Annotated in this window: 54 protein-coding genes and 1 other annotated feature (1 of these 55 only partly in view); of the genes, 4 read left to right on the top strand and 50 right to left on the bottom strand. The window is 35.9% G+C overall.

What is annotated here, in order from left to right:
* The 47 genes from NKG37_RS16325 to NKG37_RS16100 form a co-directional block, all read right to left on the bottom strand.
* On the bottom strand, positions 1-73 hold the 5' portion of the coding sequence (locus NKG37_RS16325) for a dihydroorotate dehydrogenase (RefSeq protein ID WP_254414951.1). Its footprint begins 869 nt before the window's first position; only the first 73 of its 942 coding nucleotides appear in the window; its start codon is at positions 71-73; the stop codon falls past the left edge of the window.
* Positions 70-849, bottom strand: coding sequence for a dihydroorotate dehydrogenase electron transfer subunit (locus NKG37_RS16320; protein WP_254414950.1), 780 nt, complete (start codon positions 847-849; stop codon positions 70-72). The genes NKG37_RS16325 and NKG37_RS16320 overlap by 4 nt, the downstream gene beginning before the upstream one ends.
* Entirely contained in the window at positions 846-4058 is a 3213-nt protein-coding gene (gene carB / locus NKG37_RS16315; RefSeq protein WP_169188351.1) for a carbamoyl-phosphate synthase large subunit, read from the bottom strand. Before carB ends, NKG37_RS16320 begins: the two co-directional genes overlap by 4 nt.
* Positions 4045-5142 (bottom strand): carbamoyl phosphate synthase small subunit, encoded by a 1098-nt coding sequence (locus NKG37_RS16310; RefSeq protein ID WP_302183187.1) that lies wholly within the window; start codon positions 5140-5142, stop codon positions 4045-4047. Before NKG37_RS16310 ends, carB begins: the two co-directional genes overlap by 14 nt.
* On the bottom strand, positions 5139-6425 hold the full coding sequence (locus tag NKG37_RS16305; protein WP_254414948.1) for a dihydroorotase: 1287 nt from the start codon (positions 6423-6425) through the stop codon (positions 5139-5141). The genes NKG37_RS16310 and NKG37_RS16305 overlap by 4 nt, the downstream gene beginning before the upstream one ends.
* Entirely contained in the window at positions 6391-7329 is a 939-nt protein-coding gene (locus NKG37_RS16300) for an aspartate carbamoyltransferase catalytic subunit (protein WP_254414947.1), read from the bottom strand. The genes NKG37_RS16305 and NKG37_RS16300 overlap by 35 nt, the downstream gene beginning before the upstream one ends.
* A 342-nt stretch (positions 7330-7671) precedes the next feature.
* Entirely contained in the window at positions 7672-8997 is a 1326-nt protein-coding gene (locus NKG37_RS16295; protein WP_254414946.1) for a solute carrier family 23 protein, read from the bottom strand.
* A gap of 179 nt (positions 8998-9176) precedes the next feature.
* The gene (pyrR, locus tag NKG37_RS16290; protein ID WP_101730056.1) at positions 9177-9719 is read right to left on the bottom strand and encodes a bifunctional pyr operon transcriptional regulator/uracil phosphoribosyltransferase PyrR; all 543 of its coding nucleotides are present in this window, start codon (positions 9717-9719) and stop codon (positions 9177-9179) included.
* A 193-nt stretch (positions 9720-9912) separates the two neighbouring features.
* Positions 9913-10824 carry an RluA family pseudouridine synthase gene (locus NKG37_RS16285; RefSeq protein ID WP_254414945.1) on the bottom strand — a complete coding sequence of 304 codons (912 nt, stop codon included), beginning with the start codon at positions 10822-10824 and terminating at the stop codon, positions 9913-9915.
* Entirely contained in the window at positions 10793-11290 is a 498-nt protein-coding gene (gene lspA / locus NKG37_RS16280) for a signal peptidase II (protein WP_040342502.1), read from the bottom strand. The genes NKG37_RS16285 and lspA overlap by 32 nt, the downstream gene beginning before the upstream one ends.
* A gap of 102 nt (positions 11291-11392) precedes the next feature.
* A complete protein-coding gene (locus NKG37_RS16275; RefSeq protein ID WP_254414944.1) occupies positions 11393-11716 on the bottom strand; it encodes a hypothetical protein in 324 nt (107 codons plus the stop codon).
* Positions 11717-12431: 715 nt separating this feature from the next.
* Positions 12432-15191, bottom strand: coding sequence for an isoleucine--tRNA ligase (gene ileS, locus NKG37_RS16270; protein ID WP_254414943.1), 2760 nt, complete (start codon positions 15189-15191; stop codon positions 12432-12434).
* 100 nt (positions 15192-15291) lie between these two features.
* Positions 15292-15527 (bottom strand) — a binding site (T-box leader).
* A gap of 58 nt (positions 15528-15585) precedes the next feature.
* A complete protein-coding gene (locus NKG37_RS16265) occupies positions 15586-16083 on the bottom strand; it encodes a DivIVA domain-containing protein (RefSeq protein WP_016201026.1) in 498 nt (165 codons plus the stop codon).
* A gap of 201 nt (positions 16084-16284) precedes the next feature.
* Entirely contained in the window at positions 16285-17058 is a 774-nt protein-coding gene (locus tag NKG37_RS16260; RefSeq protein ID WP_254414942.1) for a YlmH family RNA-binding protein, read from the bottom strand.
* Positions 17059-17625: 567 nt separating this feature from the next.
* Positions 17626-17886, bottom strand: a complete 261-nt coding sequence (locus NKG37_RS16255; protein WP_016201024.1) for a YggT family protein — start codon at positions 17884-17886, stop codon at positions 17626-17628.
* A gap of 6 nt (positions 17887-17892) precedes the next feature.
* Positions 17893-18363 carry a cell division protein SepF gene (locus tag NKG37_RS16250; protein WP_101730058.1) on the bottom strand — a complete coding sequence of 157 codons (471 nt, stop codon included), beginning with the start codon at positions 18361-18363 and terminating at the stop codon, positions 17893-17895.
* 12 nt (positions 18364-18375) lie between these two features.
* Complete coding sequence (locus NKG37_RS16245) at positions 18376-19053, bottom strand: YggS family pyridoxal phosphate-dependent enzyme (RefSeq protein WP_212116851.1); 678 nt, start codon at positions 19051-19053, stop codon at positions 18376-18378.
* The gene (gene pgeF / locus NKG37_RS16240) at positions 19031-19879 is read right to left on the bottom strand and encodes a peptidoglycan editing factor PgeF (protein WP_101730059.1); all 849 of its coding nucleotides are present in this window, start codon (positions 19877-19879) and stop codon (positions 19031-19033) included. Before pgeF ends, NKG37_RS16245 begins: the two co-directional genes overlap by 23 nt.
* A gap of 375 nt (positions 19880-20254) precedes the next feature.
* Positions 20255-21034 (bottom strand): RNA polymerase sporulation sigma factor SigG, encoded by a 780-nt coding sequence (gene sigG, locus NKG37_RS16235; RefSeq protein WP_016201020.1) that lies wholly within the window; start codon positions 21032-21034, stop codon positions 20255-20257.
* Positions 21035-21184: 150 nt separating this feature from the next.
* The gene (sigE, locus tag NKG37_RS16230) at positions 21185-21904 is read right to left on the bottom strand and encodes an RNA polymerase sporulation sigma factor SigE (RefSeq protein ID WP_016201019.1); all 720 of its coding nucleotides are present in this window, start codon (positions 21902-21904) and stop codon (positions 21185-21187) included.
* 45 nt (positions 21905-21949) lie between these two features.
* On the bottom strand, positions 21950-22882 hold the full coding sequence (gene spoIIGA, locus NKG37_RS16225) for a sigma-E processing peptidase SpoIIGA (protein WP_016201018.1): 933 nt from the start codon (positions 22880-22882) through the stop codon (positions 21950-21952).
* Between the two features lie 523 nt (positions 22883-23405).
* The gene (gene ftsZ / locus NKG37_RS16220) at positions 23406-24572 is read right to left on the bottom strand and encodes a cell division protein FtsZ (protein ID WP_016201017.1); all 1167 of its coding nucleotides are present in this window, start codon (positions 24570-24572) and stop codon (positions 23406-23408) included.
* Between the two features lie 171 nt (positions 24573-24743).
* Positions 24744-26027, bottom strand: coding sequence for a cell division protein FtsA (gene ftsA / locus NKG37_RS16215; protein WP_101730061.1), 1284 nt, complete (start codon positions 26025-26027; stop codon positions 24744-24746).
* A gap of 331 nt (positions 26028-26358) precedes the next feature.
* Positions 26359-26724 carry a small basic family protein gene (locus tag NKG37_RS16210; protein ID WP_016201015.1) on the bottom strand — a complete coding sequence of 122 codons (366 nt, stop codon included), beginning with the start codon at positions 26722-26724 and terminating at the stop codon, positions 26359-26361.
* Positions 26724-27452 carry a DUF881 domain-containing protein gene (locus NKG37_RS16205; RefSeq protein WP_367975939.1) on the bottom strand — a complete coding sequence of 243 codons (729 nt, stop codon included), beginning with the start codon at positions 27450-27452 and terminating at the stop codon, positions 26724-26726. Before NKG37_RS16205 ends, NKG37_RS16210 begins: the two co-directional genes overlap by 1 nt.
* A gap of 32 nt (positions 27453-27484) precedes the next feature.
* Positions 27485-28183: a DUF881 domain-containing protein gene (locus tag NKG37_RS16200; protein ID WP_101730062.1), complete on the bottom strand. Its 699-nt coding sequence runs from the start codon at positions 28181-28183 to the stop codon at positions 27485-27487.
* A complete protein-coding gene (locus tag NKG37_RS16195; protein ID WP_016201012.1) occupies positions 28180-28953 on the bottom strand; it encodes a cell division protein FtsQ/DivIB in 774 nt (257 codons plus the stop codon). The genes NKG37_RS16200 and NKG37_RS16195 overlap by 4 nt, the downstream gene beginning before the upstream one ends.
* Positions 28954-29070: 117 nt before the next feature.
* Positions 29071-30174: an undecaprenyldiphospho-muramoylpentapeptide beta-N-acetylglucosaminyltransferase gene (murG, locus tag NKG37_RS16190; RefSeq protein ID WP_254414941.1), complete on the bottom strand. Its 1104-nt coding sequence runs from the start codon at positions 30172-30174 to the stop codon at positions 29071-29073.
* Between the two features lie 529 nt (positions 30175-30703).
* Positions 30704-31804 (bottom strand): stage V sporulation protein E, encoded by a 1101-nt coding sequence (gene spoVE / locus NKG37_RS16185; RefSeq protein ID WP_016201010.1) that lies wholly within the window; start codon positions 31802-31804, stop codon positions 30704-30706.
* Between the two features lie 314 nt (positions 31805-32118).
* Positions 32119-33471, bottom strand: coding sequence for a UDP-N-acetylmuramoyl-L-alanine--D-glutamate ligase (gene murD, locus NKG37_RS16180; protein ID WP_016201009.1), 1353 nt, complete (start codon positions 33469-33471; stop codon positions 32119-32121).
* The gene (mraY, locus tag NKG37_RS16175) at positions 33471-34445 is read right to left on the bottom strand and encodes a phospho-N-acetylmuramoyl-pentapeptide-transferase (protein WP_016201008.1); all 975 of its coding nucleotides are present in this window, start codon (positions 34443-34445) and stop codon (positions 33471-33473) included. Before mraY ends, murD begins: the two co-directional genes overlap by 1 nt.
* A 1-nt stretch (position 34446) precedes the next feature.
* The gene (locus tag NKG37_RS16170; RefSeq protein ID WP_016201007.1) at positions 34447-34887 is read right to left on the bottom strand and encodes a hypothetical protein; all 441 of its coding nucleotides are present in this window, start codon (positions 34885-34887) and stop codon (positions 34447-34449) included.
* Positions 34871-36352 (bottom strand): UDP-N-acetylmuramoyl-L-alanyl-D-glutamate--2,6-diaminopimelate ligase, encoded by a 1482-nt coding sequence (locus NKG37_RS16165; protein ID WP_254414940.1) that lies wholly within the window; start codon positions 36350-36352, stop codon positions 34871-34873. Before NKG37_RS16165 ends, NKG37_RS16170 begins: the two co-directional genes overlap by 17 nt.
* A 452-nt stretch (positions 36353-36804) precedes the next feature.
* Positions 36805-38715, bottom strand: a complete 1911-nt coding sequence (locus NKG37_RS16160; protein ID WP_016201005.1) for a stage V sporulation protein D — start codon at positions 38713-38715, stop codon at positions 36805-36807.
* Positions 38716-38921: 206 nt separating this feature from the next.
* Complete coding sequence (locus tag NKG37_RS26125) at positions 38922-39047, bottom strand: hypothetical protein (RefSeq protein ID WP_263479827.1); 126 nt, start codon at positions 39045-39047, stop codon at positions 38922-38924.
* A 282-nt stretch (positions 39048-39329) separates the two neighbouring features.
* Complete coding sequence (locus NKG37_RS16155; protein ID WP_254414939.1) at positions 39330-40235, bottom strand: nuclease-related domain-containing protein; 906 nt, start codon at positions 40233-40235, stop codon at positions 39330-39332.
* A 125-nt stretch (positions 40236-40360) separates the two neighbouring features.
* Positions 40361-42487: a penicillin-binding protein gene (locus tag NKG37_RS16150; protein WP_224428031.1), complete on the bottom strand. Its 2127-nt coding sequence runs from the start codon at positions 42485-42487 to the stop codon at positions 40361-40363.
* A gap of 3 nt (positions 42488-42490) precedes the next feature.
* Positions 42491-42850, bottom strand: a complete 360-nt coding sequence (gene ftsL / locus NKG37_RS16145) for a cell division protein FtsL (RefSeq protein ID WP_016201001.1) — start codon at positions 42848-42850, stop codon at positions 42491-42493.
* A gap of 24 nt (positions 42851-42874) precedes the next feature.
* Positions 42875-43807: a 16S rRNA (cytosine(1402)-N(4))-methyltransferase RsmH gene (rsmH, locus tag NKG37_RS16140; protein ID WP_254414938.1), complete on the bottom strand. Its 933-nt coding sequence runs from the start codon at positions 43805-43807 to the stop codon at positions 42875-42877.
* A 64-nt stretch (positions 43808-43871) separates the two neighbouring features.
* On the bottom strand, positions 43872-44303 hold the full coding sequence (gene mraZ, locus NKG37_RS16135) for a division/cell wall cluster transcriptional repressor MraZ (protein WP_016200999.1): 432 nt from the start codon (positions 44301-44303) through the stop codon (positions 43872-43874).
* A gap of 266 nt (positions 44304-44569) precedes the next feature.
* Positions 44570-46204 carry a bacillithiol biosynthesis cysteine-adding enzyme BshC gene (bshC, locus tag NKG37_RS16130; RefSeq protein WP_254414937.1) on the bottom strand — a complete coding sequence of 545 codons (1635 nt, stop codon included), beginning with the start codon at positions 46202-46204 and terminating at the stop codon, positions 44570-44572.
* A 303-nt stretch (positions 46205-46507) separates the two neighbouring features.
* On the bottom strand, positions 46508-46903 hold the full coding sequence (locus tag NKG37_RS16125; protein WP_016200998.1) for a DUF3397 domain-containing protein: 396 nt from the start codon (positions 46901-46903) through the stop codon (positions 46508-46510).
* Entirely contained in the window at positions 46900-47814 is a 915-nt protein-coding gene (locus NKG37_RS16120) for a 2-dehydropantoate 2-reductase (RefSeq protein WP_254414936.1), read from the bottom strand. Before NKG37_RS16120 ends, NKG37_RS16125 begins: the two co-directional genes overlap by 4 nt.
* A 637-nt stretch (positions 47815-48451) precedes the next feature.
* Complete coding sequence (locus tag NKG37_RS16115) at positions 48452-49018, bottom strand: RsfA family transcriptional regulator (protein ID WP_016200995.1); 567 nt, start codon at positions 49016-49018, stop codon at positions 48452-48454.
* A gap of 157 nt (positions 49019-49175) precedes the next feature.
* A complete protein-coding gene (locus tag NKG37_RS16110) occupies positions 49176-49622 on the bottom strand; it encodes a 2-thiouracil desulfurase family protein (protein WP_169188339.1) in 447 nt (148 codons plus the stop codon).
* Positions 49623-49746: 124 nt separating this feature from the next.
* Complete coding sequence (gene rpmF, locus NKG37_RS16105) at positions 49747-49920, bottom strand: 50S ribosomal protein L32 (protein ID WP_016200993.1); 174 nt, start codon at positions 49918-49920, stop codon at positions 49747-49749.
* Between the two features lie 93 nt (positions 49921-50013).
* Positions 50014-50526 carry a YceD family protein gene (locus tag NKG37_RS16100; protein ID WP_016200992.1) on the bottom strand — a complete coding sequence of 171 codons (513 nt, stop codon included), beginning with the start codon at positions 50524-50526 and terminating at the stop codon, positions 50014-50016.
* Between the two features lie 358 nt (positions 50527-50884).
* Between NKG37_RS16100 and NKG37_RS16095 the strand changes: the two genes are divergently transcribed.
* A complete protein-coding gene (locus NKG37_RS16095; RefSeq protein ID WP_254414935.1) occupies positions 50885-52099 on the top strand; it encodes a nucleotidyltransferase in 1215 nt (404 codons plus the stop codon).
* A gap of 63 nt (positions 52100-52162) precedes the next feature.
* On the opposite strand, the gene NKG37_RS16090 is transcribed toward NKG37_RS16095, so the two are convergent.
* Positions 52163-52954: a patatin-like phospholipase family protein gene (locus tag NKG37_RS16090; protein WP_254414934.1), complete on the bottom strand. Its 792-nt coding sequence runs from the start codon at positions 52952-52954 to the stop codon at positions 52163-52165.
* A 210-nt stretch (positions 52955-53164) separates the two neighbouring features.
* On the opposite strand from NKG37_RS16090, the gene ylbJ reads away from it, so the two are divergent.
* The 3 genes from ylbJ to NKG37_RS16075 all read left to right on the top strand — a co-directional run bounded on the left by ylbJ (position 53165) and on the right by NKG37_RS16075 (position 56073).
* Entirely contained in the window at positions 53165-54382 is a 1218-nt protein-coding gene (gene ylbJ, locus NKG37_RS16085) for a sporulation integral membrane protein YlbJ (RefSeq protein WP_254414933.1), read from the top strand.
* A 67-nt stretch (positions 54383-54449) separates the two neighbouring features.
* The gene (locus NKG37_RS16080; protein ID WP_224428602.1) at positions 54450-55478 is read left to right on the top strand and encodes an IS1595 family transposase; all 1029 of its coding nucleotides are present in this window, start codon (positions 54450-54452) and stop codon (positions 55476-55478) included.
* 25 nt (positions 55479-55503) lie between these two features.
* Entirely contained in the window at positions 55504-56073 is a 570-nt protein-coding gene (locus NKG37_RS16075) for a type II toxin-antitoxin system HicB family antitoxin (RefSeq protein WP_224428601.1), read from the top strand.
* A gap of 343 nt (positions 56074-56416) precedes the next feature.
* On the opposite strand, the gene coaD is transcribed toward NKG37_RS16075, so the two are convergent.
* Together coaD and rsmD are read right to left on the bottom strand one after the other, a co-directional pair.
* Positions 56417-56908 (bottom strand): pantetheine-phosphate adenylyltransferase, encoded by a 492-nt coding sequence (gene coaD / locus NKG37_RS16070; RefSeq protein ID WP_016200987.1) that lies wholly within the window; start codon positions 56906-56908, stop codon positions 56417-56419.
* A 3-nt stretch (positions 56909-56911) separates the two neighbouring features.
* Positions 56912-57478 (bottom strand): 16S rRNA (guanine(966)-N(2))-methyltransferase RsmD, encoded by a 567-nt coding sequence (rsmD, locus tag NKG37_RS16065; protein ID WP_254416408.1) that lies wholly within the window; start codon positions 57476-57478, stop codon positions 56912-56914.
* Positions 57479-57671 lie beyond the last annotated feature (193 nt).

The following is a 57671-nucleotide window of genomic DNA, read 5'->3' as shown; positions in this document are numbered from 1 at the left end:
CAAAACAGCCAGAAGCGGGCATAATTGGGTTTTTAAGCTGTAATCCAGGAAGCTTTACCTGAAGTCGGTTCATAGGACAACCTCCCCTGTTTTAAATACTGGTCCATCTGTACATACCTTTTTATAACTAAAGCCTGTTGGATCGTCTGCTGTATGACATACACAAGCAAAACATGCACCAATCCCACATCCCATTCTTTCCTCTAAAGAAATGAACACCTTTTTATCTGGAAATGTTTTTTCTAGATTTTTAAGCATTGGCGTTGGTCCACAGGAGTATAATACGTCAAATTCTAGTTTTTCTTGAAAAATTACATCTGTGACAAATCCTTGAGTACCGCGACTACCATCTACGGTAGCAATATACGTATCTCCAAGTGAAGCAAACTTTTCTTCATAAAAAGCAACGGATTCCGTTTGAAATCCTAATACAGCAATAATCTTTACCCCTTTAGCAACAAGACGATTTGCTAATTCGTATAAAGGTGGCACCCCAATACCTCCACCCACTAATAAAGCCGTCTCTCCTAGCTTACATTCTTCGACTGGAAATCCATTTCCTAAAGGACCTAGAATATCAACCGTCTCTCCTGCTGTCTTTTTTCCAAGAAGCTTTGTGCCCTCTCCTTCTGCTCGGTAAATCATCGTAAAGGTTTTTCTGTCTTGATTAATCCGGCAAATACTAATCGGGCGTCTTAATATAGGTACAGCACTATCACTTACTTTTATATGAACAAATTGACCTGGTTCATTCATTTCAGAGACAAGCTCACCCGTTAAGGTGAGCTCCATAATATTTTCGGCTATCTCTTTCTGTTCGACTACTGTACAGATTTCGTTTTTGATCATACTAATACTGCCTCCAGTTGCGTTTTGCTTGGCTCCATCGCATCTGTAGAGAATGTCATGGATTCTACTACTCGAAGGATTGCCTCTGCTGTATCTAAAGAAGTTAAGCATGGAATACCATTTTCAACAGATTCACGTCTAATTCGGAATCCATCTCTTGCTGGCTGGCTACCTTTTGAGAATGTATTAATGACAAACTGTGCTTCCCCATTGCGGATTACATCAATTAATGTATGGCCTTTTCCACCAATTTTACCGACCACTTTTACTGGAATCTGATTACTTTTGAGGAACGCTGCAGTTCCACTTGTTGCCATCAGACTATAGCCGATATTCGTAAATCGTTTTGCAAGCTGCAATGCTTCTTCCTTATCTTTATCTCCAATTGTCATCAGAACTGTTCCAAATGTTTTAATCTTCATGCCTGAAGCAATTAAGCCTTTGTACAGTGCTTTTTCAAGAGTAATATCTTTACCCATAACTTCTCCAGTTGATTTCATCTCAGGTCCTAATGTAATATCTACTCTTCGTAATTTTGCAAAAGAGAATACTGGAACTTTGACATAAACACCAGATTTTTCAGCGACTAAGCCTGTAGTATAGCCTTGCTCTTTTAAGGATGTGCCCAAAATAACTTTTGTTGCAATTTTCGCCATCGGCACATTCGTAATTTTGCTTAGGAAAGGTACAGTTCTACTAGAGCGTGGATTTACTTCTAGCACAAAGACTTCTCCTTTGGAAACAACGTACTGGATATTCAGTAAGCCGACAATCTTCAATCCTTTTGCAAGTCTCGTTGTATAATCTACTAATGTTTGCTTAATTTCTGCTGATAAGCTTTGCGGTGGATAGACAGCAATCGAATCTCCTGAATGGACACCAGCACGTTCGATATGCTCCATAATTCCTGGAATAACTACATCTGTTCCATCACAGATTGCATCCACTTCGATTTCTTTACCTGTTAAATAACGGTCAATTAAGATTGGCTGTCCTGGACTTGCTTTAACCGCATTTTCCATGTAAGGAATGAGCTCTTCTTCCTTATAAACAATTTGCATCGCTCTTCCGCCTAATACGTAAGAGGGTCTTACAAGTACTGGGTAGCCAATGGAATTTGCTACAACAATTGCTTCTTCAACTGTTAACGCCGTTTTTCCGTCAGGCTGTGGGATGCCTAAGTCTTGTAGGCTTTGTTCAAACTTATCACGATCCTCTGCACGATCTAAATCTTCTAGAGATGTACCTAAGATTTTAACGCCACGCTCTGCCAAGGGACCAGCTAGGTTGATGGCTGTTTGCCCACCAAACTGTACCACTACTCCTTCAGGCTTTTCTAGATCAATGATATGCATTACATCTTCAATCGTAAGTGGTTCAAAGTAAAGCTTATCGGAAATACTAAAGTCTGTTGAAACAGTTTCTGGATTGTTATTGATGATAATTGCTTCATAGCCTGCTTCTTTTATTGCCCATACAGAGTGAACCGTTGCATAGTCAAACTCAATCCCTTGTCCGATGCGAATTGGTCCAGATCCAAGGACAACGATGCTTTTCTTGTCTGTGACAATCGATTCGTTTTCCTCTTCATATGTTCCATAGTAGTACGGTGTTTCTGATTCAAACTCAGCTGCACATGTATCAACCATTTTATAAACAGGCACAATGCCTTTTTCTTTTCTCCAGTTATATACTTCAAGCTCTGTTGTATTCCAAAGCTTTGCAAGCTGAATATCGGCAAATCCTTTTTCTTTTGCCTCTTTTACATATTCCTCATCAAACGGATGATTGGTTAGCTCTTTTTCGAACTTGATGATGCCTTGAAGTTTATATAGGAAGAATAAGTCAATCTTGCTCCATTCATGAATCATTTCAATACTCACACCGCGATTCAGCGCTTCTGCTATATAAAACAATCTTTCATCTCCAGCAACTCTTATTCGTTTCTCTAGCAATTCATCGCTTGTTTCGTCCGCTGCATTTAGCGAAAAGTGATACACTTTTGCTTCAAGGGAACGTATCGCTTTTAATAGAGATTCTTCGAAGGTTCGGCCAATTGCCATTACTTCACCAGTTGCTTTCATTTGTGTACCTAAGTTACGTTTCGCTGATTCAAACTTATCGAATGGGAAGCGTGGAATCTTACTTACCACATAATCTAATGCTGGTTCGAAGCTTGCATATGTTTTCCCTGTAACAGGATTCATCATCTCATCTAATGTTAACCCTACTGCGATTTTTGCAGCTAGCTTTGCTATAGGATAACCAGTTGCTTTACTTGCAAGGGCAGAAGAACGACTTACCCTTGGGTTTACTTCGATAATGTAATATTGAAAGCTGTCAGGATCTAGTGCAAGCTGTACGTTACAGCCACCTTCAATTTTTAGTGCACGAATAATTTTCAAGGAAGTATTTCTTAGTAGCTGGTATTCTCTATCGCTTAACGTCTGACTTGGTGCTACAACGATACTGTCACCTGTATGAATCCCAACTGGATCGATATTTTCCATGTTACATACAACAATTGCGTTATCATTGCTATCGCGCATGACTTCGTATTCAATTTCTTTGAATCCTGCGATACTTTTTTCTAATAAACATTGGGTAACTGGGCTGTTTTTTAATCCGCTTGTTACGATTTCTTCTAATTCCTCGTCATTATGGCAAATCCCCCCGCCAGTTCCACCAAGTGTGAAGGCAGGTCGAACGATAACTGGATAACCTATTTTTTCTACAAATGTTTTTGCCTCGCCCATATTATGAATAATATCACTGTCTGGAACTGGTTCGCCTAATTCATTCATCAAGTTACGGAAAAGGTCTCTATCTTCTGCTTGTTGAATGGCAGATAACTTAGTTCCAAGTACTTCTACCCCACATTCCTCTAAAACCCCTGCTTCTGAAAGCTCAACAGCAAGGTTTAAGCCCGTTTGTCCTCCCAATGTCGGCAGGATAGCATCTGGTCTTTCTTTGCGAATGATGCGACTGACAAATTCAAGGGTTAATGGTTCGATATAAACTTTATCTGCCATTTCCGTATCTGTCATAATTGTTGCTGGATTAGAGTTTACTAAGATTACTCGATAGCCTTCTTCCTTTAAAGCGATACATGCTTGAGCGCCTGCATAGTCAAATTCTGCTGCTTGCCCAATGATGATTGGACCTGATCCGATTACTAATATACTTTTAATATCATTACGCTTTGACATATGCTGCACCTTCCTGTTTGTGAGATTTTATCATTTCCATAAAACGATCGAATAAATAGTTTGCATCCTCTGGTCCTGGAGACGCTTCTGGATGATATTGCACGGTAAACGCTGGGTATTCTTTATGCTGTAACCCTTCGATTGTTCCATCATTTAAAGCAATATGTGTTACTTCTAAGTTTGTATGATTAATAGATTCTTCTTCTACTGTATAGCCATGATTTTGCGATGTTAGCGAAACCTTCCCTGTTAATAAATCCTTCACTGGGTGGTTTGATCCTCGATGGCCAAACTTCATTTTTTCCGTATTTGCTCCACTAGCTAATGCGAATAATTGATGACCTAAACAGATTCCAAAAAGCGGTACTTTCCCAACAATTCCTTTAATTGCTTCAATTGCCTCAGGTACATCTTTGGGATCTCCAGGTCCATTTGATAGCATAACGCCATCTGGACTTAATCTTAGAATTTCTTCTGCTGTTGTGTTGTATGGGACAACAATTACATCACAATCACGTTTATTTAATTCTCGTAAAATTCCATGCTTCATTCCATAGTCTACTAGGACGACGCGGCTGCCGCGACCTGGACTTGGATAAGGCTTCTTCGTAGAAACTTGCTTTACTTGATCTGTACTTAGCGTAATTCCTTTTAATTTTGCGATTACTTCTTCTGCATTTTCTTCTATACTACAAATTGCACCTTTCAACGTTCCATATTGGCGGATAATACGCGTTAATTTTCTTGTATCAATGCCAGTAATTCCTGGGATATTCTTTAGCTTAAAGTATTCGTCTAATGATAGTTCATTGCGCCAATTTGAAGGAAAATCACACACTTCTTTGATAATAAATCCATGAATGGCTGGCGTTATCGATTCAAAATCATCTCGATTAATACCATAATTTCCTACTAGTGGATACGTTAGCGTTACAATTTGTCCACAATAAGATGGATCTGATAGAATTTCTTGATAGCCTGTCATTCCTGTGTTAAATACTACTTCACCAAATTTTTCTGTATCGGCACCGAAGCCTTTCCCGATAAATACCGTACCATCTTCAAGAATTAATTGTTTTTTCATGCGTGTACACTTTCCTTTCTCCAAGCAATCTTTCCACTAACGATTGTAGCAACTGGCCAGCCTTGACATTCCCAGCCAGCAAATGGTGTATTTCTTCCTTTTGATAAGAATGTGTCTGGATCAATCTTATTTGTATCTTCTAAATCAAGAATGACGATGTCTGCGTTCTGACCTATTTCTAATGTTCCAGCGTTTAAATTAAATGCCTTAGCTGGCTTTATAGTTAGATAATCAATTAACTGATTTAATGTCATTACTCCTGTTTTTACAAAGTTCGTGTAAAGGAGGGGAAATGCTGTTTCTAACCCAACAATTCCAAATGGTGCAAGTTGCATTGACTGTGCTTTTTCTTCTGCTGTATGTGGTGCATGATCTGTTGCGATAAAGTCAATTGTTCCATCTAGTAATCCTTCCATTAATGCTTTGCGATCCTCTGTTCCTCTTAACGGTGGATTCATTTTGTAATTTGTGTCAAGAGAAGGGATATCGGTATCTGCTAATAGTAAATGATGTGGTGATACCTCTGCTGTAACCCGGATCCCTGCTTTCTTCGCATCTCTTACAACACGTACAGATTCTTTTGTACTGATGTGGCATACATGATAATGACAACCAGTTGCTTCTGATAAAAGAACATCTCTTGCAATTTGCACAGATTCACAAACACTTGGAATTCCATTTAAGCCGTTTTCCTTTGAAAACTCCCCTTCATGTACACAACCTTTATTAATGAGGCTATTATCTTCACAGTGAGCGACAATTGCCATATCTAGTGCAGCCGCTCGCTTCATTGCTTCTAGCATTTGTCCTGCTTCTTGAATTCCTACACCATCATCGGTAAAAGCGAATGCCCCTAGTTCTTTAAGCGCCTTAAAATCAGTAAGCTCATTACCTAATTGTCTGATTGTGATGGATGCATACGGTAAGACATTTACATTTGCCGTATTTTGAATCCTTTCATTTAAATTATGTAGATTCTCGACTGTATCAGGAACCGGTCTTGTGTTGGGCATATTTGCAATCGTTGTAAATCCGCCACGTGCTGCTGCCATCGTCCCTGTCGCAATCGTTTCTTTCTTTTCGCCCCCTGGTTCTCTTAAATGAACATGTAGGTCAATAAATCCTGGAGCGATCACTTTTCCAGCTGCATCAATCACTTCATCTGCATTTGTATTGATTTCTTTTGCAATAGTCTTGATTGCCCCATTTTCGATCAATATGTCATTCTGTTCTAAATCCCCTGTAGCATTAAGCAACTGGCCATCTTTGATAAGTATTGACATGTTCATTTCTCCCTCCAATATTTTCTAACGATCTTTTTAAAACACTCATACGGATAAACACACCATTTTCCATTTGCTTAAAAATTCTGGAGCGTTCGCACTCAACCAATTCATCCGCAATTTCTACATCTCTGTTCACTGGTGCCGGGTGCATGATAATGCTTCCTGGCTTCATTTTTTTTTCTCTTTCTACTGTTAACCCGTATAGTTTATGGTAGCTTTCTATATCAAAAGCAGCTCTTTCGTCTCCATGTCTTTCATGTTGGACGCGTAGTAGCATAACAACATCAGATGTTTCAATCGCTGTATCAATATCTTCATAACTTGCATCCTTAAGGACCGTTTCATCAAACCATTCTCTTGGTCCAGAGAACACAACCTCTGCCCCTAATCTTGTTAAGGCATCTGCATTTGATCTTGCAACTCGGCTATGACTGATATCACCAATAATACTTACTTTTAAGCCGTTGAAGCGTTGGAATTCCTGCTTTATAGTTAAAAGATCTAGTAGTGATTGGGTAGGATGATGACCGCAACCATCACCTGCATTAATGACTGGTATGTTTACTTTTCCTACCAATTCATCAAAGTAACGGTCATTTTCGTGTCTTATAACTACAGCATTTACTCCTACTGATTCCAGCGTTCGAACAGTATCATATAATGTTTCTCCTTTAACAACACTTGAGGTTGTTGTCTCGAATGGGATGACCTCAAGTCCTAACTTTCTCTCCGCTACTTCGAAGCTACATTTTGTTCTTGTGCTTGCCTCGAAGAAGAGATTTGCAACAAAGCATTGGTTTGCTGGTCTCCATGTTTCCCCATTTGCAAATCTTTGTGCATCTCTTAGGATTTCTTGAATCTCTGTAACGGTTAACTCAGTCGTAGTTAATAAGTTTTCCATGATACTCCCTCCCGTTATTTGCTGCTTTTAACTTAACCCGCAGGCTGAATACACTTCGCTTTCCGTGGGGCGAGCGATGAGCCTCCTCGGCACAGCCTGCGGGGTCTCACCTTTCTCGCTAATCCCACAGGAGTCTACGTGTATTCAGCCTGCTCAGTATTTCTAAATTAATTTTCGTCAGTATTCCTTAAAAATTCCTAAAAAAAACGCCCTAACAACTTGTTAGGGCGTCAAAAAGTTTGATTCTGCGTAGATTTAGGCAAATTGAACCTAGTACATACAATCTATGCATCATTTTTTGGCACCCTTATAAGTCTCTCTGTACTTGTTTAAAAGGTGTTATTATTTACTTTCGTCTACTGCAATTGCTTCTTCGAATAAATCATCTTTTGCTTTTTCTCTTCCTGGTAATACTAGGTTTAAAATAATTCCTAAGATTGCGGCGAATGCCATTCCTTCTAGTTTAAAGTGTTCTCCCATATGGATGGAGAAGCCTCCAATACCTGTTACTAGGATGACAGATGCGATAACTAAATTACGGTTTTTATTGAAATCCAACTTTGCTTCTACAATAATTCTTAATCCAGAAGAAGCGATGATACCGAACAGAAGAATGGATACTCCTCCCATTACTGGTGTTGGAATTGATTGAATAAGTGCAGCAATTTTACCGATAAATCCAAACCCGATTGCTAGTACTGCTGCTCCTCCTAAAACATATACACTATATACTCTAGTAATTGCTAGTACTCCAATATTTTCACCATACGTTGTTTTTGCAGGTCCTCCCATTAAGGCAGAGATAATTGTTGCAGTTCCATCTCCTAGAATACTTCTGTGAAGTCCAGGATCTTTTATATAATCTTTACCAACTACTTTACTTAATACTAGCTGGTGACCAATATGTTCCGTTAGTGTAACGATTGCCACCGGGACAAAAATGGTTAGTAAAGCTAAGTTAATGGTTACAGGATAATCTACGAATGGGAAGATAAAATCTGGCATCGCAAACCATTTCGCATCCAAAACACCTTGAAAGTTAACCACACCTACAAGTAAGGCATAAACATAACCTATAACAATACCTGCTAAGATTGGAATGAAGCTAAACACTCCTTTACCAAACATCGTAAAGAGAATAGTTGCAAGTAAGGTTACTAGCGCAACAGATATATATAGTAAGCTATACTCTTGATTCTCACTACCATTGTTCATATACATCGATTGCCCGACTGCGGTTGAAGCAAGCGCCAATCCGATTACCATAATTACTGGTCCAACAACAATCGGCGGCAGGATATTCATAATCCAGCGATAACCTGCTTTTTTTATAGTTAAGGCAACAATACCGTATACAATTCCAGCAATAAAGGTTCCAATCATGGCAGCTCCAGGTCCTCCGCCAGGCATTGCCTTAGCCGCTAAAACTGGCGCGATAAAGGCAAAGGATGAGCCTAAGTAGGCTGGCACTTTAAATTGGGTAATAATTAAGAATGCGAGTGTACCTACTCCGCTTGAGACTAAAGCGACTGCTGGACTCATGTGAATTAAGAATGGTACTAAAACTGTTGCGCCAAACATGGCGAATAAATGCTGTAAGCTTAATGTAATCCACTGCAGAGCACTTGGCTTGTCATTAATTCCTAATAAGGGTTTTGTTTCGTTCATTTCTGTCTCCTCTTTCTGTAAAAAAATACTTGAGTATAATTACTTATTAATATCCCCTATTGAATAAATAAAACCCCTTTTCTGCGTAGCGAAAAAGGGGTTTTAGACAGGCTTGAAGAAACCTTATGAGAAAAACTCCCCTTCTCAGCCTCACAGGACTGCATTTAAAAGGGCTCTATTTAATTTTCAAAAATATTTACTTCATCATGTCCATCGACCTCTGCAAGCTCAACTACAATTCTTTCTGAGCTGGAGGTTGGAATGTTTTTCCCAACATAATCAGCTCTGATTGGCAGTTCTCTATGACCTCTGTCTACTAAGACTGCAAGCTGTATGGATGCTGGTCTTCCCATATCCATTAGTGCATCCATGCCGGCCCGAACCGTTCTTCCTGTATATAAGACGTCGTCTACAAGAATGACCTTTAAGCCTTGAATATCTGTTGGGATGTCTGAGCCTTTTACCAATGGCTCCTCATTTTTCGTCTTTTTCGTTAAATCGTCTCTATACAATGTAATGTCCAATTCACCAACTTCAATTGGCTTTCCTTCGATTTGAGCAATTCTTTCGGCAAGACGGTTAGCAATGTATATACCTCTTGTTCGAATCCCAACAAGTATACAATCTTCTATCCCTTTATTTTTTTCGATGATTTCATGAGCTATTCTTGTTAATGCTCGTCTTATTGCTTGCTCGTCTAGCACAAGTGCCTTCTGCGACATATTGATCACCATCCATGCTGTGATTCAAACTTTTTTCAAAAAAATATCCTCTCACCGTTTTGATGAGAGGATATACGTATACTTAGATAGCTATTACTTTTAATAGCTAGAATCCGTTTCCTTCTCAACCTCACGGGATTGATTTAAAGGACTTATTCAACTAAAATTATCTTAATATAAAATAGATATCTTGTCAACGATTATTTCGAAGGGTATCTAAAAGTTGTTCATAGTCTTTTGGCAGTGGAGCTTCGAACTCTAGATATTCCCCAGTACGTGGATGTTCAAATCCTAGTACTCCTGCATGAAGAGCTTGGCCCCCGATATCTAATGTTTTTCTTGGTCCATATTTAGGGTCTCCAACAAGTGGATAGCCAATATACTTCATATGAACACGAATTTGATGAGTACGTCCAGTCTCTAATTGACATTCGATATATGTGTATCCATCTATTCTTTCGATTACATGAAAATGTGTTACAGCATGCTTCCCGTTATCTACAACAGTCATACTTTGTCTATCCTTAGGATCACGGCCAATCGGCGCTTCAATTGTTCCATAGTCATGTGGAATGGATCCATGAACTAACGCTTTATATTTTCTTGTTACCGTTTTTGCTACTAATTGATTCACAAGACTTTCATGAGCAACATCATTTTTAGCAACCATTAATAGGCCAGATGTATCTTTATCGATTCGATGGACAATCCCTGGTCTCATTACACCATTAATCCCAGAAAGATCTTTACAATGTGCCATTAAACCGTTCACCAATGTTCCAGTTACATGGCCAGGAGCAGGATGTACAACCATTCCTTTTGGTTTATTTACTACGATAACATCTTTATCCTCATAATAAATATCTAAATCCATTTCCTCTGCTTCAACGTCTAGTTCTGTTGCTTCTGGTACTTCAATTGTTACTACGTCATTTAAAACACCTTTATACTTTGTTTTTACCGTTTGACCATTAACTGTCACATGACCGTCTTTTATCCATTGTTGGACCTGCGTTCTTGACCAGTCTGCATTAATCGTCGAAACAATTTTGTCGATTCGTTCATTTACTTGCTCACTTTGAATGATATGTTCCGTTTTTTCCATTTTTCTTCTCCTTCTTTGCTTCTCTATCCTCCCTCAGCATAACTAGGATTAATAAAATAACACCAATTACTAAAGATGAGTCTGCAATATTAAATATAGGGAAATCATAATTGAAGATATACGTATTGATAAAGTCGACTACATATTGATGTCTGGCACGGTCAATAAAATTGCCAAGTGCGCCACCTAATATAAGACCGAGCGAAACCCCGTATAGTATTTTGCCTTTTGTGCCAGTTTGAATTAAATAAATTAATCCAATTACAACAACAATCGTGACGATATAGAAAAAGACCATTTGATTCTCAAGCATACCCCATGCGGCTCCACTATTACGATGGGATGTCAGATAGAAAAAATCTTTTATTATTTCAATACTTTCACCAAGCTCCATATTTTTTACAACTAACCATTTCGTCCATTGATCAAGAATAATAATTATAGCTGCAATTATGTAATAAAACACTAAAGTTTCCTCCAATTCTCGAGTCTCCTTTAGCATTTTAGCATAAACTAGATGAAAACGATAGCTTGGTCGTATATTTCCATGAAAGCAATTCCCACCTAATCAGTGAATCGACTTTCGATAATAGGACTGAATACTATTTATATCACTCTTTGTTCTAATAGTAGGAATCATCTCCAATAAATCGAATGGAAGTAATTCGCCAGACATTTCACACATTCCAAAGTTACCACTTTCTAATTTTTGCATCGTTTCCTCTACATCTTTTAGTTCTTCTTCAATATACTTATTTATTTTTGAATCTCTTTTTACTCGTAATGTTGTTGCTAATTCGATTTGTGTCAGACGGAGTTCTGTATAAAGCTTTTCAACAGTTGAATTCATTTCCATTACCTCCGTTTCTTTAATTATCTTTAGCTTTTCCATTGAAGAAGACAAAAACCGATTAAAGATTTAACAAGCATAACAACTATTAACGGAGGTGGAATTATTTCTCTTCATTACATATGTATAAAAAAATCCACCCACATTGTGATAATAGATGGGAGTTGCTCTCACGCTATGTAATTCATTTATTCTTTTTCTTTTCCCAATAAAAGGCTTTTACAAAACTTTTTCCCTTTAATTTTTTCTTTGTTTTAAACAATCTTTTAAAAGCAAAAAAGAGGATGGGACATAACAAATTAGATACTCTGTAAAGACGAACAATCTCTAATTTAACGCTGAAATAAAAGTTACATTCACTGAATATTTATGATTTTAAATATAGTCATGTAAAAACTAATTCGTTCCATTGCGCTACAGACACTCGCTTCATTTCACTTCATTTTTAAAGGCTATTTTCTAAAAAATATTGTTTTTCCAAGAAAAAATAATTTAGTTGGAAGAATGGAGCAGCCTGAATATACGTAGACTCCTGTGGGATTAGCGAGACAGCCTGAGACCCTGCAGGCCAAAGGCAGACCGCGGCTCAGCGCGAGCCCCACGGAAAGCGAAGTATATTCAGGCTGCGGGTACTAACAGCTGAAACAGCTTTTTTACAAGCTAATTAAAAAGCCAAACAATCATACGAAATTTCCGTGTAATTGTTTGGCTTTAAATTGGGCTGAAATATTTATGTTAGTGTATTTATAAGTGTTTCTTAATAATTTTCTTCTACTACATGTGCACATCTCTCGCATAGTGTTGGATGTGCTTCCACTTTACCAACGTCTGTTGTAACAGTCCAGCATCTTTCACATGTTTCACCGTCTGCTTTTGATACTACAATGGCAGCATGTTCAAGCTTTAACGCTTCTTCTGGAGCACTATTATATTCACCAGCAATTTCGAAACCTGATACGATAAATAATTGTTGTAAGTTTTCTTGAATAGAATTTAGAAGTGTATTTACTTCTTCATTCACATACAACGTTACTTTCGCAGCAAGTGATTTACCAATTACTTTTTGATTACGTGCTTCTTCTAATGCTTTAAGCACATCATCACGTACAACCAAGAATTTATTCCATTTTTCTTCTAAAATATCACTATTTTCAAATGTTGTATATTCCGGGAAATCAGTTAGCTGTACACTTTCTTCATTTGCAGAAGAAATATGGTCCCAAACCTCATCCGCAGTATGTGGTAAGATTGGTGCAACTAATTTTGTTAAGCTGATTAAGCTTTCGTAAAGAACAGTTTGAATTGCTCTTCTTTCCTTATTATTTGTTGCTTCGATATACAGTACATCTTTTGAAAAATCAAGATAGAATGCACTTAAATCCAATGTACAGAAATTATTGATATTATGATAAATAGTCGAGAATTCGTATTTATCATAGGATTCTGTTACATTTTTAATTAATTTATTTAATTTGATCAGCATAAACTGATCCACTTCACGTAATTCTTCATAAGAAAGAGCATCTGTTTCTGGGTTAAAGTCAGCAAGGTTTCCTAATAAGAAACGGAATGTATTTCTGATTTTACGATAGCCTTCTGTTACTTGTTTTAAAATAGCATCAGATACACGCACATCTGCTTGGAAGTCTACTGAAGCTACCCATAGACGTAAAATATCAGCACCTAATTGGTTCATTACTTTTGCAGGAACCATAACATTTCCTAATGATTTACTCATTTTGCGTCCTTCTCCATCTAAAACGAAGCCATGGCTTAAAACAGCTTTATAAGGTGCTTTACCAGTTACTGCTACGCTTGTAGATAATGAAGAGTTAAACCAGCCACGATATTGGTCAGAACCTTCTAGGTATAGATCAGCAGGACGTTGAAGATCCTCTCTTTCTAGTAATACAGCTTGATGAGAAGAACCAGAATCGAACCAAACATCCATAATATCTGTTTCTTTTGTAAATTCACCATTTGGGCTACCTGGATGTGTAAAGCCTGCTGGCAATAATTCCTTCGCTGATTTTTCAAACCAAATATTCGACCCATTTTCTCTAAATAGATTAGAGATATGCTCAATTGTTTCATCTGTAATGATGCTGTCGCCATTTTCTGCATAGAACACAGGAATTGGCACACCCCATGCACGTTGTCTAGAAATACACCAATCTCCACGATCACGAACCATATTATACAATCTAGATTCGCCCCATGCAGGTACCCATGCTGTTTCTTTTACTGCATCTAATAGTTTATTCCTAAAGTCTTTAATAGAAGCAAACCATTGTGCTGTTGCACGGAAAATAACTGGTTTTTTCGTTCTCCAGTCATGTGGATAAGAATGAGTAATAAATTGAAGCTTTAATAATGCTCCAACCTCTTCAAGCTTTTCTGTAATTGGCTTGTTCGCTTTATCATAGAATAAACCTTCAAATCCTGGTGCTTCTTCTGTCATAACCCCTTTATCATCAACAGGACAAAGAACTTCTAATCCATATTTTTGACCAACTAAGAAATCATCTTCCCCATGTCCAGGAGCAGTATGAACACAGCCAGTTCCGGCATCTGTCGTTACATGTTCTCCTAGCATTACTAAAGAATCACGGCCATAGATTGGATGTGCAGCTAGAATATATTCTAGTTCTGAACCTTTCACTTCTTGAACTACTTTTGCTTCTTCCCAGCCAATTTCTTTTTTTACACTTTCCAATAAATCTTGTGCAACTAAGTATTTGTTGCCTTTTTCTTCGACAACTACATATGTTAAAGTTGGATGAACAGAAATACCTAAGTTAGCAGGAATTGTCCAAGGAGTAGTTGTCCAAATAACTATTTGTACATCTTCTGCTAAAACACCTTTGCCATCTTTCACTTTAAATCCAACATAAATAGAAGCCGACTTTTTGTCTTTATATTCAATTTCTGCTTCAGCAAGTGCTGATTCACTTGTTGGAGACCAATAAACAGGTTTCTTCCCTTTGTAGATATAACCTTTTTTCGCCATTTCTCCAAATACTTTTATTTGCTGTGCTTCATAAGCAGGCTTTAAGGTAATATAAGGATTTTCCCAATCTCCGCGAACTCCTAAGCGTTTAAATTGTTCTCTTTGACTGTCAATTTGTCCTAATGCATATTCTTCACATAATTTACGGAATTCTGCAATTGTCATTTCTTTACGTTTTACACCTTTATTTGTTAAAGCTTGTTCAATTGGCAGTCCGTGTGTATCCCATCCTGGCACATATGGTGCTTGAAAGCCAGTCATCGATTTATAACGAACGATAAAATCTTTTAAAATTTTATTAAGAGCATGTCCAATATGGATATCACCATTTGCATATGGAGGTCCATCATGAAGGACAAATATCGGACGTCCTTGTGTACGTTCCTGCACTTTTTTGTAAATATTCATTTCTTTCCATTTCGCTTGAATTTCAGGCTCACGATTTGGCAAATTCCCTCTCATCGGAAAAGCTGTTTTAGGCATGAGCAACGTATCTTTATATTCCATTTTCTTCCTCCAACATTATTATCTTTATTCATGTATGCTTCCATCTATACAGTCCTATTATAGATTAAGTATAGACAGCAAAAAACCTTCTCATCCCCATGAAAGGGACGAGAAGGTTTAATAGTTAAGGTTCCCGCGGTACCACCCTTATAGATAAAAAGAAAATTTTATCCACTTAGACATTTTTTAACGGCAATGAACCGCCTTTTCTTACTTACCTTTTCAGAAAAAGACTCCAGGGTGATTTTCAACTTCCAACTTATCTCAGGCTTACACCGTCCCTGATTCGCTTTTATAAGTTTTTTGGAAATCTACTATCCCTATCAACGCTACATGAATATATATTTGTGAAAAATTATATTTCATAACTCAATGATTCGTCAAGACTAGGCTTTTATTTTGTTGAATTTAATTCGGAAGCATCCAATTCATATTCTAATAAATGATCCCAATCATCGTTATTCAGCATATCTAATTGTGCTTCAATTAGCATTTTGAATCGAGTACGGAATACTTTTGATTGCTTTTTCAATTCTTCAATTTCAAGAGCAATCTTTCTAGCTTTTGATAGTGATTCATTAACAATGCGGTCAGCATTTTTTTCTGCTTCTTTAATAATTAATTTTGCTTCTTTTTGTGCATTGCGTTTAACTTCTTCGGCAGCCTCTTGTGCTACAACAATTGATTTATTTAACGTTTCTTCAATATTATTATAGTGGCCGATACGGTCAGTTAACTCGTTTAATCTTTCTTCTAGTTCTTTTTTCTCACGGATAATATTTTCATAATCTTTAATTACCTGATCAAGAAATTCATTTACTTCATCTTCATCATAACCACGGAAGCCTTTGGCAAATTCCTTATTATGAATATCTAACGGCGTTAATGGCATAAAGCCACCTCCCAAACTTCAATTTCTTTATGTATCATCCTTATTTCGACAGTATTATCGGATTTCCTGCATTATTTTTGAAAAATATGAAGAAACGTGAAAAATAATGCTGTTGAAAATATTGTATCATATATACTAAATAAAAAAACCATGTTTTTTGTTTGAAACAGAAATTATAGAACTTCATCAATTTCTTATTCTCTACTTCAATTTACCTACCACAATTCTCCATTTATCTTTTTTCGTTTTTCCTTCAATCGATTTAATGGTAGCCCTGCCTTCCCCACGGACAGAAAATACATCTCCTTCTTCACACATAAAAGCTACATTTTCATTTAAAGTGAAATTTACTTTTACTAATCCTTGCGTGATAAAAGTCTTTGCCTTTTCTCTTGAGAACTTATAAACGGCTGCAATGAGTGTATCGAGGCGCAGAGAGGAAGTGGTCGTAGTTATTTCGGTCCAATGTTCTTCTTTAGCAATGATTTTTTTCAAAGGAATCGCGGTAAGACTCACCTTTGCTTTTCCAATCGAATCAAGCTGAAGCCTTACATAATCTTCAACTTCTCCTGCAACAATAAATTGAATGTCCCCGTCAGCAACGAAAATATCTCCAAATTTGCTACGATTTAAACCAAGTGACATTAGACTCCCTAAAACATGGGGATGTTCGATTGTGACAAACTTCTTCGGATAATTTACTTCAAGTAAAGAGAGATTAAAATCCGCTTTTGTTGCCTGATAATACTCGGGGTAAAGGATTGCTCTTTTTCTTTCTGCTTGCTCATGCCCACCGAAAAAAGCATATTTTACTTCGCGATGGTCCCCAATGATCATACTTAAGACTTTCTGTTCCCGTGGATCCAAAAAATCGGTTAATTTCGGAGCATATGTATTCTCGACATAGCTTCGCCAATTTTGTACTTGATCGATAAATTCTCTTTCGTCTGGACGAAAGTGTTGATAGATTGACATCTTTTCAGCTCCTTTTTTGCATAGAAAAAGGGCTGGGACAAAAGTATTCCAACCAAATATAAAACCGAACAATTATATGAAGATGCTAATCAAATTCTCGTATAATTGTTTGTTTTTTCATTCTGAATGGGTTTTGTGGTAGTCACCCGCAGACTGAATACACTTCGCTTTCCATGGGGCGAGCGCCGAGCCGCTTCGGCTTCGCCTGCAGGGTCTCGGACTTTCTCGCAGCTCCCATAGGAGTCTACGTGTATTCCGTCTGCTCCGTTTTTCCTAATAATTATATTTTCTTTTTTAAAAAATGATGGAACGAAACAACCTTTAAAAACGGAGTGAAATGGAGCGGAGGACCCTCGACTCCTGCGGGAAGTAGAGCAAAACCTAAGACCCCACAGGCTTTAGCCGAGGAGGCTTAGGTTGCTCCCCGCGGAAAGCGAGGGTCTGTAGCGCAATGGAACGAATTGGTTTTACTACTAAATTAGAGATTGTTCGTCTTTATGCATTATATATTTTGTTTTGTCCCTGCCTCTTTTTACATTTGTTGAGTATAGACCTTTATAAAATTACTTAGAACCAATAAAATAATTGTCCAATCCCTCTTCCTGCTAGATTTAATACAAAAATAGCCACAATTGGTGAAATATCGATCATGCCAAGAGGCGGAATAAATCTTCTAAAAATCTCTAAATATGGTTCACAGATTTTTGCAAGAAAAACACCAATAGATGTTTCACGAGCATTCGGAATCCATGACATTAATATATAAACAATAAGCGCGTAAGAATATATGGTTAAAGCATTAGCCAAGATACTTATAATAAAATTCATTCGTTGTTACCACCTCGTATTTTCATATTCTGCATCTTGCAAGATTTGCGAAATATTCCCTGAAACTTCTACGTTATCTGGTGTACATAGGAATATATCTGTGCCGATTTTTTGAATATCTCCACCAATGGCGTAGACTGTTCCACTTAGGAAATCAATAATCCGCTTCCCTTGATCTTTTTCGATACGCTGTAAATTAACAACGACAGCACGACGGTTTTTTAGTTGGTCAGCGATATCCTGTGCTTCTGCATATACACGTGGTTCAACCAAAAATACTTTTGATGATTTTTGAATGCTTTGCAAACTTACAACATTTTGGTTACTTTTCGGTTGTTGAACGTGCTGTGTCTGCTGAACTGGTTGCTTATAATTTCGAACAGGTTCGCTTGGTTCTTCTTGATATCTTACTTGCTCTTCCTCATAATCTTCATCTTCTAAAAAAAAGAAAGTTTTTATTTTTGATTTTATACTCATTTTAGTTGCCTCCTATTTCTCGCTTCCTACTAAAGCAGTTCCAATTCTTATCATCGTTGCTCCCTCTTCGATCGCAATTGAATAATCATTCGACATTCCCATAGAAAGCTCTGTGCATGGAGCATATGGTAATTGTAATTCTTTTACATCTTCTTGAATGCTTTTTACTTTTTGAAAGCACTGACGAAGCAATTCCTTATCGTCTGTAAATGGCGCCATTGTCATTAATCCAATTACTTGAATATGAGGATATTCGGATAATTGTTTAACAAAATCAACAACTTCCTCTGGCTCCATTCCATGCTTTGATTCTTCTTGCGAAACATTTACCTGTACAAAACACTTTATGGTTCGATTTGCTCTCTTATGTATTTCTTTTGCTAAAGATAATCGATCCAATGAGTGAATATAGTCTACATAATCTATAATACCTTTTACTTTTCTTGTCTGCAATGATCCGATAAAATGCCATACCGGCTTGTCCTGAAGAACCTCATACTTTGCCAGTAAGCCTTCTTCACGATTTTCACCTAAATGAACAATTCCAGCATCGACTGCTTCTTGTGCTCGCTCTATTGTAACATATTTTGTCACTGCAATAATCGTTACCTCTTCTGGTTTTCGATTTACTTTTTCACAAGCAGTAGCAATTTCCTGTTTTATAACTTCAAGATTTTCTTTCACTAACATTTTCGTATTCTTCTTCCTCTCTCCATCCAATATAACTCATCATTCTCCCGGTTTTCCCCTTATCCCTTCTATGGGAGAAAAAATAAGCGTCATCTTCATAAGTACAATAATTGGTTATATGAATATTGCTTGCCACCATTCCTTCTTCTAACAATATCTGTTTATTCACTTCTTGCAAATTAAGACTGTATTGTCCCGGAGAAACAGTGTCATATGGCTTTTGCTTAGAATGGATCGCCTTTTCCACTTCGTTAATAACTCGATCATCCACAATATAGTGACGATCTGTAATGGATGGACCGATTACAGCAAGTACCTCTTCTACAGGTATCTTATGGGAAGCAAATACTTTCAACATTTCGCTAGCAATGCCTTGGACTGTTCCTTGCCACCCTGCATGCGCAATTCCAATCGCCTTTGTAGTTGGATGGATAAAATATAGCGGAACGCAGTCAGCAAAACATAAAGTTAATAATATATTTTTTCCCAAAGTAAAGAAACCATCTGTATCCTTTAGCGCACTTTCATAATCTGTAGCTCCTTTGCCAATATGAGCTTTTGTTACTTCGACAATATTAACTTTATGGGTTTGCTCTGCACCAACCCATTGTTCTAATGGAATTGTTAAATTTTGCGCTACTTCTATACGGTTTGCAACTACTGTTTCTTTTTGATCATTTACATGAAATGCCATATTTAAACTAGCATAATCGCCTTTACTTTTCCCACCATTTTTTGTTGTGAAACCAGCTATTAGTTTTGGAAACTGTTGCTCCCACAATTCAAGATTAAAAAACTGCTTATTTCGTAAAGTAAAAGGTTCCATTCTCTAACCCCATCTTTTTGTTTTAGTTTACCATATGGACCTATCATTGGTCACAGAAAAACATGATTTTCTTTGGAAATTAGGTTGCTTTTTAATAAAATTAGCTCAATTTGCTTTTTTCTTATTCACAGGACTTGGTGAACAAACGTTGATGGGTTTCTTTGTTACCCTTTCAGTCTTTTCCAAGCCCATTCTATCAGTTGAGAGTCCGCCTAACTTTTTAGAAAAACAGTATTCATCATATCCGGACTGTCCATCACTCAAATATATTATGTATATTTATAAAAGAGTAGTATTATATTTCTTCTCAATAGAAAAGGTTAGACATCATTAAAGTACACATACTTTAAGAAGTCTAACCCTTTTATTCCTATTTTAGCTTTGAATATTTTTATTCATTTGTTTAATAGCAGCCTTTTCCAATCTTGAGACTTGTGCTTGTGAAATGCCGATTTCATCTGCAACTTCCATTTGTGTTTTCCCTTGGAAAAACCTTTTTCGTAAAATTAGTTTTTCACGATCATTTAACCGGCGCATTCCTTCTTTTAATGCCAATTCTTCAACCCACTGTATATCTTTATTTTTTTCGTCACTTAATTGATCCATCACATAAATCGGATCTCCGCCGTCATTATAAATTGGTTCAAAAAGCGACACAGGATCTTGAATAGCATCTAATGCAAAAACAATATCCTCATGTGGAATGTCTAACTCTTTGGCAATTTCCTCAGCTGTCGGTTCTTTTGATGTTTTATTCATCAATCGTTCTCTGACTTGTAATGCCTTATAAGCAATGTCTCTCAGAGATCTGGAAACCCTAATTGGATTATTGTCGCGTAAATAACGGCGAATTTCACCAATAATCATTGGGACAGCATAGGTGGAAAACTTAACGTTTTGACTTAAATCAAAATTATCGATAGATTTCATTAGACCAATACAACCCACTTGAAATAAGTCATCCACGAATTCTCCTCGATTATTAAATCGTTGAATCACACTTAATACGAGGCGGAGATTTCCATTTACGAGACTTTCTCTTGCGGATATATCTCCCTCATGCATTTGCTTGAAGAGCAATCTCATTTCTTCATTTTTTAACACTGGAAGCTTTGATGTATCAACACCGCAAATTTCTACTTTATTTCGAGTCAATCTATTTCCCTCCTCACAGGAGCTGCTGTACAAAAAACAGTATCTCCCCGAGAAGGAAAAATATGCATGATAAGAATTTTTGTTAAATTTCCAATTTACGCTAATTTCGATTGGTATTATGTGGGACAAGGCTTTTCAATCGAAAAACTTTTAAACCATTTTATTAAATTCCTTTTGTAGTCTTTTAATAATTCTTTTTTCTAAACGAGAAATATATGATTGAGAAATTCCCAGCATATCTGCAACATCTTTTTGCGTTTTTTCCTCTCCAGTGCCTAAACCAAATCGCAATTCCATGATTTGTTTTTCCCTTTTAGATAGCTGGTGAAGTGCTTTTACTAATAGCTTTTTATCTACGCTTGCATCTAAATCCTTTGTTATAATATCATCTTCTGTCCCCATTACATCTGAGAGGAGAAGTTCATTTCCATCCCAATCAATATTTAATGGCTCATCAAATGATACCTCTGAGCGAATTTTATTATTTCTGCGCAAATACATTAAAATTTCATTTTCAATACATCTTGAAGCATATGTTGCCAGTTTAATTTTTTTCTCTGGATTAAACGTATTGACAGCCTTAATTAATCCAATAGTGCCAATACTAATTAAGTCTTCAATATTGATACCCGTATTTTCGAACTTTCTCGCTATATAAACAACGAGGCGCAAGTTTCTTTCAATCAACATCGAGCGAGCCGCTTGATCTCCTTTTGGAAGTTTCTCCAAAAGCATTTCTTCTTCTTCTTTCGTTAACGGAGGAGGTAGTGCTTCACTTCCACCAATATAAAATACTTCGTCTGTTTTCAATCCAATTTTAATTAAAAATTTGTACCAGTAATAAGATAAGCGAAGCTTCCATTTCTTCATGTGCATTTCCTCCTTCTAAACGATGATTTTCGTGAGTATAGTATATTAACTAACCTTTTCCTCCACTGATTTTTTTCCTATAAGCATTTTCGGATGAACAATGCAATCAAATGCATCCTCGGCAGACAGAACTTGGTTTGTAAAAGATATTAATCCTTTTTCAACAGAAATTATTTCGTGGTCTTTTTTTAATAGCAAAAGATCGGGCTTTACGGCAATGATGAGCTGATGATCTTTTCCGACTACTTTATAGGGAATGATGCGCATCTTACTTTCCCATTCTGGAGCAATCGGCTCACTGCCGTAGATTACCTCTTCTGGCTGCTCTGATAAACGAATTAACTCTGCTGGCATATTACTTACAATATTTTTCAATGAAACAAACATAACAGGAAGACGAGAGATTGGGTCATATACCTGGTTCCCACTATCCACCAATCCTTTTACCACAAACTCTTTCCCACCTAATTGAAATGTAACATCAATTATTTGCTCATATTGAATCTTGGTCACTTCAATCCCTTCCACATTTCTTCGCGAAAAGTACCAAGCAATTGGAAAACCTAGAAGCACAAACAACCAACTAATCGGATCTCCAAATCCCTTTACACTAGCAAGAAGAACAGAAGAAGAAAGTTGAAAATCAAATTGGATAAAATAATGAGCACCGATCAATGTTCCGCCAATTAAAAAGGTGGCTAAGTAGAAAATCATTAACGCTTGAAAATAGGTTCGAAACCGCTTATATCCAAATGCAGTAGCTACCATTACAACAGAAAAAAGTAGTTTAGATACAGGATGACTTGTATAGGTACTAAGAGGAGTGATGGATAACAGAATAATTAGAGAACCCATGAATCCTCCAAGTAAAATTCTCCAATGAATGATTTTTTTCTTCAAAAGAATTCCAGTTAAGTATAGTAATAAACTGTCAAATAGAAAATTTAATAGCCATATCACATCTAAATAAATGGCCAAGCATGTAACTCCTCCTCTCCTGCATCGAAGCTTTGTAAAGAATGTTACTATCTTTATTCATCTGCACTAACGAAAAATTAACTCAACAGCATTGGCTCGCAATTCTTACACATGAAAAAAGAATTCTCCATCAAAGCCACAAAAGAAGTAAATCTTCTCTATTAATCTGTTACGAAAAAGTATAACGTACTTGTTCTTGAAATTCTGTCACTTTCTGTAATCAAAAAATCAGAAATTTCCTCTATTTCTAACGGTTTTTGTCACTATCTCTCCTAAGTGATTAATTATTAGTTCTAGAGAAATATTATCAGTTTTTTCACTTTTTCTAGGGAATTGTTAACGGGAAGGATAATAACGGTCAAAAGAAAAAAATATTAAAGTAAAAAGTTTTCTCTAAATAGTTTTTGTTTTTAAATGAAAAAATCAAAAGAATTATAGAACAACCAATCTTACAAAAATAGCAAAATAAAAAACCTCTCCATTATTGTAATAAATAACAGAAAGGTTTTTACTGCAGAAATAATTATCTTCTACGGTTTCTATTTCTTAAGAATGTTGGGATATCTAAGGCATCCTCTGTTTGTTGTGCGTTAGTGTTTCTTGGCTGTTCTTTTTGAACGTGTTGTTCTTCTCTTTTTACTTCTCTAGTATTAACAGGATTGCTGTTTTGGCTTGGACTATTATTATTTGGCTTTAGCCCTCCAAATCCAGGTCTTCCTGGCTGTGGTTGCGATAAATCTTGGTTAAATCCTGTAGCAATTACAGTAACAACAATCTCATCTTTTAGATTATCATTGATAACAGATCCGAAAATCATGTTTACGTCTTGATCAGAAGCGGATGCAACAATATCTGCTGCTTCTTGTACTTCATACAAGCTTAAATTTGATCCACCAGTAATATTCATAAGCACCCCTTGTGCTCCATCAATGGAAGTCTCAAGTAGTGGTGAAGAAATTGCTTTTTTCGCTGCTTCTGCTGCACGATTTTCGCCTGAAGCAACCCCAATACCCATAAGTGCTGAACCTTTGTTCACCATAATTGTTTTCACGTCTGCGAAGTCTAGGTTAATTAGACCTGGCGTTGCGATTAGGTCAGAGATACCTTGCACACCTTGTCGGAGTACATTATCTGCTTCTCTAAATGCTTCAAGCATTGGTGTCGACTTATCTACGATCTCAAGTAAGCGGTCGTTTGGAATGACGATTAAAGTATCTACTGCGTCTTTTAATGCGGTAATACCACTACCAGCATGTGTAGACCTTTTTCTTCCTTCAAAAGTGAATGGTCTCGTCACAACTCCTACGGTTAAAGCACCTAGGTCATGAGCGATTTGAGCAATAACTGGTGCAGCACCTGTACCAGTTCCACCACCCATTCCAGCCGTTACAAAGACCATATCTGCCCCTTTTAACGCCTCTTCAATTTGTTCTTTGCTTTCCTCAGCGGCCTTTTTACCTACTTCCGGATTTGCACCTGCTCCTAATCCTCTTGTAAGTTTTCCGCCAATTTGCATCTTAATTTCTGCTTTTGATAAATTTAATGCTTGTGCGTCTGTATTCACAGCAATAAATTCTACCCCTTGAACACCGTGTTCAATCATTCGGTTAACAGCGTTATTACCACCGCCACCTACTCCTATAACCTTTATTACAGCTAGTGAATCTATATTTGTATCAAATTCCAACATGACAAATCCTCCTAATTCGTCGATATTCAGCAGTATCGAACTGTCCGCATCTCAAGTCTTGGTGATATGGAGTACATACCATTTTTTATAACCTAGACTGACTTTTAAACGACTCTCAGCCTTCTCGAAGTTCTTTTTTATCAACATTATACTTGTCTTTTTAACATTTCATTAATCAAAGAAATAACCCATAAATTTCTTAAACTTTGAAGGTTCTTTTTCCACTTGTTTTTTCTCGTATGCTGGTTTTTGGGATGATGGTTTTTGGACTTTTTCCCTAGTATCAGCCGGAATAGTGACAGGGTTATGGATATTTCCACCTTGGAGTTTACTATTTTTATAGGAGAATTTAATTAAACCAACAGCAGTGGTATATTGTGGCTCTCTTACTCCAATATAATCTGGAATAGCAATTCTAACTCGGCTTTGGAAAACATCTTGTGCCAATTCTAAAATTCCTTTCGTACTAGCTACCCCACCAGTCAAAACGAATCCTCCTGGAAGGTCGTATACACCATGTCTCACTAGTTCGTCACCAACAAGTTCAAAGATTTCTTCTAATCTAGCTTCTATAATATCAGAAATCTCTAACTGATTAAATTGTTGATGCTGATCGCTTCCTATAATAGGAACACTAAATACTTCCTCTTCAGAAGCATGATCATAAAACGCATATCCATACTTAATTTTAATTTTCTCTGCATCTTCTGTTGTAGTTCGGAGACCAATCGATAAATCCTTGGTAATATTGTCTCCCCCTACAGGAATAACACTGGTTGCTTTTAGGAATCCATTTTCAAATACAGCTATAGTAGTGGAACCACCGCCGATATCGATCAAGGCCACTCCTAAGTTTTTTTCATCTTTTGAAAGTGCAAAAGAGCCAGCAGCAAGTGGTTGCAAGGAAATATCTTGAATTTCCAAGCCAGCTCTTTCTACACATCTTAAGGTGTTATGTAAAATGGTTTTACTTCCAGTTATAATCGTACCTTCCATTTCAAGCCGTACACCTATCATTCCTCGAGGATCCGTAATTTCATCTAATCCATCTACAATAAATTGTTTAGGAATAATATCAATAATTTCTTTTTCTGGGGGAATGGAAACTACTTGTGCAGCATCCTTTACCCTAATCACATCTTCAATTGTAATTTCGCGATTTTCACTTGATACTGCAACTACCCCTCGTGAGGTTTGCAGATTTACATGATTTCCCGAAACGCCAACAATTACTTGTTTTATCTCCATCCCTACCATTCTTTCGGCTTGCTCTATTGCCTGTCGAATAGAATGAACGGTTTCATCTATATCCACGATTGAACCTTTTTTTAAACCTTCTGATGGGACGATGCCTACACCAATAATATTTAAAGATTCGTTAATCATTTCGCCAATGATTACTTTTATGCTGGATGTACCGATGTCTAGACTTACATAAAGTTCATTGCTGTTCATTCTCGGGCACCTCCTTTTGCATTTTAAATAATGTGAACAACAAATTATGTCATACTGTCAATAATTCAACTTTTTATAAAGAAGTAACGTCTGCTATTTACATAGTTTTTATGATATACATAAAATAATCTAATCTTCACAACTATTATATTGTATACCAGGCAACACCATATTTTCACTAAGTTTTCGCTAAGTGTCAATACAATTTTGGTCTTTTTTACTACAAATAGGACTAATTACTCACCCCATAAGGAAATATTGTAATTCACTTCCACATATCTATTAATATTTAAATTATTCGCCAAAACTAATATATTCCCTTTTTTCTTTGTCAACTTTTTTCAATTTTTTCAGGAGAATTAGTATTTGATTTTTTTAAAATAATACTTCTAATTACAGCTATGTTTTGAAATAGTCTAACACCAAATGCAAAAATTGCCGCTAAATATAAGTCTACACCAAGATGTACACCTAGAAAAGCTAAACTTGCTGCAAGTGCAATATTAAAGAAGAAGCCTGTTACAAATACTTTTTCATCAAATATATTTTGCAAATGAGCACGAATCCCGCCAAATAAGGTGTCTAATGCAGCAAGAACTGCAATGGATAAATAGTTTGCATACTCTTCTGGTACCTTTATATCGGTTAATAATCCAAAGACTATTCCAACAATCAACCCAAATATCGGAAGCCACATTAAGAATCGCCTCCTTTATTTGTATTTACCTGCTCCATATAATGGACGTTAATGGTATCACTATAGGCAGGAATCTTGATTGATTCTTTTGGCTGCTCAACATTTAATAACAGATTAGATAAGAAAAATTCGTCAGCTGATTTAGAAACCTTCATGTAGTTAAATAATTTTTCAGCTGTATTCGAATCTTTTGCTATCACCTTTATTTCAATTGGTAGCTGATTGAGAGAATTTCCATCCATTTTCAATACATTGTTTACTTCACGGATAACCGTTGTATTCACATAGCGATTGTCATTTATCGCTATCTCCTCGGCTCCATATAAATTTAATTCATTAACTAACCGTTGCATTAATTCAGAAGTGACTACTCCTGGATCTTCTCCTAGCAGAATTTCTTTACTTACCGGCTCGATCTTTATGATGATCCCACTCCCAGTAACCTCTGTTGCCCCTGCTTCCTGCTTTAATTCTGCCAAAGTATCTTTCAATACTTTTTCTTTACTTTGAGATGTGTTATTCTCATACTCTTCCACTTTTGCGTTAATCGAACGAATCTCATTAATAAGCTGTAATTCTAATTTTTTTTCATAGATGAGATCTTCTCGTAATTCCCACGTATCTCTCGTATCTCGAACAACTGGTTCTTTTATTGTCTGAAATTGCACAGCTATCATAAATCCTACAATAAGCGTTATTCCTGTCATTGTTATAAATTTCTTATTCACAGCGCATCATACTTTCTTATCCATACTTATTGTTAATTAACTTTTAAAGGATCCATTTGAATTGTTCGTTTTTTTTCAAGTGTAAATCGAACATTATCATTTACTAATAAATCCTTTACGCCACCATTAATATTAATTGCGCCTTCTAATACATCACTATCACCGATTGCTGTAATAACAAAAGGTGCGGGGTGTTGGTAACCATCTACTTCGATTACCGGACCATTACATAGTATGTAAGAGTTATGTGATAGCCTTTGTCCATTAATACTAATCGCTTGTGCACCAGAAATATAAAGTTCATTGATCACTTTAAATACATGATGCTCATGTACTAAATAATTGCTCACATTATCTTCTTTTGGATTATACTCTCCATCTTCTAATGTAATTTGTATCCCTTCCCCTTTGACAGCAACCTTTCCTAAATAGATCCGATATTTTTCCGCATCCTCTGCCAAGTTATAATACGTTTCTGCTTCATTAGAAAGATCCTTCTCTAGTTGAACTAATTTTCGTTGGGTTCCCTTTAATTCTTTATATAGCTCATTATTTTTTTCTTCCTGCTCAATCAATTCATTTCGCAAATCCAAATCTCTTTCGAATTGACTTTCACTAATTTCTTGACCATCATCTTTTTTTGTATTTTGATATGAGAAGGAAATCATAAATCCGAGAACAAGAAAAACTAATGAGAAGATAACATTTCGTCTTCTTTTATTAGTCTTCACTCTTCTTTTTCCCCTTCCGAATCAAAAGCTTTGAAATAAGAACCTACTTCTAAATCAATAACTCCTTTTTTATCCGTGTTTAGTTGTGCAATGATGGAAGGATAATGCTTCATTTTATCCGAAAAAGAGGATAAAGATGCCAACACTTGATTTCCGTCATTCATATAAATGGTAACATGCCATTTATCTGTATTTTTAGGGGTATACCTTATTTCAGAAATAGCATTATACACTTCTGCAGAAAGGTTACTTAATTCTTCCCCTATCTTCGTAATTACTCTCTCATCTTCGCTCTTCATATCTTTAATAATCGGAGCATCATAGGGGCTATTTGTCATTGCTCTATCATGCAACATATCCCCATTCTCTAAAAGAGGAATGAATTTATTCTTCACTTCAAAATAAGCAATCTTCCTATACTCTTTTACGTCAATATGCACAGTATTTGGAATAGCGATGGAAATCTTCGCAGATTTAATCCCACCTGTATCTTTCAGTTTTTCTGCTAACTTGTCTTTTTTGATTGTCCAAATATTTGTATTACTGTTAATTCCACTCATTTTCTCCAAGTCTTCATAAGTATATAAATGATTTCCTGTAATTTCGATGTTTTTGACATGACTTAAAGGTGATTGGAAGTATATTACGCAAACGATGATAAGGAAGAATAAGAGGAGAAGGAAAATAAGTCGACGATTCGCCTTTTTTCGTCTCTGTTCTTTTAATTTTGGAATTCGATCTTCTAAAGAAACAACCTTCCCTTTGTCCAAAAAATCACCCCGGTATTATTAAATAAGGAAATAGTACAAAACAATTTAATAGGTTGTCCACCTTTTTTATAAACAAATCGAAAATTTGCGTTGTCATCAAACTTCCGATTTACATTCCTATTTTTTCTTGCTGTCGATTACTTCCTTCATGACATTATACAGCCTCATTGCTGCATCAGGAATACCTAATTTTTGGGATGCCTCTTTCATTTCCTTTAATACACTAGGATTCAGCATAATTGCATCCATCTCTTCGACCAATTTTTGCCCATTCATTTCCTTTTCTAAAAGCATTTTTGCTGCCCCATTACTTGTTAATGCATTCGCATTTTTCTCCTGATGATTGTTGGTAACATAGGGGCTAGGCACAAGGATACTCGGAATACCAAGCGAGGTTAACTCACTCAGTGTCGTTGCACCTGCTCTTGCAACCGTTAAATCAATGCTTGTTAATACTTCTGGCATATTATGAACAAATGGCTTAATAATGACATTTGTAGGATTTCCGACAAGCTCCACTTCTTTTTTCACAGCTTCATAATGGACTTCTCCTGTTACATAAAGAATTTGATAGGCTTTCTTTCCTAATTGTGGTAACGCAGCAATCACAGCATCATTTATCGGTCTTGCCCCTCTGCTTCCACCAACTATGAGAACAGCAGGCTCATTTAATTTTAATCCGACCGATAAACGACCTTTAATTCCATCTTGATTTAACACTTCCGAAGCTCTTGGATTCCCTGTCATCACCACTTTTTCTTCTGGAAAAAAAGAAGCTGCTTCTTCAAAGCAAATCGCTACTTTATCAACATATTTACTTAAAAATTTATTGGTTAACCCTGGAACACTATTTTGTTCATGAATAATAGTAGGTATTCCAAGCTTTGCTGCTGCATATACAACCGGTCCACAAACATATCCGCCTGTTCCGATTACAACATCTGCGTTAAACTCTTTTAAAATCGCCTTGCTCTTTTGTACACCTGAAATAAATCTCCAAACAGTTTTCAAATTTTCTGGGGAAAGTTTTCGTTTAAACCCTGTAATATGTATTGTTTTTAATGGAATATCTTCTCGTCTAACCAACTTACTTTCGAGCCCTTGCTCTGTACCGACATATAGAAACTCAGCATTCTTCACTTCTTTTTTTATCTCGCGAATTAATGCTAATGCAGGGTATATATGCCCCCCTGTTCCTCCGCCGCTTACTACTATTTTCATTCTTTCCACCTCAAAATACTTCTCTTATCTATTTCTGAAAAAAATCGTTATTTTTCTTCTCACTTATATTATAGCTTCAATTAACATAAAACAGAAATAATCTTCTACTATTTCCTAAGATATTTTTTACCTTTGCGTTATCTCCCAAATAATAGATACCTTATTGTACTATATTTTAAACACGCTTTATGAATATCTTAAAATTGATAATGAAATGTAACACTTTCCTCTTGCCAGCACGTAAATTTGTCATGATTGAAAAGGGATTTTCATATGTGTGAAAAAAATAAATTTTTTGTATTCTATAATATTTTAAAAAAAAGACATAAAAAAACTAGTAAAGAGAAAAAACACCCTCCACTAGCTTTTTTAAAATATATTCGATAAAGAAAACTTCCATCAATGAAGGTTTTTCTTCATCCCCACTGATCGCTTGTTGCACTTATCGGACCATTACGGGAGAATTCCCTCACCTAGTCTCCTTAATTTTCCGCAGCTTGCTGTTAGATGTTAAGAGTGGGATGAAATTTCAGTACCTTGAAAATCTGCTCACGTTTAAGAGGATACCTATTGCAATCAACATTAGTGTAAGAGAGGATCCTCCATAGCTTAGAAATGGGAGTGTAATCCCCGTTACAGGCATAAGTCCTGTAACAACTCCAATGTTAATCATAACTTGTATAGCAACCATGGAAATAATACCAACGGCTACAAAACTTCCAAATAAGTCTTGTGCACCTAATGCTATTCTTATTCCTCTCCATAGTAATAAAGCAAATAATAATAAAATTAAGGAACCGCCGATAAAGCCTAATTCTTCTGATAGAATAGCAAAAATAAAATCTGTCTGTGGCTCTGGCAAGTAAAAGAATTTTTGCCTGCTTTCCCCAAGGCCTAAGCCGAACAAACCACCTGGTCCTATCGCATAAAGCGATTGTATGATCTGAAAACCACTTCCTAACGGATCAGACCATGGATCTAGAAATGAAGTTATCCTTTTAATTCGATAAGGAGCGGATGCAACCAATCCAATAAACCCAGCAACACCGATTAGCCCTAATATTACAAAGTGACGAATCCTAGCACCAGCAATAAAGATCATTACGATACTTGTACCAACCATAACAGTTCCAGTACCTAAATCTGGCTGAAGCATAATCATCCCAAAGGCTAGAAATACAAGACCTAAAGATGGGAGTAATCCTTTTTTAAAGGAAATTATATGCTTTTGATTTTCCGATAGAAATTTTCCCAGGAAAATAATCATTGCTATTTTCATAAATTCAGAGGGCTGAATGGAAAATGCTCCTACACCAATCCAGCTTTGTGAACCATTCCGAACTAAACCAACTCCAGGAATTAATACGACTATAAGTAAAACAAAGCAAACAATAATAATTGGTTTAGCCCAAGATCTCCATATCCAGTAATCAAGGTTCATAATAAATAACATTGCAGCAATTCCAACACCGGCAAAAAGCATCTGTCTCTTTGCAAAAAAGAAGGAATCCCCTAAATTTCGTTCGGCCATAACCGCACTTGCACTGTACACCATGATTAACCCTATGGCAAGCAACGTAAATGTGATGATCATTAAAATTATATCTGGAGTCGTTTTTTTTGATGGCACCATTAACACCTCGAATTGCAAGATTTAGGGCTTGCAAAAAAGAAAAGCGGATTGTATCCAGATTCCTGTATTACTTAAATCCGATTCAAAAAAAGAAAGCTCTGTAAATTAACGGTTGAAAATTAGGAAAAGGATTACGGTCTTTTATTCCCAAATAGGGATGATAACGGACCTGTTTGCTTTTCTCTATTCACCTTGTTATCATTTACAGAGCTTACTTTAAAGTAAGAAAGTTTTTATAGTGCTACTCTTTTGTTATCTGTTCATACAGATCAGAGTTTATTTTCTTTCAACGCCTACTTACAGACAAGCCCTTATTTAAGCATATGCACCGCATTGATAAAAATGTCTCCTCTGACCTCAAAAGTTTTATATTGATCCCAACTTGCACATGCTGGGGAAAGGAGAATTACCTCTCCACTTTCTGATAAGTCATAGGCTACAGGCACTGCTTTGTCCACATTATCGACGCGTTTAATGGTTTTTATTCCTGCAAGTCTCCCTGCCTTCTCCACTTTTTCTGCAGTTTGTCCAAATGTAATCATTGCTTTTACATTTTTTAGTGATGGAATGAGTTCATCAAATTCATTTCCTCGATCCAATCCACCTGCTAGTAAAATGACTGGTTCATTAAAGGCAGCAAGGGCATTTTGTGTAGCTAATATATTCGTTGCTTTAGAGTCATTATAAAATTTTCGTCCATTTACTTCTTTGATAAATTGCAGACGATGTTTAACCCCTTTAAAGTTACTTAAAACTTTAAAAATACTTTCATTAGATGCTCCTGTTAGTTTTGCAGCTGCAACAGAAGAAAGAATATTTTCTAAATTTAATGCACTTAAATAGGTTATATCTGAGAGTTTCATTACTTCTTCATCATTAAAATAGATGACATTATCTTTCACATATGCACCAAACTCAAGTTCGCGTTTCGCAGAAAAAGGGATAATGGTCGCTTTACTGCTCTTCGCGATATTCATTACAACCTCTTGCTCTACATTCACAATTAGATAGTCATTTTCGTCTTGGTTCTTCGCAATATTTCCTTTTGCTTTTGCATATTCTTCTCGTGTTCCGTGATAATCCAAATGTGCTTCATAAATGTTTGTAATGATTGCAATATGTGGTTTAAACTTTTCAATCCCCATTAATTGAAAAGATGATAATTCGATGACGATATTATTATCCTTCTTTGCCACTTGAGCCACGTTTGAAGCAACTGTACCAATATTCCCCGCAATAAGGGGCTTTTTCTTATCTGCTTCTAACATATCGAACAATAAAGTTGTCGTTGTCGTTTTTCCATTTGAACCAGTGATCGCAAGGAATGGTGCTTCTGAAACACGGTATGCAAGCTCCACTTCAGTAATTACGGGAATCCCACGCTCAATGGCCCCTTTAATCATTGGATTAAAGTAAGGAATCCCCGGATTTTTTACAATCAACTGAAATCCTTCCTCCAACAATTCAATCGGATGACTTCCACAAATCACTGTGATTCCTTGCTCTAATAAACCTTGTGCCTCAGGATTTTCGTCCAATGGCTTACTATCATTCACTGTTACAAAGGCACCTAAATTATGTAGTAATTGAGCTGCACTTACTCCACTTTTAGCAAGACCTAATACAAGTATTTTTTTATGATGATAATCATTAATTTGCTTCATTATAACCACACCTCAATATAAATTCCTAAAGCGGCGAATAATAATCCAACCGTCCAAAATGTAGCAACTACTCTCCATTCAGACCATCCAACCAATTCATAATGATGATGCAATGGACTCATACGGAAGATTCTTCTTCCAGTTGATTTAAATGAGATAACTTGGAGAATAACAGAAAGTGTTTCGATAACAAATACTCCACCAATTAATATCAATAGAATTTCTGTCTTTGTTAAAATAGCAATTGCAGCAATCGCGCCTCCAAGTGCAAGAGAACCTGTATCTCCCATAAATACTTTTGCTGGATGTGCATTAAATACTAAGAATCCTAATACTGCTCCAACAATTGCCACAGAGAAAATACTAATTTCAAATTGTGACTGACTCCATGCAAGCACAGCAAATGCTCCAAATGCAACAGCAGATGTTCCAGAAACTAAACCATCCAATCCATCTGTTAAATTAACCGCATTAGAGAATCCAACTAGCCAAAAAATAATAAATAACGCATAAAACCATCCTAATTCCAATGGCTTTTCAACAAAAGGAATCGAGATTGCGGTTGAAAATTCATTTTCTCGTAAAACAAAATAGAAAATGAGGGAAATAATAATCTGTCCTAATAGCTTTTGTCTAGATGTTAATCCTAGGTTACGCTTCATAACTACTTTTATAAAGTCATCTAAAAACCCTAATAATCCAAAACCAAGTAAAACTAAAAGAAGTAAATATGTCTTAATCGTTGGCTCTGAAAATTTATTAATCATTACTAATGTCGTTACGACAATAGAAAAAATGATCATTAAGCCACCCATCGTTGGTGTTCCCGTTTTTTTCTGATGGGATTTCGGTCCTTCTTCCCTAATGCTTTGTCCGAATTTCAATCTTCTCAAGAAGGGAATAAAAAAGGGAGAAATTAATACTGTTATTAAAAAGCCTAAAAGAATCGTAAAAAAGATAACTTTCTCCTGCATTTTAGTTCCCTCCTTTCGCTTGATTGCTTGTTTTTAATACATGCTCTCTAATTACCGGTATATCATATGATTCCATATTGGAATTCAGACTGTTTTCTTGCAAAAAAATAAAATTTATTGTGTTTTCTTGTTCTTGTAATTGTTCATCATAAATTTCGATCATTTTTAATATGCCTTCCTTTAAATCTTTTGTATAAAAAATAGGAAAATGATTAGGTGTATATGAAGGGAGTTCCACTCCTTCTTCCCATATTGCTCCTATTGCTCCATTTGCTATAGCAGTACTCAAATCACCAGAATGGTCTTTATATAATGGTATAAACAATCCTTTTGGCTGCTTGGAATCTGCTATAAATGACACGGTTTGAAAAAGCAAATCTTCTTTTACAAAACCTTTTGCTTCGGGTATCGCCTGAAGGATTAATTTATAGGACAGTGTCATTTTTTCTCTCCTCTATCGCTTCTTTTGCCACTAAACGATCATCAAAATCTAACACTTCAGAACCAATAATTTGATACGTTTCATGGCCTTTCCCTGCAATTAATATAACATCGCCTGGTTTCGCTTGATTTATGGCAAAGCGAATAGCCTCTTTTCGATCAGCAATAATCGTATAATTCTGTTCTCCCGTAACTCCTGCTTCCATATCTTTTAATATAGCAAGCGGATCTTCACTTCGAGGATTATCGGAAGTTAGGATAGCATAAGAAGCTTCCTGACAAGCAATTTTCGCCATTAAAGGACGTTTCGTCTTGTCTCTATCTCCTCCACAGCCAGCAATGACATAAACATTTTTCTTCGCAAATTCTTTCACCGTCTGTAACGCGTTTTGTAAACTATCAGGTGTATGGGAATAATCTACAATCACCGAGAAGTTTTGTTCTGCATTTACTGTTTCAAATCTACCCGCAACTCCTTCTACCTTTTCTAACGCCTTAATTGTTACCTCTAATGGAATATTGCTTGCAATCGCAGCACCAATGCTTGCTAACGAATTATACACATTGAATTTACCAACCATTTTTAGCTGTACTTGGTGTGTTCCAAACGGCGAATGCAGATCAAAGGATGTACCGGCTGCAGTGATTCTTATATTTTTCGCCATTATATCAGCATCCGTATCAATTCCATATGTAAGAATATGAGCAGCAGTAATGGTTTCATACTCTTTAGCTGTTGCATCATCTTTGTTTAAGATTGCAAACTTTGGCTTTTCTGATGTGAAAGCATTTCCTAATCTTGTAAACAATAGCCCTTTTGCTTTTTTATATTCCTCCATCGTACCATGATAATCTAAATGGTCCTGACTTAAATTTGTGAATACAGCTATATCATAATCGCAGCCAAATACTCTTCCTTCTACAAGGGCATGGGAAGACACTTCCATAACAGCTGTGTCGACCTTCTGTTCCACCATTTGATGGAAGAGCTTCTGAAGTGTCACTGCCTCTGGAGTAGTATTTTTTGTTTCCTGAATTTCCTCACCGATTTTCGTATACATCGTTCCGATGATTCCTGTTTTTTGATCTGCTTCTTTTAAAATAGCATCTATTAAATGACTAGTAGTTGTTTTTCCATTTGTTCCAGTTATGCCAATAAGCTGAAGCTTTTGTGTTGGCTTTTGATAAAAGACATCTGCCAGGATACTACCAGCCCTCTTTGTATCTTTCACAACTATAACCGGAATAGGTAAAGGTAATTTTCTTTCAGCAATGACAGCCACCGCTCCAGACTCATATGCTTTTTGGGCAAAATCATGGCCATCGACTGTATATCCTTTTATACAAATAAAAAGACTGCCATTTATTACTTTGCGATTATCATTCTCTATTGATTTTATTTCCACATCGTCTCCATCATAAGGGAGGTATGGGTGTAAATTCTCAATAAGTTTTTTTAATTGCATCGCTTTCTGATTCCTCTTTTCTCTAGCTCTATATGTAATCTGAATCACTTATAAAGTGAAACTTCCATCAGTGGGGTTTTCCTTCCTCCCCCACTGATGGTTAGTTGAACCAATCGGACCTTTACGGACAGTTGATCTCCCACCTAGCTTCCTCGTATTCTCAGAAGCTTAAGGGGGAGTCTTACTGGCCGTTAAGAGTGGGATAAATATTAATTATATACTAAATAATGACTCAACCATATAGATTATACAATTTTCTTAGCGTATTTTATTTTACATGATTAAAAAAAATTTATCTATGTTGTACCTTATTGTTGGAGAATTTATATTAGAAGAATAATTTAAAATGGAGGATATTTTTATGTATTTTTCTGTCCTTTTTGATATTTAAGGCAGTTTTTTATCCTATAGGACAAAATGCGGCACGTAGAAATCGGCCGCATTTTATCAAATTAATTAAATTGAACCAATATTGTGGAGCCATCCTTTACTTTTGTTCCTGGTTCAGGGGATTGCTTGATAACGGTATCTCCACTTCCACTTGATTCTATTTTAAGATTAATAAACATTTCACTAATGTCTTTTTTCGTATGACCTACAAGATCAGGCACTTCTATTAATGGATTTTCTGGATATTTATATACTTTATCAATTTGGTCTTTACGCGGTTCAACACCTAACGCTCTTAAACTATCTCCCATAATAGCCCCAACGATTGGTGCAGCAACAGCACTACCAAATTGTATGGTTCCTTTTGGATTATCTACTGCCACATAGACGACTAGTTCTGGGTCATCGGCAGGTGCAAACCCAATAAAAGAAAGAATATAGTTATTCTCTAAATATCTTCCACCCGATGCTTTTTGGGCTGTTCCTGTTTTTCCACCAACCCGATACCCTTCCACAAAGGCTTTACCTCCGGATCCTTTTGCAACAACATTTTCTAATGCCCTTCTCACTTCTTTGGATGTTTCTTCAGAAACAACCTTTCTTTTTGCAACAGGCTTCTTCTCCATGACTACTTCACCAGTGGCTGGATCAATTAATTCTTTCGCCACATAAGGAGTATATAGTGTTCCTCCATTAATTGCTGCCGAGAGCGCTGTTACTTGTTGAATTGGCGTTACTGCAACCCCTTGACCAAACGCAGTAGTTGCTTGCTCTACTGGTCCTACTCTGTCCATGTTAAACAATATCCCTTTTGACTCCCCCTGTAAATCGATGCCTGTTTTCTGTCCAAACCCAAAATCACGAATATATTGAAAAAGCTTATCTTTTCCTAGACGTTCCCCTAACTCCACAAAACCTGGGTTACAAGAGTTTTGAACAACTTCCAAGAATGTTTGCGAACCATGTCCGCCTCTCTTCCAACATTTCAACTTAGCTCCGCCTACTTCGGCGTAGCCCTTATCATAAAAAGTGTCCTTGTCTAAATCTACTTTTCCTTCTTCGAGAGCTGCTGCCAAAGTGATGATTTTAAAAGTAGAACCTGGTTCGTATGAACTCCAAATTGGTAAATTTCGATTATAAACTTTTGAATCAACATTTTGAAAATCTGAAGGATCAAATCCTGGACGACTAGACATCGCCAAAACTTCACCAGTCTTTGGATTCATCGCCAATGCTATAATTGATTCAGGTTCATACGTTTGTTCTGCAATATCCAATTCTCTCTCTACAATCGTTTGAATTTTTGTATCAATCGTCAGTACTAAATCATTTCCATTTACTGGAGCTTCATAAGCATCAGCCATATCATTCATTCTTTGACCTTTCGCATCAGAATAATATTGAACAGACCCTTTTTTCCCTTTTAACTCATCATCATATTCTAGTTCTAAGCCAATTAACCCTTGATTATCAATGCCTGCAAACCCTAAAACATGGGATAAATAATTTCCGAAAGGATAGGATCTCTTGGAATCTTCTCCAATATAGACACCATCTATATCAAGCGCACGAACTTTTTTTGCTTTTTCATGCGTAATTTTCCTTCCTTCTTTTAAGCGAACGCTCATCTCCTTTTGAATAATCTGCTTATAAACAGATTCTTTATCTGCTTCTAATACTTTTGCAAGCTTTTCTGCCGTATCTGCTGGATCTTTAAGCTGTCGTGGTACTATATAAACTGTTGGTGCACTAACATTTGTTGCCAGCGCTATTCCATTACGATCCAAAATCTCTCCACGTTGTGGCTCAAAAGCAATTTGCCGACTCCATAAATTTTTCGCTTTAGTTGTAAGCTCGTCCCCCAGAAAAAATTGAACATACGCTAATCTTGCATCAATAATAAAGAAAATAATTATCCCAGCAACCAGCGCTATCAATAATCGTTTCCGGACGGTTACGTTTGAAACCCGCATACAGATGGAACCCCCTTTATACTAGCTCAATTGAAATATATGCTTGTACGAAAAGGAATAGAACGTTTAGTATTTGTTCCTTTTCGGGGAGGGATTGAGGGGGTTTTTTACTGATGAAAGTGGGTTTCTTTTCTTTTTCTGATTATTTTGTTGGTCATTTTCTTGGTGATCGCTACTTTTGCTGCTTCTTTTGTTTATTTTAGTGTTCATTCCCTTGATGAAAACCACTTTTCCCGCTTCTTCTCTTTATTTTGGCGTTCATCCCCTTGATGAAAACCACTTTTGCTCATTCCTCTGTTTATTTTGGCGTTCATTCCCTTGATGAAAACCACTTTTGCTCATTCCCCTGTTTATTTTGGCGTTCATTCCCTTAATGAAAACCACTTTTGCTCATTCCTCTGTTTATTTTGGCGTTCATTCCCTTGATGAAAACCACTTTTGCTCATTCCCCTGTTTATTTTGGCGTTCATTCCCTTAATGAACGCCTCTTTCCCTTACCTTTCAATTAATTTCGCGATTCTCCCTCCAATGACCACTGTTTTTTCTTTTTACTAAGTTTACTTTCAGCTTTTATCCAATAAAACAAATAAATTGCTAGACCCCACCACTATCTTTCACTCATAGTACGCCCATTGATGTACACCAATAAGCCTATAATGCTTATCTAATATTCTCTTAATTCTTCGCATTTCTCCCGAGATCAGACACCAGTCATAAATTTCTTTTGTCGTTATCTTTCTTTCTGGAAAAAGCAGCTTAAACTCTTCAACACTTCGTAAAACAGCTTTATCCAAGCTTTCTGTATATCCACATGCATCACATTTGATCATTGAACGTTCTGCTGAAATGATCAGTGAGTTACATTTATCACAAAGGATTCCTTTCTTAAGCTCATCATAGGTATAGCTTGAAATTCTTCGATAAGATGATTCATTCATATGAAGAGCTATCAACTTTTCAGCTAAGGTCGTATGCTGTTTTTTCACTTGTGATCTGTTCATTTCTAATGATTTAACATAACGAATTAATTGAGTAGGATAAATGATAGGCAAATGAAGTGGAGCTTGATATAAGGTGAATTTTTGGTTTACAAAAACAACATGAGGGACAATTGGAATGGAATAACCAAGTTGATGAATTAATTGTCTTAATAAGGAATCGGTTCGTTTTAATTGAGTAATAGGATTATTGATTTCTACTTTATTGTTTTTCTTATAGAATCGATCATTTTCATAATAAAAATCACCTTCATAGTTCTTAATTTCATAGAGATGGAGTGCTTCTCCTTCTATCAATAAGGAGTCGATTTGAAATGTCGTTTGGTTTGATTGTAGTAATAAATCATTTAATATAATACTATTTTGAGCTAAATTCCTTAAATAATCATCAAACCGCCTCTCTCCTTCCCAACCTTTTTTATGATTGTAGTCTCTCAGCTTCATTTCATCTGATAATTCCATCCGGCTATTTAATGATTTTAACAAAGCTAATTCTGGTGGTTTCTTTCTTTTTTTATACAACTTTCACCCCTCCTATTAATTTTAAAGAGTTACAAATTCAACTCTTATTTCTAGTATACAATACCTTGTCCATCTCCAACAAAAAAGCTCCACCACATCTCAAAAATGTAGTAGAGCTTACCCTCTTACTCCGGCTCTTTTAACTTAACCGTTAATTTATCATTTTCTTTAACCTTTGACCCAGCTTTAATGCTTTGAGAAGATACATATCCACTTCCGGAGATTTCAAGCTTTAATTTATTTAAATCTGCTACTTTTAACACATCACGTAATGACCAGCCCTTCATATTAGGAACTGTTTCTTTACCATTTGTCTTTAAAATAACTTTTTCTCCTTTTAGATAAGTCTCACCTTTGACTGGAAGTTGTTCTTCCACTGTTTTACCGTCTCCGATAATAATCGCATTTAACCCCTTATCTGCTAGAATTTTCTTCGCTTCTTCTGCAGTCATTCCACTTAAATTCGGAATTGCAATTGGTTTCGAAGCTTCTCCTTCAGTTGGAACAATATCCATATATTGAAGACTGCTCTTCATAACAGAAGTGAAAATTTCCGCAACAGGTTCAGAACCTACCTCTGTTTCCTTCAGTTCTGGCTGCTGTACAGCAACATACATGATTAACTCAGGATCATCTTTTGGGGCCATTCCTAAAAATGAAAAAATATAATTATCACTGCCTGTTAAATAGCCGCCGCCACTTTTAGGAATTTGCGCTGTTCCTGTTTTACCAGCAACCGGATAGCCATCAATATTAAATTTTTTATAACCTGTCCCTTTTTTGCTTGTAATAACTGTCTCAAGAATATCGCGAACCTCTTTGGCTGTTTCAGCTGAAATCGGTGTCCCGGCAACTTGAGTCTCGCCTTTTTTTATTACTTCTCCGGTATTCGAATCTTTAATTTGCTCGATTACGTACGGCTTCACCATTTTCCCATCGTTCGCCACTGCTGTCGCTGCTTGGATTTGTTGAATTGGTGTTAATGCTGTACCTTGACCAAAAGCTGTCGTAATTTTTTCGATTGGCCAGTTAAACACAATAGAGCTATTCGCTTCTCTTGGAAGGTCAATCCCTGTTGTTTGATCAAGACCAAATTTCGTTAAGTATTCTCTAAATGTATCAAAGCCTATTTTTTCTTTGGCTAGTTTTGCAAAGGCTACATTGGAAGATCGTTGAACACCTTCCAAATAGGAAATAGATCCCCAACCTACACCACCGTTATGATCGCCTATTCCTTCATATCGACCCGACTTATATTCTTCATTTGGGTTAAATACCCCTTCTTCAACAGCTGCCGCTAAGGTAAATATTTTCATCGTAGATCCTGGTTCATAATTGGTTTCGATCGCTTCATTATGCCAAGAGTCGGTAATTCCTTCTCTTGTTTCAGGATCAAACGATGGTCTTTGACTCATCGCTAAAATTTCTCCTGTTTTTGGATTAGCTACGATTGCAATCATTTTCGCAGGATTATATTCATCATTCACTTTATTCATGGTATCCTCTAAAAAGGATTGAATTTTTTTATCGAGCGTTAAATAAACATCATTACCATTTTTTGCAGGCACAATTTTATCCTTACTGTTTGGTAAAATATAACCCCAAATATCCTTGCTATACTGCATGCTACCATTTGTTCCTGTTAGCATTTTGTTTAAACTTTCTTCGATGCCAAGTCTACCCGTTTCTTTGCCATCTGATTCTTCTAAATATCCAATTACATGGGAAGCAAAAATACCATTCGGATAAAATCTCTTTTTGCCTTCAACGATCTGAATGCCAGGGAGCTTCAAATCTTCAATTTTCTTTTTGGTTTCATAGGAAAGGTCCTTACCTGCCTTTCCAAATTCCACTTGTTTAGCTCCCTCTTTTGTTAAAATTCTATAAATCTCTGACTCTGTTAAATCGATATATTTTGCTAGTTCTCTAGATGTTGTTTCCGGATCTTTGACATGAACGGGGTTGTTCTTGTCATGCTCACTTAACTTTTCATCTGTTACTGCAACAAGTTTATAGGAAACTGCATCCTCTGCAATTACTTCTCCATTACGGTCCAATATACTACCTCTAGATGCCTCTAATATACGAGAAGTATTATGTTTTTTTTCTGCTTGTGCAGCAAGTTCTACACCAGACACTTCTCCTGTTGCCTGAATATAGACAAACCGAATAACTAAAACAAAAAAGAGCAGACAAAAGAGAACAAAGAGGATGGCTGCTCCAAAATTAATATTAGGCTGTTTTCGAATCATTGCTTAATGCACAACCTTTACACTGTCTTTACTAAAATCTAAACCTAATTTACCTGCTACTTCACGTAAACGCTCAAAGCTACTTAAATTCTTAACCTGTGTATCTAATTCCTTATTTGACTTTTCAATAGAATTGACAGCATTTTGTGTGACTTGAATTTCTTTGTTGACTTGATAAATCTCTGCTTGGTTGCTCACGATTTTCACACCGCCAAAACAAATAATGGCAACAAAGGCGATTCCGATAATCTTCTCACCAGGAGATAATAATGATTTAGTCTGTTTAATAACCTTTTTAACCGACTGTTTTTCTTCTTGATGTTGATAATGATCCTGTTGAATTTTTCTCGCTAAATTGCTCATTTAATTACCTCCTGCACCCTTTTGTTATTGTTTTTCAGCAACACGTAATTTTGCTGATCTTGCTCTGTTATTAAATTCTAATTCTTCTTCTGATGGAACAATTGGCTTTCTTGTTACTAATTTCAATTCCGGCTTAAACTCATCTGGAATGACTGGAAGTCCTGGCGGTAATGGCGGCAGTTCACTCGCTTTTTTAAATGCCGACTTACAGATTCTGTCCTCAAGGGAATGAAACGTGATAACACTAATTCTTCCGCCTGTATTTAATAACTTGATCGCTTGCTCTAATGAAGATTCAAATACTCCTAATTCATCATTGACTGCAATTCGTATCGCTTGAAACACTCTTTTAGCAGGGTGGCCACCTTTTCTTCTTGCAGGGGCTGGAATGGCCTCTTTAATTAATTCAACCAACTCTCCTGTTGTTTCGATCGGATGAGTTTCTCTTGCTGCCTCAATTTTTCTTGCTATTTGTTTGGAGAATTTTTCTTCCCCATAACGAAAGAAAATTTTAACTAATAATTCATATGACCAAGAATTTACAACATCATATGCAGTCACATCTGCTTCATTATCCATGCGCATATCTAATGGCGCATCATGGTGATAACTAAATCCACGCTCAGGGGTATCCAATTGCGGGGAAGAAACACCTAAATCATAAAGAATCCCATCTACATGAGTAATACCTAAGTGATGAATTTCTTCTTCTAAATAGCGGAAATTACTTTTGACAATGGTCAATCTGTCCTTATATGGTGCTAATTTCTCTTGGGCATTTTTTATTGCTATTTCATCTTGATCGAACGCTATTAATCTTCCACTACCTGATAATCTGGAAAGAATTAATTCGCTATGCCCTGCTCCGCCTAATGTACAATCCACATAAATTCCATCTGGCTTAATATCAAGGGCATCGACCGCTTCATTTAGTAAAACTGTTGTATGATTAAACATGAATCCACACCTGTCTATAAATTTTTCTTGTAGGTAGTATTTATTATGTACATAATGAAAAAAATTAAATATCGAATCCAATCATATTCTCTGCAATTTCTGCAAAAGAATCCTCTGATTCTGAAAAATAATTTTCCCACTCTTGTTTATCCCAAATTTCAATACGATTTGAAACACCTAGAATAACACATTCTTTCTCAAGCTGTGCATATTGAAATAAGGGGGAGGCAATATTTATGCGACCTTGTTTATCTATTTCGCATTCTGTTGCTCCGGAGAAGAAAAAACGGGTAAATGCTCGAGCATCCTTTTTAGTTAAAGGCAATTGCTTAAGCTTGTCTTCAATTATCTCCCATTCCGTTAGTGGGTAACCGAAAAGACATCGATCGAGGCCACGGGTTAGAATAAAGGTTTCACCTAAGTTCTCTCTAAACTTAGCAGGCACAATGATACGTCCTTTTGCATCGACATTATGATGATATTCCCCCATAAACATACCCTTGTCCCCCAGTTTCTAACCTCAATGTACCACATTCCCCCACTTTCCTCCACTATTAAATTTAATTCTAGCTATTTTGTTTATTTCCTGCAATAAAAATAATAATTTTGAAAAGATAAAAAGGTTTGATCGTTGCAAATTTTGGTTAATAACCTGTGATATTTCTAAAAGGTTATTGGAATAGCATCCTTACCTCTACTAAAAAACACATAATAATAACAAAAAACCGCCCTATAATTAGGACGGTTTCCATTTCTTCTTCCTTATAACTTAACAACTTTATGGGTTCCATCAAAAGTCATTGGTAAATTCATAACATCTTGAAGAATATCAATCCCGTATTTATTTAAGAAATAAGTAATGTTCCAGATTCTTTCTTGTGGGGAACCTTCAGGCTTTAAATTTTGTTCGATTCGACTAAATTTATTCACTATTACTTCATGTTTTAATTTCACTGAATCATCAACTTTATTTTGCATAAATTCTACTTGACTGATTAGAAAATCTTCATTTTTTTCCAATAATGGCAATAAACCTTTATGCTCTGCTTTTATTTCTTCTTCAATCTGATTGTATTTGGTTTCAATTACGTCTTTAACCTCACTTAGCAACCGAGCAATCTTTTCATTTGAAACTGACTGTAAAAATTGTGCACATTTTTCCGATGTTCCATTTATAAGAACATCTTTCATAGATAGTTTTAGTTCTTCTATATCCGCTTCCACACTTCTCTCTAACAGAGTAATATTTAGACGGGGAACAACGGGTGGCATTTTTATTTCTAAGTGTTCAAACGCCTTTTTTAGTTCTGCCCAATAAGCAATTTCTCCAGGTCCGCCAATAAACGCTAACGTTGGAAATAGAAGATCTTGTGTTATTGGCCTTGTAACGACATTATTACTTAATTTTTGAGGGAATTCACTTGCTATTTCTTTTAATTCATCGATTGTAAAAGATACGATTTTGTCTTTTCCAACAAAACGGTTGCCTCTTTCATCATATTGCAGCAACACTCTTTCTTGCTCTGTATCATCGTAATAAAACAAGTTAACTGGATTCTCTGCCATTTCAATAACAAGGGAATATCCATTTTCCTGTACTAATTTCTGTTGGGTGGACACTGCATCCGCCAATTGTTGAAATTCATTGATTTGTTTTAGAAAAATTTCTTTTTCTAACTTACGAATTTCTTTATCACCAGAATCAACAAGTAACAACCCATAATCTTTAAATAAGCTCATTGTCAAATAACTAAAGAAGTCAACAATTGTTGTAGACTCATCAACTGCCTTTTGCAAAAGTTGTAATAAAGACTGGGAATGATCTGTTTCCCCATAGGATTCAATGATTGTTTCCAGCCAGTCTGTACAGACCTGTTTATCAAGTTCTATATCTGAAGCCATTCTTTTATCTAGTACTCTTTGTGGAAATACAACTTTCTTCATTTTTTCCTTGCTTGGTGTGTATATATGATTGATTTCTAGATAATCATGATCCTCTCCAGCTACCCAGAATACAGGGACGACCGGGATATCCAATTCTTCTTCTTTTTGTTTTGCTAAAAGGATTATACTAATTACTTTATGAATCGAATACAGCGGACCAGTTAATACTCCTGCTTGCTGCCCGCCAATAACCACCACACTATTTTCCATTCGTAATTTAGCAATGGAATGCCTCACCTTATCACTTTGAGGAAAATTTTTCATATAAGCTTCAATATAGTCCGCAACATCATTTCTCATAAAAGATCTTGCTTCTAATTCTTTCACTCTCTTCTCATAACTACCTTTATCAAGATAAGAATAATGAAAAAAATCTTTCGTACTATTCTTTTGTTCTAAATAATCTGTTACGAACTTATTTGCCACAGGCAAAGAGAGATTTATCATCTCCATCTATGTACTTCCTTTCTCCAATTCGAGTTTTCCTTTTACTTTTATGTATTAATTCCTTATTAATAAAACCCCTTCAATAATAGGAGCCAACCACGAGCTTCTCCCTTAACACTAGTACTAATGAAAGAAACATCGATTATCATATTTAGTTACATAGAAAAGTATAGCATCCCTTTTATATAAAAGAAAAAAAGTTGCTTATAGCTTCTGCCAGTCCATAACCAGCTATTCATTCATAAACTGTCAGTAATAAAAATAAATCGTTAATTTGGTTGTATTTCTATTACCAAGTTGCAGGCGCTATTACACTATTCCCATTGCTTTTAATATAGATAGTAAAAGACCGTAAACGATTAATCCAACATATAAAGTGAAAAAAAGCAGAAATGTTACACGCCAAATCCCTTTAAATACTTTTTTATATTCGATTTCTGCTTTAAACTTCCAATGCATAATAACAAATAACATTCCAATCAACAAGATAAAAATAACAATATATAATAAGAAAGATGTATTCCAAATGGATTGAATAAGAAAATGTACAGACAGAATAAAAAAGATCGTGCTAATATCTATTGCTAGCTGAATAGAAAGCCGTTGTTTTTTTGTAATTAGCTTACTAATAACAAAAACAATAAATAATGTAAATATCGGAAAAACAACGAGAAAACTAATAAGCTGTGAAGTTACATTAATCATCGATAAAACTCCTCTCCTTCTCGTTCTTTTCCTTTAATCATATAATAAATAGTGGATGCAATTGGTGCATTCTTTTGTTTCTTTTTAGCTTCCTCTAGTATGTAACCCAAAATAGCGTCTATTTCCGTTGGTCTCCCTGCTTCTATATCCTTTAACATGGAAGATTTATTTAAGGCAGTATTTCGTATAACATCCAAACAATAATCTCGATACATCTTTTTATCAACTTCTGTTATCGTTAAAATCTCTAACACTTCATTCATGAACATATTTGCTAATTGAGCATAGTGACCATTTTCCAATAACTGACCATTTTGCACCTGCAAAATACTAGTTAAACCATTTACAATACTATTTACCACTAATTTTTTTTGCATCATCGTCTTATAATCATATTCCTTTATGAACGGAAAAACTTCATTAGTCATTGTTGTTAGCGAAACGAGTATTTCTTCCATTTCCCCTTTTACACAAGCTAATTTTGTTGCTCCAATTCCAGTATGTATTACCGTATGCGCATCTTCCTTCATGGCTCCATGCTCAACAATTCCAATCAATACATTAGCAACTTCCGTGTTCTTGATTTTCTCTATATGACTCATTCCATTTTGAAGAAAACACATTGCTTTTATTTGCGTTCCAAAAGCTTCCATCTTTTCATAAATAGGCGCTAATTGATATTGCTTTACCGTCACAATCGTAAGCTCTTCTAGTCCATTCCACTCTTCAAAATATCGCACATTTATAGTTCGAGCCTTCTTTTCCTCCTTAACCTTATAATAAATTCCACTCTGCTTAATTTGCTCATACTGGTTCTTTGACCGAACGTATAAAGTTACATCATACTTTTCCTCTAACTGGTAAGCACACAATAAGCCAATTGCCCCAGCTCCAATAATTCCAATTTTCATTCGAAGCTCCTTTACCGTTTCAAGTTATCGTTAGTTCTATTTTAACATTTTCTGAAATGTTTGTTAGTACGAAAAGTATAGGAAGATAAAAAAACTTATTCATTACTATTGTGCTATCGTCGCTAAGTGGAACAGAGATTAGTGAAAAGCATACTCTGTTCGATGTTATAAAGACCTCCATTATGACCAACAGAAAGAAATAGGGTTATTTACTTATTTGCACACTCTATTTTTCTATCATTAAAATCCAATAAAAAGAAAAAATGAAGAATGATTGAAATAATCGATAAACAATGAAGAATTTAATCATTTTGATGGGGGGAATAGAATGTTTACATCCATCGGAGAGAAATTAGAAGGGAATAATTAACCGTCGTTTCAAGTCTCTAGAATTTAGAATTTCAAAATTCAAATGATATACTCGCATTTTTAATTTATAAAAAACACCGCTCGCTTTCCTATAGCGAAAATGGAGGGAACAAACTTCTAGTGAGTCTCCTCTGCATCGCTATTCTAAACAGGAGTCGAGCGGACACTTTACCTAACTGACAGGATCCCTCCTGCAATAAGTCATATAACCTATCCATTATTGACACATATAATGTTACCATTTTAATGTAAGAGAAAAATAACTTAATTAACCCTTTGGCAATTTATCCTCATCTTTAAAAACCACCATTTGTCTTGCTTTCTCCATTAAATCAACTAATGCTTTATAAGCGCCTTCCATAGAGTCTAATTCGCTTTGTAACTCTTCATTTTCCTTCTTTAGCAACGTCAGTTTTTCTTCCAATTCCTTTGTTTTCTCTTTCACAGTGGAAGAATCAATATTTTCTTGCTCCCATTTCGTTGCTTTATCATATAAATCTTTTAAATATAGAATCATTTCATCGAATTGATTCTGTATTGGTGCTGGAGAAGCGGAAGGCTGGACAATTGCTTCATCTGCAGAAAATTCTTCTGTTCCATTTGTCTTTTTTAATTGCTTTCTTTGTTTTTTGGCAAGTTCAATACCAGATTTATATTGTTTGCGTACATATGAATTCCATCGAAATCCACACGCTGCACTTGTTCTTGATAATAGCTTCCCCACTTCTTCAAATGCTTGAAGCTGCGTACCGCCTTCTCTAATATGACGAAGAACGATTTCGGCAAGCAAAATATCTTCATCTTTTGACCAAGCATCTTGTCTTGTTGTTGTCATCAGTATACCCTCCTAGTGTTTTTTATTCATACATATGCATCTACTAGAAAAGATAGACTGATTTATTCATAATGAAAAAGAAAAAAATAACTGAATGCTGTTCTGAAAAATAACATTTATATAGCATCTAAAAAATATTATCTTTAGAAAAAAATCATCATAATAATTCTTCCTCTGAAACCACTTTGATACCATTTCTTCTTAAAATCGCAGTGGTTACCCCCACTCCTTCCTTTTTGGTTCCATCAAAAAAGCCAGTATATATATGGCTGCTACCACATGAAGGACTATTTTCTTTTAACACTACTATTTCAGCTTTTACGCTTTTAACAAATTCTAATGTTTTATAAGCTCCATCTATGTACATTTGCGTTACATCATTTCCGCTTGCATCTTTTACTATTGCATTGCCATCGATAACATCGTAGCCATTTCCGCCAATGATCTCTGCTGGTTCCCTCGGAGTAGAGAATCCTCCCATTAGTTCCGGGCAAACTGTCTTTACTTCTTTCATTTTCAACAGCTTTTCCACGTTGTCATTCAAACAATCTGTTCCATTATACCGGACCCTCAACCCTGCTAAACAAGAACTAACGACAATCACTCTCCATCACCCTTCACTATGTATTCCTATTACGTCTCAAAAAGAGACTTTATTCTAAAAATGGTTAAATGGAAAAAAACACAAGAACCAAAGTTCTTGTGTTTTTAATCAACAAAAAAGATAATTAGTTGCTTACAACTTCTTTCCCTTTGTATGTTCCGCAAGCGCTGCATACACGGTGAGCAAGTTTCATTTCACCACAGTTAGGGCATTCTACCATACCAGGCACTTGTAATTTAAAATGTGTACGACGTTTTCTCTTTGCAGTTTTAGATGTTCTTCTAAAAGGTACAGCCATTCGTCCCACCTCCTTAAAGAGTATTAAGAAAGTAATGAGAAAAGATGATTCCAATCTCACATGTTTCTTTTGCATAATTAACTATGAGTTTATTTACTCATTTTCAAAAAACTTAGCAAGTCCGGCAAGACGAGGATCTACTTTCTTATCCTGTAAATCTTGCTCTTGGATAACTTCCCAATCATTACCTGACTGAGGAGCACCCTCTTCTTTTGTATCTTCACAGAAGACTTGCATCGGTACCTCAAGTAAAAGAATTTCAGCAATAATTGGCTCTAAGTCAATTACATCCCCTTTTACTTGATGAACTTCCTCTTCGTCTGTTTCATATTCTGAAACTTTTAATAGGAAGGTTTCTGTTGTTTCAACATTAATTGGATAATCCACGTCTACTAAAGTACGAGAGCAAGGTAGCACGAGAGATCCTTTTATATTTAAATGAAAAGTCACTTTCGTTGAATCAATATCTGTACGTCCTGTTATATGAATAGGAGATACTTTTCTTATGGTTGGATCTGTTTCTTTAATCACATCCATATTTATTGTTTCATCAATTGGCAATCCCTTACTTCGAAATTTTTGTAACTGGCTTAACGTCCATTTCATATATATCACCCCAAGGCAACAAAGGTAATTATAGCTTTCATATAATTATTTGTCAATATTTTTTCTTTACAGTAAATAATAAGTGGATAAGTGATTATTCCCTTATTTATTTCGATTTCTTTTCTATTCTACCCATAATCAACAGAATTGCAACCAAAACTTTGATATAATCACCAGTTCTTTGCTCTTGATTTAAGCTTTAAGCTCGTGAGGAGTGTTGTTTTTCAATAGAAAAACTAAAGAAAACCATACTGACGCAAATAGGTTTCTCTTTTATAACCAATGTTTTTAGGATAAACTTTTACTAATAAAGCATTCGTTTTAATGTTTTTTCAGAAAAATGATTAGGGAGATTGTGATGAAGGCAGTTGGTGTTGTTGTAGAATATAATCCATTTCATAATGGTCATTTGTATCATATCCAAAAAGCGAAAGAATTAACACAAGCAGAGGTTGTAATAGCTGTTATGAGTGGTCCTTTTCTCCAGCGTGGGGAACCTGCACTTATTTCCAAATGGTCTCGAGCAGAAATGGCACTGGAAAACGGAATAGATCTTATTGTGGAGCTTCCTTATCCTTTTGCCACACAGCATGCAGCCGTATTTGCTTCTGGAGCAGTAGAAATTCTCCACAGCTTAGGCTGTGACTACTTATGCTTCGGAAGTGAGTCAGGAGACATAAACGAATTTGATTCTATTTTTAACCTGTTGGCGGAAAAAAAGGATGAAGAAGATAGACTTGTAAAAGAGTATATGAAACAAGGCATGAGTTATCCAAAAGCAAAATCATGCGCTATCCAGGAATTAACAAGTGTAAATAAAACACAAGGACTCAATCTTCATATGCCTAATAACATACTGGGATATGAGTACTACAAGTCAGTTCGTACAAATGCTTATCCAATGCAAGTTTGCACGGTTGCTCGTATTAAAGCTGATTACCATGATAAAAAATTCACTTCTGATACGATAGCAAGCGCTACAAGTATAAGAGAAGAATTGTTACAGACAGCAGGATCATTAACAACGATTGAACCCTTCCTTCCTTCTAGTAGTTATCAAGCGCTACAACAGTATAAAGAAACGTATCTTACTTATCATACATGGGAGAATTACTGGAGCTATTTAAAATTCCGGCTGTTGCAAACAACAGCAGAAGAACTTTCCACCATTTATGAAATAGAAGAAGGAATAGAATACCGCTTTCTTAAATATGTGAAAGAAGCATCATCATTTCAGGACTTTATCCGCTTACTAAAAACGAAAAGGTATACTTGGACAAGACTGCAAAGAATTTGTGTACATATTCTAACAAATACTAAAAAAGAAGAAATGCAAACTTACTCCAAGCCAGCATATATTCGCTTACTCGGAACAACAGCAAATGGTCGTTTGTATTTAAAGGAAAAAAAGAAGCAATTTCTTCTTCCTATCATTAGTAAGCTTTCTTCTTTTGAAAAAGAGAAAATAGTATTGGACGTACGAGCCTCCCAAATTTATGCATTAGGTGTGCCGGTTGCTGCTCAGCAAAAGTTGCTAGAGATGGATTATTCCAAGCCTCCTATTATGAAGTAATTTCTATTGAAAAGGGGCAACAAAATAAAGTAGCGCTTGCTTGCTATGCGCTACTTTATTTTGTTACTTCTTCTCATTAGCTTTTCTTTTCTTAATTTCCTTTTTAATCACTTTTATATATTTCTTCGTTTCTTCTTCTCCTATCTCAATGATTTTTTCTAAATCAGTAAATGCTTTGCTATTAAACATTTCAACAGGCGGCTTGATCATTACATCACTAGCAAATTCTCTTGATTCGACTAATTCCATTTGCATGATATCTAATGAACGCATAATCACATCATAAATATTCGAAATTTCTGTATTTATATTTACTTTAGCTACATCTACTGCAATAATGATATCTGCTCCCATTTCCTTTAAAACCGAAACAGGTACGCGATCGATTACTCCCCCATCTACTAGCAATCTCCCATTCATTTTTTCTGGAACAAATATACCCGGAATAGAAATACTGGCACGAACGGCATCAGCTATTGCCCCTTTCTTAAATACAACCTTTTCTCCTGTTAATAAATCGGCTGCCACAACAGCAACAGGTATATCCAAATCTTCAAGATTCTTTCCATAGGTGAATAAATGAATTAATTCCTTCACCCTCTTCCCAGCAATAAAGCCCATTTTGGGAACAGTAAAATCCAAGTAATATTTCCTTTTAAAGAACTTTGATAACGTATATAACCGCTGTATATCAGAACCAGCAGCATATAGGCAGCCAATAATCGCCCCTATGCTGCTGCCAGCTATATAATCTATTGGAATATTCTCTTCTCTCAATATTTTTATCACCCCAATATGAGCAAATCCCCTTGCTCCCCCTGAACCTAGCGCTAATCCAATTTTCGGGCGTTCCATATCGTCCCACCTATTCTTATCAAAATAACAATCTATATAATCTTATGGTCTTTTTTTGGAGGTTATGAGTATATTGATTGGTAGAGGGATATTCTTTAGGCTGTTTGTGTACAAGTATCTCTTTTTTTACATAAAAACTTTCAAACAGCCTTCCTTACATAGACGAGAATAAAAACCTACTATTTATATTTGAAAGGGGAGCAATATAATTTGTTACGCTCAAAATTGAAGACAATCGTACTCGCTTTATCTGCATCACTTTTAGCTCTTGCCCTGATTTCCTTTCCAGGGGTGGCGGTAGATGCTTCCAAAAACGGACTTAACACTTGGTGGACGATTGTTTTCCCTTCACTTCTTCCTTTCCTTATACTATCTGAAATATTAATAGGCTTTGGTGTTGTTCGTTTTATCGGTGTTTTGTTAGAACCCATTATGCGCCCTCTCTTTAAAGTCCCTGGAGTAGGCGGTTTCGTATGGGCAATGGGGATGGTATCCGGCTTTCCAACTGGAGCAAAATTAACAGCAAGAATGCGTGAGGAAAAACAGTTAACTAGAACGGAAGCAGAAAGACTAGTTTCTTTCTCTAATGCTTCTAATCCAATGTTTATTATCGGCGCTGTTTCAGCCTCTTTTTTCCATAGCCCAAAACTCGGATTACTATTGGCTTTTTCTCATTACTTAGCCAATTTTACAGTTGGGCTATTTATGAGATTCCACGGCAAGGATACAGAAAGAAATAAGTTAGAACCAAGAGAAAGAGCCTCTTTGAAAAGAGCCTTACGAGAACTGCATCATACTCGTTTAAAAGACAAGCGTCCACTTGGTAAGCTAATGGGAGATGCTGTAACCTCCTCTATTCAATCTTTATTAATGGTCGGTGGCTTTATCATACTTTTTTCCGTTATTAATCGTTTACTATTCCACTTACATATTACTTCCTTTTTTGCAAACCTGTTAGAATCAGTTTTTCATTTCTTTACATTTTCGGCTGATCTAACCATTCCTTTTATCGCTGGCATTTTTGAGATTACATTAGGAAGTAAATTAACGAGTGATGTAGAGACATCCACACTCATGCATCAAGCTGTTATAACTAGCTGTATTCTTGGATTTAGCGGATTAAGCGTACAAGCACAGGTCGCAAGTATTCTTGCCCAGACAGACATTCGCTTTAAACCATTTTTTATAGCAAGAATTATGCAAGCAATTTTCTCTGGAATCTATACGTTTATCGCTTGGGACTTCTTTAACAAAACTTTCTTGGCAAAAGACACTCCGACAATAGTAATTCCCGGAGTAACCAAGGAAGGAGATTTCTTTCGACAAATATTTGAAAATATTAGTGCATGGGGACCAATTGTAACCATTATTTCCTTAATGATATATTGTTTTATTTTAATAAAAGGCTGTGTTAAAGGTAAATGTTGATATTTGAAACCTTCCCGAAAACTTAGTATAATTGATTTAAGAACAAACATTCGGGGAGGTAGTAAGGTTGAGTAAAGCGTTCAATAATCTATTAAAGCATATCGGCAATTTATCACATACAGAAAAAGAGCGTGTGTTTCAATGGGTAAAACGCTATGTTGAACCTTCTTCCTCTGTCGGTGGTCGTCTGATTAATGAAATGCGAGAAACTCGTTTCAAAGAAGGTTTTGAATGCCCTCATTGTGCGTCAGAACACGTTGTTCGATTCGGAAAATATAATGGTCGCCAACGCTATCGCTGTAAATGTTGTAATAAGACCTTTACAGATACAACAAATACTGTTCTTTATCGCACTCGTAAAGGTGACGAATGGATTATTTTCGTTGATTGTATGTTCAAAGGTTATTCTCTGCGAAAATCTGCTGAAATCGTAGGGGTTACTTGGGTTACGCTTTTTTATTGGAGACATAAACTGTTAAACGCTTTAAAACAAATGGATTTTGACCATTTTGAAGGTATCGTTGAAATTGACGAGACCTATTTCCTATACTCTCAAAAGGGACAACGTGGCATTGCTGACCGTAAACCTCGAAAGCGTGGAGGAAAGTCTAAACATAGAGGTATAAGTCACGAACAAGTTTGCGTTCTTGTTGCAAGAGACCGAACAAAAGCAACTGTTTCCAAAGTCGCTTGTATGGGTCGAATTGTGAAAACTAAAGTTGATAATATGATTGGTTCTAAGCTGTCGTCTGATAATGTACTCGTTACTGATGCTTGGAGAGCCTATAAGACATATGCAAAAGAAAAGGGATTAGAACATTTTCGGATTAAATCAAATGACGGTAAACACGTAATTAAAGGCTTGTACCACATTCAAAATGTTAATGGCCTGCACTCCCGTATGAAACAGTGGATAAACCGTTTTAAAGGTGTAGCTACAAAGTATCTCGACAATTATCTTGCTTGGTTCCTTTTCATAGATAGTCGCAGTAACGAAAACACTAAGCATAATATCAAAGAGTTTCTATTATCATCATTTGTATTTGAAATGACAGACACATATAACAGTTTGAGACTGTCAAAATTCAATGTATAATCGTTATAATTAAGGATGTGTGGCTATGGTAAATCCCGATAAATTAGTTTATCCAGCATTCATACAACAGGACGATGAAGGAATATTTTGTGTTTACTTCCCCACTCTGTTTCCTGAATCTGGATGGGACTTTCCTTTAACAAGAGGGGAAACAAAACGTAAAGCGATACAAGATGCAAATAAGGATTTAGCTTACTATTTGGCAGGAATCCTATACGACAATGAAGAGCTTCCTGAACCCATCCCTATAAATAGCAATGACCTTTCCGAAGGGATGGAATTAATTGATATAGAGACATCATTTGAACCCTATGCCGAAGAAATACAGGAACATTTAAAAGGTCGCCATTGGCATATTACCTATTATGACGAAGAAAATGATGATTTTATTGAAGCCATTGGGTATAAAAATGAACAAGGAACGTGGGACATTTTTTTTGAGTTTTGTTCTGATGATGATATTGAAATTTTTGACTCCTTCTGCAAGAAAAATCCTGATTATCCTTTACTTTTTACAGTCAAATTAAGAACTGAAGCTGAGGAAAAATTTAATCAATTTGTTGAAGATGTAATTCTGAAACGGAAGAAGGATTAAACTAATCCATCTTAAACAGGGCGTTAGATGATTCAAAAATTAAGGAAACCCAATTTATTAGGGTCTCCTTAATTTTTATCCAATAATCAACATTAAAGATTAACTCCAAGGAGAGAAATATAAGAAAAGTGGAGGACACCCATTTAGGGGTATATTCCTTACACAGAAGAAATAATCGGAAATTCACTTAACCGATAGGCTACTTCTACTAAACATCAAATTGGCTACAGAAAATTTATACATTCTAACTGCAAAAAAGGACATCCATTGCCAAAAGAATTAGATGCAACTACTTCTTTTTTGGCAATATGTCCTTTTATTTATTCGCTACTATTTAAAAGCTTTATTTACGATTCTGATGAAACTTCGCTCTTAGTGCATCATGAACAATCTTTGGAACTAGTTCAGAAATATCCCCATCATACTTGCTCACTTCTTTCACTATACTTGAACTTAAGAAAGAATACTGGTTATTGGTCATAATAAAGAAAGTCTCAATATCATCTGATAAGACACGGTTCATTGATGTAATTTGCATTTCATATTCAAAATCTGATACTGCTCTTAATCCTCTAATGATTGCATTCGCATTCACACTTTTTGCATAATCGATCAGAAGTCCCTCATAAGAAGATACAGAAACGTTCTGAATATCTTTTGTTACTTCTCTAATTAACTCTAATCTTTCTTCTACCGAGAAAAAAGGTTTTTTGGCAGAATTATTCAATACACATATGTATACATGATCAAATACCTTTGCTGATCGTTTAATAATATCAATATGACCATAGGTTATCGGATCAAAACTACCTGGGCAAACTGCTATACTAGCCATTTCTTAGTCCTCCGTACCAATTTGTAAGGAATAAATAGAAACCGCAATTATTCCGTATTTTTCATGTTTCACTTGTTGAAATCTGCTTACTGCCTCAGGTAAAGAAATTTCTGAACCGTGTTCACAAACGATAACTCCTTCTTCCTTTAAGAGACCAGCTTCATCAATAAATGTTAGCATTTTTTCTAATTGCTGTTTTTTATATGGCGGATCTAAAAAAATATAATCGAATCTTTTTTCTCTTTTCTGTAATGCTTTCAAAGCACGATCCGCATCATTGCGATATACCTCAGCTCGGCTATCTAATTTGCATATAGAAAGATTTTCTTTAATAGTATGTATCGCTTTTCCATCTCTGTCTACAAAAATAACAAGATCCAGCCCTCTACTTAAAGCTTCAATACCTAGTCCACCACTCCCAGCAAATAAATCAAGGCCATCTCCTCCTTGAAAATATGGACCTATCATATTAAAAATAGCCTCTTTCACTTTATCTGTAGTTGGTCTAGTTGAGTTACCAGGCACTGCTTTTAATGGAATCCCCTTATTCTTTCCGGAGACAACTCTCATTTTAATCACCACAACCCTATTTTACTTTAACAACTTCTTTTACCTTCCCTATCCTACCATAAACGGAATGGAGAGCCAACATTTTAAAGATTTTCGCTTATTATTTGATGAAGCCTTTCTTTTCATCAAATACTAAGCAAATCAGTTTTTCTCGCATTGTTAAAAAAATATTACATTTTATGTATAAGTGTCC

The organism is Niallia sp. RD1, assembly GCF_024219955.1.
In the GTDB taxonomy this organism is placed as follows: domain Bacteria; phylum Bacillota; class Bacilli; order Bacillales; family Cytobacillaceae; genus Niallia; species Niallia alba.
This window is presented reverse-complemented; position numbering and strand designations above follow the sequence as displayed.

Coding starts and splice junctions, on each gene's coding strand:
- NKG37_RS16320 (WP_254414950.1), bottom strand. CDS start 849: ATGATCAAAAACGAAATCTGTACAGTAGTCGAACAGAAAGAGATAGCC.
- carB (WP_169188351.1), bottom strand. CDS start 4,058: ATGTCAAAGCGTAATGATATTAAAAGTATATTAGTAATCGGATCAGGT.
- NKG37_RS16310 (WP_302183187.1), bottom strand. CDS start 5,142: ATGAAAAAACAATTAATTCTTGAAGATGGTACGGTATTTATCGGGAAA.
- NKG37_RS16305 (WP_254414948.1), bottom strand. CDS start 6,425: ATGTCAATACTTATCAAAGATGGCCAGTTGCTTAATGCTACAGGGGAT.
- NKG37_RS16300 (WP_254414947.1), bottom strand. CDS start 7,329: ATGGAAAACTTATTAACTACGACTGAGTTAACCGTTACAGAGATTCAA.
- NKG37_RS16295 (WP_254414946.1), bottom strand. CDS start 8,997: ATGAACGAAACAAAACCCTTATTAGGAATTAATGACAAGCCAAGTGCT.
- pyrR (WP_101730056.1), bottom strand. CDS start 9,719: ATGTCGCAGAAGGCACTTGTGCTAGACGAGCAAGCAATAAGACGAGCA.
- NKG37_RS16285 (WP_254414945.1), bottom strand. CDS start 10,824: ATGGAAAAAACGGAACATATCATTCAAAGTGAGCAAGTAAATGAACGA.
- NKG37_RS16275 (WP_254414944.1), bottom strand. CDS start 11,716: ATGGAAAAGCTAAAGATAATTAAAGAAACGGAGGTAATGGAAATGAAT.
- ileS (WP_254414943.1), bottom strand. CDS start 15,191: ATGGAATATAAAGATACGTTGCTCATGCCTAAAACAGCTTTTCCGATG.
- NKG37_RS16265 (WP_016201026.1), bottom strand. CDS start 16,083: ATGCCATTAACGCCGTTAGATATTCATAATAAGGAATTTGCCAAAGGC.
- NKG37_RS16260 (WP_254414942.1), bottom strand. CDS start 17,058: ATGTCAATCTATCAACACTTTCGTCCAGACGAAAGAGAATTTATCGAT.
- NKG37_RS16255 (WP_016201024.1), bottom strand. CDS start 17,886: ATGAATTTTATTATAAGTATCTTGGCTAATGCTTTAACCATATATTCT.
- NKG37_RS16250 (WP_101730058.1), bottom strand. CDS start 18,363: ATGAGTATAAAATCAAAAATAAAAACTTTCTTTTTTTTAGAAGATGAA.
- NKG37_RS16245 (WP_212116851.1), bottom strand. CDS start 19,053: ATGTTAGTGAAAGAAAATCTTGAAGTTATAAAACAGGAAATTGCTACT.
- pgeF (WP_101730059.1), bottom strand. CDS start 19,879: ATGGAACCTTTTACTTTACGAAATAAGCAGTTTTTTAATCTTGAATTG.
- sigE (WP_016201019.1), bottom strand. CDS start 21,904: ATGAAGAAATGGAAGCTTCGCTTATCTTATTACTGGTACAAATTTTTA.
- ftsZ (WP_016201017.1), bottom strand. CDS start 24,572: ATGTTGGAATTTGATACAAATATAGATTCACTAGCTGTAATAAAGGTT.
- ftsA (WP_101730061.1), bottom strand. CDS start 26,027: ATGAACAGCAATGAACTTTATGTAAGTCTAGACATCGGTACATCCAGC.
- NKG37_RS16210 (WP_016201015.1), bottom strand. CDS start 26,724: ATGTGGCTTCCGATATTTGGGTTGATTGTTGGAATAGTCTTTGGATTA.
- murG (WP_254414941.1), bottom strand. CDS start 30,174: ATGAAAATAGTAGTAAGCGGCGGAGGAACAGGGGGGCATATATACCCT.
- murD (WP_016201009.1), bottom strand. CDS start 33,471: ATGAAGCAAATTAATGATTATCATCATAAAAAAATACTTGTATTAGGT.
- mraY (WP_016201008.1), bottom strand. CDS start 34,445: ATGCAGGAGAAAGTTATCTTTTTTACGATTCTTTTAGGCTTTTTAATA.
- NKG37_RS16170 (WP_016201007.1), bottom strand. CDS start 34,887: ATGACACTGTCCTATAAATTAATCCTTCAGGCGATACCCGAAGCAAAA.
- NKG37_RS16165 (WP_254414940.1), bottom strand. CDS start 36,352: ATGCAATTAAAAAAACTTATTGAGAATTTACACCCATACCTCCCTTAT.
- NKG37_RS16160 (WP_016201005.1), bottom strand. CDS start 38,715: ATGCGGGTTTCAAACGTAACCGTCCGGAAACGATTATTGATAGCGCTG.
- NKG37_RS16150 (WP_224428031.1), bottom strand. CDS start 42,487: ATGATTCGAAAACAGCCTAATATTAATTTTGGAGCAGCCATCCTCTTT.
- ftsL (WP_016201001.1), bottom strand. CDS start 42,850: ATGAGCAATTTAGCGAGAAAAATTCAACAGGATCATTATCAACATCAA.
- rsmH (WP_254414938.1), bottom strand. CDS start 43,807: ATGTTTAATCATACAACAGTTTTACTAAATGAAGCGGTCGATGCCCTT.
- mraZ (WP_016200999.1), bottom strand. CDS start 44,303: ATGTTTATGGGGGAATATCATCATAATGTCGATGCAAAAGGACGTATC.
- bshC (WP_254414937.1), bottom strand. CDS start 46,204: ATGGAGATGATAAATCTCTCTTTGCCTGTGGCAAATAAGTTCGTAACA.
- NKG37_RS16125 (WP_016200998.1), bottom strand. CDS start 46,903: ATGATTAATGTAACTTCACAGCTTATTAGTTTTCTCGTTGTTTTTCCG.
- NKG37_RS16120 (WP_254414936.1), bottom strand. CDS start 47,814: ATGAAAATTGGAATTATTGGAGCTGGGGCAATTGGCTTATTGTGTGCT.
- NKG37_RS16115 (WP_016200995.1), bottom strand. CDS start 49,018: ATGACAACAACAAGACAAGATGCTTGGTCAAAAGATGAAGATATTTTG.
- rpmF (WP_016200993.1), bottom strand. CDS start 49,920: ATGGCTGTACCTTTTAGAAGAACATCTAAAACTGCAAAGAGAAAACGT.
- NKG37_RS16100 (WP_016200992.1), bottom strand. CDS start 50,526: ATGAAATGGACGTTAAGCCAGTTACAAAAATTTCGAAGTAAGGGATTG.
- NKG37_RS16095 (WP_254414935.1), top strand. CDS start 50,885: ATGAAGGCAGTTGGTGTTGTTGTAGAATATAATCCATTTCATAATGGT.
- NKG37_RS16090 (WP_254414934.1), bottom strand. CDS start 52,954: ATGGAACGCCCGAAAATTGGATTAGCGCTAGGTTCAGGGGGAGCAAGG.
- NKG37_RS16075 (WP_224428601.1), top strand. CDS start 55,504: ATGGTAAATCCCGATAAATTAGTTTATCCAGCATTCATACAACAGGAC.
- coaD (WP_016200987.1), bottom strand. CDS start 56,908: ATGGCTAGTATAGCAGTTTGCCCAGGTAGTTTTGATCCGATAACCTAT.
- rsmD (WP_254416408.1), bottom strand. CDS start 57,478: ATGAGAGTTGTCTCCGGAAAGAATAAGGGGATTCCATTAAAAGCAGTG.